Below are 56516 nucleotides of genomic sequence, written 5' to 3'. Positions count from 1 at the left end.
AGGTCGTCGGCGAGGAGCCGGAGCCGGGAGTCGCGCGCCTCGGCCTGGATGACGGCGGCCCGGCGGGCGGCCTCGGCCTGGCGGCCCAGCGGCCCGAGCTGGCGGCGGATCTCGCCGGTGAGGTCGTGGACCCGGGTGAGGTTGGCCTCCATCGTCTCGAGCTTGCGGAGGGCCTTCTCCTTGCGGCGGCGGTGCTTGAGGACGCCGGCCGCCTCCTCGATGAAGCCGCGGCGCTCCTCGGGGGTCGCGCGCAGGACGGTGTCGAGCTGGCCCTGGCCGACGATGACGTGCATCTCGCGCCCGAGGCCGGAGTCGGACAGGAGCTCCTGGACGTCGAGGAGGCGGCAGGACGTGCCGTTGATGGCGTACTCGGAGCCGCCGCCGCGGAACATCGTCCGGGTGATCGTCACCTCGGTGTAGTCGATGGGGAGGGCGCCGTCGGTGTTGTCGATGGTGAGGCTGACCTCGGCGCGGCCCAGCGGCGGACGGCCCGCCGTGCCGGCGAAGATGACGTCCTCCATCTTGCCGCCGCGCAGGGACTTCGCCCCCTGCTCCCCCATGACCCAGGCGAGGGCGTCGACGACGTTGGACTTGCCGGAGCCGTTGGGCCCGACGACGCAGGTGATCCCGGGCTCGAGGCGCATCGTCGTCGCCGAGGCGAAGGACTTGAACCCCTTGAGGGTCAGCGTCTTGAGGTACATGCGTCGGTCGTCAGCTCTCGTGTCGGGCCCTGGTCCCCCCGGGGTGGCCGGGTCGGGGTGGACTCTACCGGCGGGGGCGCGCTCACCCGGGACGAGACCGGTGCCCGGTGTTGCCTGTGACGCGTGTGGTTCCTGGGGCCCGTGGTACCGGCGGTCAGGGCTGTGGTGCGTCGGCGCCGGCGATGTGCTCGTGGTGCCGGATGACCTCGGCGATGATGAACGCGAGGAACGCCTCGGCGAACTGGGGGTCGAGGCCGGCCTCGTCGGCGAGCGCGCGCAGCCGGGCGACCTGCTGCTCCTCACGGTCGAGGTCCGCCGGCGGCAGCCCCGCCGAGGCCTTGAGCTCACCGACGGCCTGGGTGCACTTGAAGCGTTCCGCGAGCAGGTGGACGAGCGCCGCGTCGATGTTGTCGATGCTCGAGCGCAGGCGGGCCAGCTCGGGAGGGAGGTCGCTCACCCGGCCATCGTAGGAACCGGCGCCCCACCGGGCGCCCGGCCGTCCACGACCCGGATCCTCCCCGTCCCAGCCTTCCCGCCTGATCCGTGAACGTCGGTCAGCGCTCGAGGAAGCCGCGCTCGCCGCGGGGCTCGGACCACGCCGGGGTCGAGGCGGCGGTGACGTGGCCGGGCCGCCGGGCGCTCGACGGGCTCTCGGTGAGCAGGTCGACGAGCCGGCGGAGCGCGTCCTCCGGGCCCTCGGCGACGACCTCGACCCGGCCGTCGGCCGTGTTGCGGGCGAAGCCGGACAGCCCCAGCTCGAGGGCGCGGGCCCGGGTCCACCACCGGAACCCGACCCCCTGGACGTTCCCCCGCACGAACACCGCCACCCGCCGGACCCCTCCGCCGACATCGCTCCCGTCCGTCATGGTGTCGATCCTAGGAACCCGGGCGGGTCCGCCGGCGCGCCGGTGTGCTGGCACCTTCGCACTGCTGACGTCGGGCGCAGCAGTGCGAAGCCGCTGGGACGGGACCGGCTCGTGGCCGTCATCACCCGTCCCACCAGCGTGGCTCCGTCACAGTGACACCACCGGCCACTACCGTCGCTGCCATGAGCACGACGGAGGCTCAGGGGACCCGCCCATCCCCCCGCCCCCTGCCGTCGGCCCCGCCCGACGGGGATCCCGCTCGCCCCCGTGCCCGCACGAGCCGCCTGCCGGGGCTCGACGGCCTGCGCGCCCTCGCCATCGCCGCGGTCCTCGTCTTCCACCTGGACGCCTCGTGGCTGCCGGGCGGCTTCCTCGGCGTCGACGTGTTCTTCGTCGTCAGCGGCTTCCTCATCACCACCCTGCTGCTGCGCGAGCGCGCCACGACGGGCTCGATCGACCTGCGCGGCTTCTGGACCCGCCGCGCCCGCCGGCTCCTGCCCGCGCTGCTCCTCCTCGTCCCGTCCGCGGTGCTGCTCGCCCGGGTCAGCGAGGGCGACCTCCTCGTCGGCGTCGGCCGACAGGTGCTCGGGGCGCTGACCTTCACCTCGAACTGGCTCGAGGTCTCGGCCGGGTCCGACTACTTCGAGGCCACCACGCCGCAGCTGCTGATGAACCTCTGGTCCCTCGCGGTGGAGGAGCAGTTCTACCTCCTGTGGCCCCTGGCCCTCCTCGTGCTGCTGAGGACGTCGCGCCGCGCCGTCGTGCTGGCCGCGACGGCCGCCGGGCTGGGCCTGACCTCCGCGCTCCTCATGGCACTGCGCCTCGACCCCGACGCCCCGACCCGCGTGTACTTCGGCACCGACACCCACCTCGTCGGCCTGATGCTCGGTGCCGCGCTCGCCTTCGCCTGGGCCGCACCGCACCGGGCGTGGACGACGACGCCGCACTGGGAGCGGCACCGCCGCACGGTCGCCGTCGCCGCCCTCGCGGTCCTCGCGGCGCTCCTCGCCACCGCGTCCGAGACCTCGCCGTGGACCTTCCGCGGCGGCATCCTCCTCGCGTCGGTCGCGACGACCGCGCTCGTGCTCGTCGTCGTCGAGCGCCCCGGCCGGCTGCGGGCCCTCCTCGAGCTGCCACTCGCGCGGTGGGTCGGTGCCCGCAGCTACGGGATCTACCTGTGGCACTGGCCGGTCGTCCTCGTCGTCGCGCAGGACCTGCCGGAGGCGCGCGGCAGCACCGCCTACGTCCTCACCCGGCTCTGGGCGCTCGTGGTGACCGTCGCCGCCGCCGACCTGTCGTACCGCCTCGTCGAGCTACCCGTCCGCCGCCGCGGCTTCCGTGGCGCGGCGCGAGAGGCGCTGCGCCGGCTGCGGGGGCTGGGAACCCGCACCGCCCGGGTCGTCTGGGGCGTCGTCGCCGTCGCGACCGTGGCCACCGTCGTCGTCCTGCTCACCGCGCCGGACCGGTCCTCGACCGAGGAGCTCATCACCGCCAACGAGGCCGCTCTCGCCGGCCAGGACCCCGCACCCGCGCCGGCCCCGAGGGCACCGGGCGCGGACGCGGCCACAGCGGCACCCGCGGCTCCCGCCCAGGACTGGTCGATGCCCGAGGGCCGCGAGGTCGACGTCCTCGGCGACTCGATGGTCGTCGGCGCGAGCCACGCGCTGCGCTACTACCTGCCGAAGGTGCGGATGGACGCGAAGTCCAACCGCCGCTGGTCGGCAGCCCCCGGACTGGTCGAGGCCCGGGGCGGCTCCCTGCGCCGGGCGGTCGTCCTCGGCTTCGGGACGAACGCCGGCACCGATGCGCAGGCCGTGCGCCGGGCCCTCGACGCCATCGGGCCGGAGCGGATGGTCGTCCTCGTGACCCTGCACGGCCCGTTCAGCCGGATCGAGTCCGACAACGCGGCCCTGCGCGACCTCGCGGCCGGGCGCCCCAACGTCGTCCTCGCCGACTGGCACGCCGCCCTCGCCGGCACGAACGGCCAGCTCCAGCCCGACGGCATCCACCCCAGCCTCGAGGGCTCGCACCTGTACGCCAAGACGGTGCGCGCGGCCCTCGCCGAGCTCTCCGAGCGCCGCACCGGCAGGCCCGTGACGCTGCGGGCCCTGCCCCTGCCCTGACGCAGCCCGTCGTCACACGCCTGGCTGGGGACGGCGCTCAGCGGCTCCGCTCGACGACGGCGAACCCGAAGCCGTCGGCCTGCGCGCGGCCGTCGCCGACGCGCACGCCCTCGACCTCGACCGAAGCGGCGTCCTCCCAGCCCGGTGGCAGGTCGACCGTGGCCGGCTCTCGCCGTGGGTTGACGACGACGAGGTGGGTGCCTCCGCGCACGTAGGCGAACGGGTAGTCCTCGGTGAGCAGCTCGAGGCTGCCCTCGGGGCCGAGCGCGGGGGTCGCGTGGCGCAGCGCGACGAGCCGCCGCACGAGGTGGAGCAGCGACCCCTCGTCGGCCCGCTGGGTCTGGACGTCGGGCCGGTCCTCGGCCGGGTCGAGCGGGAGGTAGAGCTCCTCCTCGGGAGCCGTGGAGAACCCGGCCCCGACGCCCGGCGCCCACTGCATCGGCGTGCGCGACCCGGTGCGGTTGTTGCTCGGCGACAGGATGCTGCCCTCCTTGTCGGGCAGCCCCTCGACGTAGCGCATCCCGATCTCGTCGCCGTAGTAGATCGTCGGCAGCGCGGGCCAGGTGAGGAGGAAGGCGTACGCCGCGCGGGCCTGCGCCGCGGTCCGGGGACCGGTGACGAGGCGGGCGTAGTCGTGGTTCGCGGTCGGCAGGGCGACGTGCCCCCCGCCCGCGGCCTCGATCGCCTCGGTCGCGCGCCGCCACTCGCGCAGGAAGAGGTCGAGCCCGCCGCTGCCCTCGGGGTCGAAGAAGAACCGACCCGTCTCGGACCAGTTCGTGTCGTGCGTGCCGACACCGGTGTGCCACAGCGACCTCAGGCCGGGGTTGCTGAACTGGAGGAAGAAGTCGGCGTGGAAGCCGGCGGGCACGGAGACGGCGGGGTCGCCCCACTCGGAGAGCAGCGCGCAGTCGGGGTAGGTCGTGTCGATCCACCGGCGCATCTCGCCCCAGAGCCGGCCGGTCTCGACCAGGCCCGGGTCGTCCTTGACGAGCGAGCCGGCCATGTCTACCCGGAACCCGCTGACCCCGAGGTCGAACCAGTGGCCCATGACGTCCTTGAGCGCCTGTCGGTTCGCGCGCGGCCCGGGGGCGTCGACCGGGTCGCGCCACGGCTGCGTCGGGTCCTGTCGCGCGTAGCCGAAGTTCAGCGCCGGCTGGCAGGGGTAGAAGTTGAGCAGGTAGTACCCGCCCCGCTTCCCGGGCACGGGGCACCAGATGCCGGCCGGGCTGCCGACGCGCTCGTTCCAGACGTACCGGCCGTCGCCCGGGTCGGCCGCCCACTGACGGAACCACGGGTGCTGGTCGCTCGTGTGCCCGGCGACGAGGTCGAGCAGGACCCGGATCCCCCGGCTGCGGGCCGCCTCGACGACGGCGACGAGGTCCTCGTTCGTCCCGTACCGCGGCGCCACCGACAGGTAGTCGCTGACGTCGTAGCCGGCGTCGGCGAACGGGGAGGCGAACAGGGGGCTGAACCACACGGCGTCGACCCCGAGCCACGCCAGGTGGTCGAGCCGCTCGAGCGCCCCCGCGAGGTCACCGATGCCGTCGCCGTCGCCGTCGGCGAAGGTCTGCGGGTAGATCTGGTACAGGACGGAGGACGCGAGCCAGGCCGGCTCGGGACGCGTGCTGGGCATCGGCCAACCCTAGCCAGTGGGCGTGCGGTCAGGTCGGGCGGAGGCCCCGCGGGCGCGGCTGGCAGCGCGGGCACGAGAACGACGAGCGGTTCATGAACTGCTCGCGGCGGATCGGCGTCCCGCACCGCGCACACGGGCGCCCGGCCTGCCCGTAGGCGTGCAGCGACCGGTCGAAGTAGCCCGATGCGCCGTTGACGTTGACGTACAGGGCGTCGAAGCTCGTCCCGCCCTGGCCGAGGGCCTCGGCCATCACCGCGGTCGCGTGGTCGAGGACGGCGCCGATCCGCGGTTTCGTCAGCGCGCTCGAGACCCGCTCGCCGTGGACCTCCGCCCGCCACAGCGCCTCGTCGGCGTAGATGTTGCCGATCCCCGACACGACCCCCTGGTCGAGCAGGACCCGCTTGACCGCGCTGTCCTTGGCCTTGATCCGGCGGATGACGGCGGCCCGGTCGTACCCGGGGTCGAAGGGGTCCGGGGCGATGTTCGCGATGGCCGTCGGGACCCCGGTGTCGTCGAGGTCGGAGAGGGCCAGGCCGCCGAAGGTCCGCTGGTCGACGAAGCGCAGCTCGGGTCCGCCGTCGGCGAACCGGAACCGCGCGTGGAGGTGCTTCTCGTCGGGGGCGCCGGCGTCCTCGACGAGCAGCTGCCCGCTCATCCCGAGGTGGAGCAGGAGCCCGAGGCGGTCCCCGAGGTCGAGCCAGAGGTACTTCCCGCGGCGGCGCACGGCCGCGACGTGTCGCCCCGCCAGCCGGGCGGCGAGGTCCTGCGGACCGGGCAGGTGGCGGCGGGCCACCCGTGCGCCCCGCAGCTCGACCGAGGTGATGTCGCGGCCGAGGACGTGGCCCTCGAGGCCGCGGCGGACGACCTCGACCTCGGGCAGCTCAGGCACGCGGGGTCTCAGCCACGGGAGGCGTCAGGCACGAGGCGGACGGGGCCCGTCCGGGTCGACGTCGTCGGCGTCGCCCTCGGGTGCGGGCTCCTCCTCGGGGCCGGCGATGGGCCCCTCGTGGCGGTCTCGGATCGTCGTCCAGGCCAGCGCGGCGGCCTCCTGCTCGGCGACCTTCTTCGTGCGGCCCGCGCCGCGGCCCAGCACGTCGCCGGCGACGGTGACCGTGGCCTCGAACCACTTCGCGTGCTCGGGCCCGTCCTCGTCGACGGCGTACTCGGGGGCGCCGAGCCCGTGCCGGGAGGTGATCTCCTGCAGGCTCGTCTTCCAGTCCAGGCCGGCGCCGAGCGTGGCCGACTGGGCGAGCAGCGGGTCGACGAGGTGGTGGACGAGCTCGGTGGCGGCGTCGATGCCGCACGAGCTGTAGACGGCGCCGATGACGGCCTCGACCGTGTCGGCGAGGATCGAGTCCTTGTCGCGACCGCCCGTCGACTCCTCGCCCCGGCCGAGGTAGACGAAGTCACCGAGCCCGAGGGTGCGCCCGACGTCGGCGAGGGCCCGCATGTTGACCACGGCAGCCCGCAGCTTGGCGAGCTGGCCCTCGGTCGTGTCGGGGTGGGCGTCGTAGAGCGTCGTGGTGACGACGAGCCCCAGGACGGAGTCGCCGAGGAACTCGAGCCGCTCGTTGTGCGGCAGGCCACCCGCCTCGTACGCGTACGAGCGGTGCGTCAGGGCACGCTGGAGCACCGACGCGTCGACGGACGCGCCGGTGACCCCGACGAGGTGCTCGAGGAGCTCGTCGACCGGGCGCAGTGGGACGAGCGTGCCCGGCGAGGCCGACCCCTTCCCCATGGGGATGGGCTCAGCCCTGGTGCTCGGAGCGCTCGGCGGCGCCGTACTGGCGCCCCTTGTAGGTGCCGCAGGACGGGCACGCCTGGTGCGGCTGGGTCGGCGCCTTGCACTGGGGGCAGGTCGTCGTGGCGACGACCGTCGCCTTCCAGTTGGCGCGGCGCGAGCGGGTGTTGGAGCGCGACATCTTCCGCTTCGGAACGGCCACGTCAGGTCCTCTTCTCTGTCGTCGTGGGTGGCTGCTCGGACAGGGCCGAGAGCGCCGCCCACCGGGGGTCGATCTGGTCGTGCTGGTGCTGCGGGTCCTCCGCGAGCGGCAGGCCGCACTCGGAGCACAGCCCGGGGCAGTCGGGCCGGCACACCGGCTGGAACGGCAGTGCGGGCACCACCGTGTCACGAAGCACCGGTTCGAGGTCGATGTAGCCGTCCTCGACCTGGCGCTCCTGGTCGGCGTCGTCGTCCCCCACCTCGCGGTGGTGGTCGTGGCGGTCGGCGTGAACGAACAGCTCCTGGAAGAACCCGTCGACCTCTTCGGTGACGGGGTCCAGGCACCGCACGCAGGCGCCGGTCGCCGTGCCGCGGACCGAACCGGTGACGAGCACGCCCTCGACGACGGACTCCAGGCGCAGCTCGAGGTGGAGGCTCTCGCCCTCCTCGACGCGCATGACATCCGTACCGAAGTCGCTCGGCGTCCCGACGTCCCGCGTCAGCTCGTGCATCGTCCCGGGTCGCCGGCCCACGAGCTTGGTGTCGAGCACCATCGGGGACCGGGGGTCGAGTCGAGTCATGGCCTTGGAGAGTCGTCGGAGTGGTTCGTGCCGCGCCACACGGACGCAGACCGAGGGTCAAGGTTACCGGTCGGGGCCACTTCACCCAAACCGGCGCAGCAGCGCGTCCACACCGTCCCCGACCTGCGGCGCGAGGGTGCGCGCGTAGGTCGCCGTCACGTGGTCGCCCGCGCGGTGGACGGCGACGTGGCCGATGACGACGGGGCACCGCTCGGTGGGGCAGACCCAGGCGGTGAGGTCCAGCAGCCCCACCCCCGGGGATGCGGCGGCCCGCACGGCGTCGCGCTGGACGGCCAGGCCGCTCCCCCGCACGGCCTCGGCCCGGTCGAAGGAGCACTGCGTCAGCTCCCGGGGACGGCGCGCGGCGCAGACGTCCAGGTCGTCGGGGGAGAGCGGGCTGTCACCGACGACGAGGACCGGCACGCCCTCGTCGGCGAGCGCCCGCCATCGGGACGCGTACCCGTCGACGAGCAGGGCCCGGGCGGTGCGGTTCCCGGCCCAGGCGGAGGCGGCCACGCCCGAGGTCACGACGACGTCGGGCGGGTCGGCGCGCAGGGACTCGGCGACGGCGGTGTTCCATGCGTCGCACTCGGGGTAGGCGCCGCCGGCCCGTGCGGCCGGGGCGCCGGAGAAGGCGCACGACGACTTGCCGTACGTGACGACCCGCCACCCCCGCGCGGCCGCGGCCTCCTCGAGGGCGGGCAGCCACTGCATCGCCTTCGAGTCACCGACGAGGGCGACCGTCGTCGCCCCTGGCGGGTCGCCGAACTCGCAGGCGACCGGCTCGGTGACCGCGACCTCGACCTGGCACCGGTCGACGTCGGCCGCCGGCCGGTCGGTGCCCGAGACGAGGGGGTCGGGCGTCACCCACCCCGGGTCGTCCACCGGCACGTACGGCCGGCCCGCGCCCAGCGTCCCGGCGCCCAGCTGGGCGAGCGGCGGCACCGAGCCCGCGGGCGGCGTCGTCGTGAACGGTGACCTCAGCGGCAGGAGCGGGAGGGCGACGAGCACCCCGGTGAGCGAGAGGGCCAGCCCGGCGGCGAGGAGGGCGCGGGGCCGCTCGCGCAGCCACGGCCCGTGGTGGACGGGGTTCTCGACGAACCGCCACGACAGCCAGGCCGGGAGGACGGACGCTGCGGCGAGGAGGACCGTGCCCCACGCGGGGAGGGTCGTGCCCGCCCACCCGGCCGTCCACTCCCCGAGGACGAGGACCGGCCAGTGCCAGAGGTAGATCGAGTACGACAGCCCGCCGACCCACACCATCGGCGCCGACCCGAGGACCCGGACCGGGCCGTTCGCCGGCGCGTGCCAGCCGACCCACAGCAGGAGGGCGGTGGGCACGGTGGGTAGCAGGGCCCACGCACCCGGCCAGTCGACGTCCCTGGGGAGGGCGACGGCGACGGCCACGAGGACGGCGAGGGCCGCCCATCCGGTCGGGGCCGCCCAGCGGGCCGCGGCGGCGGGACGCTCCCGCCCGGCGAGGGCCACGGCGAGCAGCGCCCCGATGCCGAGCTCCCACACCCGCGTCGTCGTCGTGAAGAACGCGGGCGCCGGGTCGGTGTGCGAGGCCCACACCGACCACGCGAACGAACCCGCGACGAGCGCACCCAGAGCGCAGAGCACCGCCCGCCGCCCCGGGCGCCGCACGACGAGGGCGAGGACGATGAGCAGCAGCGGCCAGACGACGTAGAACTGCTCCTCGACGGCCAGCGACCAGAAGTGCTGCACCGGGGAGGGGACGACGTCCGAGGCGAGGTAGTCGACCTCCCGCCCGGCGAGGACCCAGTTGACGACGTACCCCGCCGCCGCCATGACGTCGACGGCGATGTCGCGCCGCCGCAGCCCCGGCACGACGAAGAACGCGACGAGCGAGGTGACCGCGAGGACGAGGACGGCCGCGGGCAGCAGGCGCCGGATCCGTCGCCCGACGAACCGCAGCCACGAGATCCGGCCCGTCGACCACAGCTCGGTGACGAGCAGCCCGGTGATGAGATAGCCGGAGATGACGAAGAAGACGTCGACGCCGACGAAGCCGGCATGGAGCGGGAGCCCCGCGTGGTACGCGAGGACGGTGAGGATCGCGACGGCGCGCAGCCCCTCGACGTCGGGGCGGAACCCGGCGCCACGGGTCACCCGGGGGCGCTCGGCGGCGGGCGCGGCGCCCGGCTCCCCCCGGCCGGCGTCGGCCCGCTGGGCCTCAGCCGTCGGCACGCAGCCGGGCGACGAGGGCGTCGCGGACCTCGTCGGGCACGAGGCCGGTGACGTCCCCGCCGTAGCGCACGACCTCCTTGACGAGCGAGCTCGACACGTGCTCGAACTCGGCCGCCCCGGGGAGGAAGAGCGTCTCGACCCCGGTGAGGTGCCGGTTCATCAGCGCCATCGGCAGCTCGTAGGCGAAGTCCGTGGCGCCGCGCAGCCCCTTGACGACGACGTCGGCGCCGACCTCGCGGCAGACGTCGACGAGCAGGCGCCCGGAGAACGCCTCGACCCGCGCGTTGCGCACCCCGGCCGCCGCGAGGCCGCGCTCGACGAAGGCCACCCGCTCGGCGACGCTGAACGTCCCGGCCTTCGCGGGGTTGTGCAGGACCGTGACGACCACCTCGTCGTGGAGGGCGGCCGCCCGGGCGACGACGTCGAGGTGCCCGTTCGTCACGGGGTCGTAGGAGCCGGGGCAGACGGCCCGGCGCGGGCGGGAGGTCACGGGCACCACCGTACCCACGCGGCCACCCTCAGCCTGCCGCGTCCTCCTTGGCGGCCTCCTCGACCGCCTCGGCCTCCTCCTTGGCCTTCTCCTTGATCTCGTCGGCCTCCTCGCGGGCCTCCTCCGGAGCGAGGGTGCCCTCGGCGACGGCCTCGTCGACGAGCGCCCGGACCTGCTCCTCGCTGGCGCAGCCCTGCTCGAGCAGCTGGTTGCGGCGGGTCAGCCACTCGACGGCCAGGGCCTCGCGGCGGTCGATGGAGACGTCCTCGCGGGCGGGGTTGATGATCGTCTGCTCCTCCTCGTTCGCGTGGTGGTTGACCACGGTCGCGAGCTCCTCGAGCGCGTCGTCGTACTTCTGGGTGTCGGTGCCCCTCACCTCGAGGAACGCGAGGAGCGCCTCGTTGATCTCGGCGTGCTCCTCCTCGCCGTGCTCCTTCTCGTGCTCGTCGATGGCGCGAGCCTGCTTCAGCTGCGGGTAGACCAGCTCCTCCTCGGCGACCGCGTGGGCGACGAGGACCTCGGCGAGGGCCCGGCGGGCGGCCTCGCGGTCGGTGTCGGTGCGTCGGGCGAGGCGGAGCAGGTCCTCGAACAGCGCATGGTCCTCGAGGATGCGCTCGAGGACGTCGCCGCTCACGGGTCGGGGGATCTGGATCTCGGTCATGGCCCAACCCTGTCAGACGCTCGAGGGCTCGCGGCCCACGACGTCCCCCGTCCACCCTGCTCAGCCCGCTTGGTCAGCTGCCCGAGCGGCTCTCCGTCTCGTGGCGGGTCGCGAGCCAGACCGTGGTCTCGCCGTACTTGCGGGGCTTGCCGATGCGCTCGATGCCGTCGGGCCAGGCGGGTTCGGGGCTGCGGGTCGAGCGCTCGACGACGAGCACCCCGCCCGGGGCGAGCCAGGCCGCGGCGAGCCGCTCGAGGACGGCCGCCAGGGCGTCCTCCCCCACGTCGTAGGGCGGGTCGACGAGGACGAGGTCGGCGGCCTCGCCCTCGGCCGGCGCACCCGCGAGGGCGGCGGCGACGGTGGAGCGGACGACCCGGGCTCCCGGCAGCCCGAGGTCGGTGACGTTGCGGGCGATGACGTCCGCGGCCCGCCGGTCGCACTCGACGAGCACCACGGACGCGGCCCCGCGCGAGGCGGCCTCGAGGCCCAGGGCGCCGGATCCGGCGTACAGGTCGAGCACCCGGGCACCCCGGACGGCGTCGCGGGCGTCGAGGGCGGAGAAGAGGGCCTCGCGGACCCGGTCGCTCGTCGGACGCGTGCCCGGTCCCGGCGGCGTGCGCAGCGTCCTCCCCCCGGCCACGCCGGCGATGACCCGCGTCATCAGCCGCGCTCCAGCCAGGCGGCCTGCTCGGCGTCGACCCGGGCACGCACCGCGGCGGCGAGCAGCGGCTGCCCGTCGAGGCCGGGGTCGGCTGCGACGAGCGCGAAGGCGTCCTCGCGGGCGGCCTCGATGACGTCCTCGTGCTCGAGGACGTGGAGGAACTCGAGCTGCGTGCGACGGCCCGACTGGGCGGCGCCGAGGATGTCACCCTCGCGGCGCTGCGAGAGGTCGAGGCGCGCGAGCTCGAAGCCGTCGGTCGTCGCGGCCACGGCGTTCAGCCGGGTCATGGCGGCCTCGGCGTCGGTGCCCGTGACGAGGAGGCACAGCCCCGGGAAGCCGCCGCGGCCCACGCGCCCGCGCAGCTGGTGCAGCTGCGAGACACCGAACCGGTCGGCGTCCATGACGACCATGACGCTCGCGTTCGGGACGTCGACGCCGACCTCGATGACGGTCGTCGCCACGAGCACCTGCGTCTCGCCACGCTGGAACCGGCCCATGACGGCGTCCTTCTCGTCGGCGGGCATCCGGCCGTGGAGCACCTCGACGGTGAGCCCCGCGAGCGCCGGCTCCGCCAGGAGCGCCTCGTGCAGCGCGAGCACACCGTGCATGGGGCGCTGCGGTGCGGCGGCTGCGTCACCGTCGGCGTCGGTCTCGACGCGCAGGTCGGCGCCGTCGTCGCCGCCGTCGTCGCCGATGCGCGGGCACACGACGTAGGCCTGCCGCCCTCCGCGGACCTCCTCGCCGACCCGCGCCCACGTGCGCTCCATCCAGCCCGGCCGGTCCTCGGGCACGACGTGGGTGGCGATGGGCGCCCGGCCGGCCGGCAGCTCGCGCAGCGTCGACGTCTCGAGGTCGCCGAACACCGTCATCGCCACCGTGCGCGGGATGGGCGTGGCGGTCATGACGAGGACGTGCGGCGGCAGCTTCCCCTTGCCGCGCAACGCATCCCGCTGCTCGACGCCGAACCGGTGCTGCTCGTCGACGACGACCAGGGCGAGGTCGAGGAAGTCGACGTGCTCCTCGAGGAGGGCGTGGGTGCCGACGACGATGCCGGCGTCACCGACCGCGATGTCGAGCAGCGCCCGGCGCCGCTCGGCCGTCGACTGGCTGCCCGTGAGGAGGGCGACCCGGGTCGCGGAGTCGGCGCCACCGAGCATCCCGCCCTCGGCGAGGTCGCCGAGCATCCGGGTGATCGTGCGGTGGTGCTGCGCGGCGAGGACCTCGGTGGGCGCGAGCAGCGCCGCCTGCCCGCCCGAGTCGACCGCCGTGAGCATCGCCCGCAGCGCGACGACGGTCTTGCCCGAGCCGACCTCGCCCTGCAGCAGCCGGTGCATGGGGACCTCGCGCGCCATCTCCTCGGCGATCGTCGAGCCGACCTCGCGCTGCCCGGCGGTGAGCTCGAACGGGAGGCGCGCGTCGAACGCCTCGAGCAGGCCGCCGGCGCGTCCGGGGCGCGCGGTCGTCACCTGTCCCTCGGCGGCCCGGCGCCGCTGGGCGAGGGTCACCTGGAGGACGAACGCCTCCTCGTAGCGCAGCCGCCGACGCGCCTCCTCGACCTCGGGCCAGGAGTCGGGGGTGTGGATGCCGCGCAGCGCGTCCATCCGCGACATCAGCCGCCGGCGCTCGCGGACGGAGGCCGGGAGGGCGTCGGGGACGTCGTCGAGGACGTCGAGGACGCGCCGCACGCTCTCGGTGACCGTCCACGTGTGGAGCGACCCGACCGCTCGGTAGATGGGGATGAGGGCCTTGCGGTCGCCGGCGTCGAAGTCGTCGAGCATCGTGTAGCCGGGGTGGGTCAGCTGGAGGCGGCGGTTGTAGACGCCGACGGTGCCCGCGAAGATGCCGCGGGCGCCGGGGACGAGGGCCTTCTCGTGGCCCCAGGCCTTGAAGAAGGTGACGTCGAGGTCGTGCGTCCCGTCGGTGATGACGACGTTGAGCATCGTCCCCTTGCGTGCCTTCATCGGCCGGGTCGACGCCGACTTCACCTCGGCCACCCCGACGAGGTACTCCCCCGGGGTCACCGCGCCGAGGTCGCTCTCGCGGGTGCGGTACCGCCGCGGCCAGAACGCGAGGAGGTCACCGACGGTGTGGATGTCGCGCGCGGTCGCGAACTTCTTCGCCGCCGTGGCGATGATCGGGCTGAGCTTGCTGGACTCGGTCGCCACGTCGCGGCCTCACTCCACCCCGATGAGGAGCGGGTAGACCGGCTGCCCGCCGTCGACGACGACGACCTCGAGGTCGGGCCGGTCGCGCTCGAGCGCCTCGGCGACCCGAGCGGCCAGACCGTCGGCGTCGGCGCCCTCGACGAGGGTGACGAGCTCGCCGCCGGGCGACAGCAGGCGGGCGAGGACGTCGGACGCGGCGTCGGCGAGGTCGGAGGCGAGGAACGCGACGTCGCCGTCGACGATGCCGAGGACGTCGCCGGGCCTGCAGACCCCGGCCCACGTCAGCGCCTCCTTGGACGCGACGGAGACGGCACCGTGACGCGTCGAGACGGCGGCACTCGTCATCGCGACGACGTTGGCGTGCAACGGTTTGGACGGGTCGAGGACCGCCAGTGCGGCGATGGCCTGGACGGTCGTGCGCGCCGGGACGACGTGGGTGTCGACGCCGTCGGCGGTCGCGGCCTCGGCGGCGATGCCGGCCGCGAGCAGGGTGTCCCTGTCGCCGGGGAGGAGGACGACCGCTGCGGCCCGGGTGCGCCGCACGGCCTCGAGGAGCTGGCCGGCGCTGGCACGCTGCCCTGGTCCACTCGGGACGACGACCGCGCCGGCCTCCTCGAGCAGCGCCGCGATGCCGGGACCGGCGGAGCAGGCGACGACGCCGATGGACGCGACGGGCTCACGGCGCGCGACCTGGCTGTCGAAGTGGGTGATCCGGATGCGTTCGGGCCGCCCGGCGGCGATGCCGGCCTCGACGGCCGCCCCCGGGTCGTCGACGTGGACGTGGACGTTCCAGAGGTCGGGCCCGCCGACGACGAGGAGGGAGTCGCCGAGGGCGTCGAGGGCGGTGCGCAGGGTGTCGACCCGCTCGGGCGTGGAGTCGAGGAGGAGGTACATCACCTCGTACGCGGGTCCGTCGCCGATCCGCTGCTCGCGGTCGAGGGCATCGTGGCCCGGCAGGGAGGCGGTGGAGTCGGCGTGCGGGCGCTCGGGACGCCACTCGCCGCGGCGGAGCAGGCCGGGCCCGCCGCCGAGGAGGTCGGAGTCGCTGACGCTCCACTTGTCCGTGACGATGCTGAGCAGGGCCTCGAGGAGGAGGACGCACCCGGCGCCGCCGGCATCGACGACCCCGGCCCGCGCGAGCACCTCGAGCTGGTCGGGGGTGTGGGCGAGCGCCTCCTGGGCGGCGTCGACCGCGGCCTCGACGACGTCCGCCAGGGTGGAGCCGGCCTCGGCCGCCTCCACGGCGGCGGCCGCCGCGGCATCGGCGACGGTGAGGATCGTCCCCTCCTGGGGGTGGGCGACGCTGGCCCGCGCCGATGCCGCCCCTCGTGCGAGCGCCTCGGCGACGAGGACGGCGTCGGCCTCCTCGACCTCGGCGTCGACCACGGCGTCGCACAGGCCCCCGACGAGCTGGCTGACGATGACGCCGGAGTTGCCTCGCGCGGAGAGCAGGATGGCCCGCTTGAGAGAGCGGCACTCCTCGACGAGGGTCGCGTGGCCGAGGACGCCCGCGGCCTCGTGCGCGGCGACGACCTCGTCGATGGCGGCGTCGAGGGTGAGGTAGAGGTTGGTGCCGGTGTCGCCGTCCGGCACCGGGAAGACGTTGAGGGCGTCGATCTCGGTGCGCCGTGCCGCCAGGGCCGCCCGGGTGAGCAGCGCCCAGTGGCGGGCGTCGGCGGCGGTGAGGACGTCGGGCACGCGCCCACGGTAACGGTCGCCGGCGTCACCGCCCCGGAGGCGCCGGCCGTCGGGGTCGAGGGCGCCCCGGCAGGCGGCTCCCCCGCGCCCGGACGCCGTTTTGGTGGGCCGGGTGGGACTCGGCTACGCTGTACAGGTTGCGTGCGCGCCATCGCGCCGCCGACGACCACCCGTTCAGAACTTTCGTAGGAGATCACCCGTGGCTGCCAACTGCGACGTCTGCGGCAAGGGCCCCGGTTTCGGGCACAGTGTCTCGCACTCCCACCGCCGGACCAAGCGCCGCTGGAACCCGAACATCCAGCGCGTCAAGGCACTGGTCGGCGACGCCGGTGTGACCCCGAAGCGACTCAACGTCTGCACCTCCTGCCTCAAGGCGGGCAAGGTCAAGCGCTGACCCCCTGACGCACCCCGGAACGGGCGGCCTCCCTCGCGGAGGCCGCCCGTTCCGTCTGTCCGCCACTGGGTCGAGGGGGTCGAGGTGGTCGAGCGGCATCCGGCACCGGCGGGACACCTCGACCGGACGGACCCCGAGCGTGTCCCGGGCCGCACGCGGTCAGGGGTGACCCGCGAAGTGGTCCCACCCCGGGGCGTTCGGGACGACGCCGTCGACCGTGACACGCGGGCCGTCCTCGCCCGCCTCGACGACCCGCCCGATGACATGCCACGGCTCCTCGCCGCCGGGGGGCAGCGAGGACTCGCCGGCGAAGCACCCCACGAGGGCGTGCTCCTCGCCGCCGGCGAGCACCTGGCGCAGCGCCTCCTCCGCCCCGAGCGCCACCGTCAGGGCCCCGGAGGCGTACCGCGACCGCAGCACCGCCCCGGACAGGTCCACGGACACCCCGCTCGCGGAGGCGATGCGGCCGACGTCGGTGACGAGCCCGTCGGAGACGTCGACGAGGGCGTGCGCGCCAGCCTCGGCCGCCTCGGGCCCGACCCCCCACGGCGCCACGGGGGCGCGGTGGTGCCGCATCAGCGCACGGACGGCGAGCGAGCGGTCGTCGAGGACGCCGGTCCACCCGGCCCCGTCGGGATCGACCTCTCCGGCCAGGTACAGGGCGAGCCCGCCCCCGGACAGCCCCAGGGACCCGCACGCCGCGACGACGTCGCCCACGCGGGCCCCCGACCGCAGCACGGGAGGACGCCCGCGCAGGTCCCCGAGCGCGGTCACGGAGACGACGACCACGCCGGGCGGTCCGGAGGACAGGTCGCCGCCGACGACGGGAGCCGACGCGGCGGCAGCCACGGACGCGATCCCCCGCGACAGCCCGACGGCCCAGTCGACGTCGAGCTCGGGGTCGGCGACCAGCGAGACGAGCAACCCGGTCGGTGCGGCCCCCATCGCGGCGACGTCGGCGAGGTTCTGCGTCGCCATCTTGACCCCGACGTCGTGGGCGCTCGACCACTCGTCGCGCCAGTCGCGCCCGCGCACCATCGAGTCGGTCGTGGCGACGACGGTGCCCGACGGCGCGCCCACGACGGCGGCGTCGTCGCCGGGGCCCACGGGCACCGAACCCCAGGCCGGCGGGGTCGCCGCGGCGTACACCGGGAACACCCGGGCCAACAGCTCGGCCTCGCTGAGATCGCGCAGGCGCATCGGACCAACCCTCCCGAGACGTGGGGACCACCGGCACGGTAGCGTCTGCAGCGCGCCGGTCACGACGGGCGCCCCCGACCCCGGGACCGCCCAGCCGGCCCCGATCCCCACACGAAGAGGTGGCAGCACAGTGGTACAGGCCTACATCCTGATCCAGACCGACGTCGGCCGTGCGGCGACGGTGGCCCAGGCGATCGCCGGCATCGAGGGCGTGGCGCTGGCCGAGGACGTCACCGGCCCCTACGACGTCATCGCGCGCGTCGAGGCGCCGACGGTCGACGAGCTCGGCAAGCTCGTCATCGCGAAGATCCAGGACGTCGAGGGCATCACCCGGACCCTCACCTGCACGGTGGTCCACGTCTGATCCGGACACCCCGAAGCCTCACGACGGCGGTCGCGCTCGGCGCGGCCGCCGTCGCGCTGTCGGCCTGCTCCTCCGGGGTCGAGGTGACGGTCCCGGGCCGCGGGTCGAGCCCGGTCTGCGCCACCGCGGGCATCCTCTGGCCGAGCGAGCTCTCCGGGATGGAGCGCCGCGACACCTCCCCCTCGAACCCCGCCGTCGCCGCCTGGGGCGACCCACCGGTCATCGCCCGCTGCGGCGTCGCCGCGCCGGCGCCGACCGAGACCGAGTGCCTGGAGGTCGACGGCGTGGGCTGGATCCCGACGCCGCTGTCCGACGGGACCCGCTTCACCTCGTTCGGCACCGAGCCGGCGATCGAGGTGCTCGTCCCGCGCGACCACGCTCCCGGCGGCCTGCTGCTCCCGGCGTTCTCCGAGGCCGTGCGCACCCTCCCGCCCAACGGCCTCCGGTGCCGCTGACCCTCCCGCGCCCCAGCTTTCCCGCCTCATGCCAGAAGGTTCGGTGGGGCACCCCGAAGTTCGGGGTGCCCCACCGAAGGTTCCGGCACCAGGCGGGAAAGCTGGGACTCAGCGCAGGCCGGTGCGGCGGGCGAGCGCGAGCCCGACGAGCTCGTCGATGAGCTCGGGATAGGCGAGCCCCGTCGCGGCCCACATCCGCGGGTACATCGAGCTGGGGGTGAAGCCCGGCATCGTGTTGAGCTCGTTGACGACGACGTCGCCGTCCTCGGTGAGGAAGAAGTCGACCCGCGCCAGGCCCTCGCAGCCCGCCACGTCGAACGCCTGCGCCGCCATGCAGCGGATGAGCGCGGCGGTCTCCTCCGGCACGTCGGCCGGGCACTCGAGCCGGACGTCGTCGGCGGCCAGGTACTTGGCCTCGAAGTCGTAGAAGTCGTGGTTCTGCACGACGATGCACTCGCCCAGCTCGCTCGTGCGGGGGGCGTCGGTGCCGCGCCCCTCGAGGACGCCGCACTCGATCTCGCGACCGAAGACCGCCGCCTCGACGACGACCTTGGGGTCGTGCTCGCGCGCGGCCTCGATCGCGGCCTCCAGACCGGAGGCGTCGGTCACGCGCGTGATCCCCATGCTCGACCCGGCCCGTGCCGGCTTGACGAACACCGGCCACGACAGCCCGTGCACGGCGTCCATCGCCGCGGCCCTGTCGCGCTGCCACTCCTTGTCGGTGATGACGACGTACGGCCCCACCGGCAGCCCGGCCGAGGCGAGGAGCACCTTCATGACGTGCTTGTCCATCATCGCCGCGGAGGCGGTGACGCCGGACCCGACGTAGCGCACGTCAGCGAGGTCGAGCAGACCCTGGATCGTGCCGTCCTCGCCGAAGGGGCCGTGGAGGAGCGGGAAGACGACGTCGACCTCGCCGAGGCTGCGCGGCGGCGAGCCCGGCTCGTGGACGACGAGGGTGCGGTCCGTGGCCGACGTCGGGACGATGACCGAGGCCGCCGTCGTCGAGACCTCCGGCACGTGCTCGGCGGTGAGGCGCAGGGCAGCGGGGTCGTCGGGCGCGAGGACCCAGTGGCCGTCCCGGGCGATGCCGACCGGCACGACCTCGTACCGGTCGCGGTCGAGTGCCTCGAGGACGCTCGCCGCCGTCGCGCAGGACACGGCGTGCTCGGACGACCGACCGCCGAACACGAGGGCGATCCGGACCTTGTCGGTGGGGCTGTCACTCATCGCGGACGACCCTACCCGGCGGTACCCCGGACGCCGGCCACCGCGTGCGCCCCCACGGCCTACCCTGACCGCGTGACCGACTCCCCCGCCCCGCAGGACCCTCTCGCCCCTGCCACCCGCGTCGTGGCCCTCGGCCGCGAGGACGCACCGGGAGCGCAGGTCGGCGCCCCGCTCGTCCTCACCTCCACCTACCGCGCAGGCGGCGACGCCGTCTACGCCCGCACGGCCAACCCGACGTGGACCGCCTTCGAGACCGCCCTGGGCTCCCTCGAGGGCGGCGACGCGCTCGTCTTCGCCTCCGGGATGGCGGCGGTCGCCGCGTCCCTCTCCCTCGTCCCGCACGGCGGGGTCGTCGTCGCGCCCGACTCGGCGTACAACGGCGTCGTCTCCACGCTCGCGGCGCGCGAGGCGGCGGGTGAGGTCGAGGTGCGCCGGGTCGACGTCACCGACACCGGCGCGGTCGTCACCGCGCTCGACGGCGCGTCCCTGGTGTGGCTGGAGTCGCCGACGAACCCCCTCCTCGAGGTCGCCGACCTCCCGGCGGTCCTCGGGGCGGCCCGAGAGCGCGGCGTCCTCTCGGTCGTCGACAACACCTTCGCCACCCCACTGCTGCAGCGCCCCCTCGAGGACGGCGCGGACCTCGTCGTGCACTCGGTGACGAAGTACCTCTCCGGCCACAGCGACGTCGTCCTCGGGGCCACCGTCACCGCCCCCACCGACGCCGGCCGCGCCCTCCGCGAGCGCCTCCTCACCCACCGCGTCCTCCACGGCGCGATCGCCGGGCCGCTCGAGGTGTGGCTGGCCCTGCGCGGCCTGCGCACGCTCCACCTGCGGGTCGAGCGCGCCCAGGCCTCCGCGGCCGTCCTCGCCGAGCGGCTGCGCGCGCACCCCGCCGTCGAGCGGGTCCGTCATCCCGGCTGGGGTGCCATCGTCTCCGTCGAGGTCGCGGGCGGCGCCGACGCGGCCGAGCGGGCAGCCGACGCCACCCGCGTCTGGGTCCACTCGACGAGCCTGGGCGGCGTCGAGAGCCAGCTCGAGCGGCGCCGGCGCATCCCCACCGAGCCGCTGGCGGTCCCGGAGAACCTCATCCGGCTGTCGGTCGGCATCGAGGACGTCGACGACCTCTGGCGCGACCTCGACCAGGCGCTGCGCAGCGTCCTGTGACGAGCCCTGCGCCATCGAGTGGCCACGACACGCTGATGAACGGGACGGTTCGTCAGCGTGTCGTGGCCACTCGACCGCTGCAGTGGGATGGCGTCAGGCCGTCTCGGCCTTGCGGGGCCGCGACAGCAGCGCGGTGACGACCTCCTGGGTCGTGCGGTCGTGCTGGATCATCGCGTCGACCTGCTCGATGATCGGCACGTCGACGTCGTGCTTGCGGGCCAGCTCGAGGATCGACGTGCACGACTTCACGCCCTCGGCCGTCTGCTTGGTCACCGCGACGACCTCGGAGACCGCCATCCCCTGGCCGAGCCGCACCCCGAACGAGTGGTTGCGCGACAGCGGCGACATGCACGTGGCGATGAGGTCACCGACCCCGGCCAGGCCGGCGAAGGTCGCGGCCTCCCCGCCCAGCGCCATCCCGAGCCGCATCGTCTCGGCGAGCCCGCGGGTGATGATCGACGCCTTGGAGTTGTCGCCCATCCCCAGCCCCTCGGCCATGCCGACAGCGAGGGCGATGACGTTCTTCACGGCTCCGGCGATCTCGGTGCCGACGACGTCGCCGGTCGTGTAGGGCCGGAAGTAGGGGGCGGCGCACGCGGCTGCCACCCGCTCGGCCATCTCCGCGCTCGAGCACGCCACGGTCGAGGCGGCCGGCTGCTTGACGGCGATCTCGCGCGCGAGGTTCGGCCCCGAGACGACGGCGATCCGGTCCGGCTCGACCCCGCCCACCTCGGCGATGACCTCGGACATCCGCTTCGTGGTCCCGAGCTCCACGCCCTTCATCAGCGACACGACCGCGGCGTCGCGGGGCAGGGCCGACCCCCACGCACCGAGGTTGTCGCGCAGCGTCTGCGACGGGACGGCGAGGACGACGACGTCGGCGCCAGCAGCGGCCTCCGCCGGGTCGCTCGTGGCGCGCACGGTCGAGGGCAGGCGCAGCTCGGGGAGGTAGTCCTCGTTGCAGCCGGCGTTGATCTGGGCGACGACCTCGGGGCGCCGGCCCCACATCGTCACGGTCGTGCCGGCATCCGCCAGCACCGAGGCGAACGCGGTGCCCCAGCTGCCCGTGCCGTAGACCGCCGCCGTCGTCATGAGGCCTCCTCGAGGGGTCGGGGCTTGCCGGTGCTCGTGATGCCGTGGCGGCGCGGGTCGAAGCGGGCCGCCGGGGCGCGCTCGCCCCGGATGGCCTCGAGCTCGTGGGTCAGGGCAGCCATGATCCGGGACGTCGCCTCGGTGAGGACCTCGGCGGAGATGGGCCGGTCGTACAGGTCGGTGAGGTCGACCGGTACGCCCGCGTGGACCGTCATCCGCTTGCGCGGGAGGAGGCGCAGCCGCTTCGAGTACGGCGCGAGGACGTCGGCGGCGCCCCACGTGGCGATCGGCACGACGGGGCAGCGCGTCTCGAGGGCCACCCGGGCGGCGCCGGTCTTGCCCCGCATCGGCCACAGCCCGGGGTCGCGGGTCAGGGTGCCCTCGGGGTAGATCGCGACGGTCTTGCCCGCCCGGACGGCGGCGACGGCAGAGCGGAAGGCGTCCGAGGCCCGGCCTGTCTCGCGGTGGACCGGGATCTGGTCGGCGCCGCGCAGGACGGCCCCGACGACCGGCACGCGGAAGACCTCGATCTTGCCGAGGTAGCGCGGGGCGTAGCCGTGGTCGACGAGGTAGTGCCCGAAGACGAGCGGGTCCAGGTGCGAGTAGTGGTTGGTCACCGCGACGAACCCGCCTTCGCGGGGCAGGTTCTCGGCACCGGTCCACTGCCGGGTCGTGAAGAGCATGAGGAGCGGCCGGAGGACGGCGACGGCGAACCGGTAGGCGGGGGGCCGGGAGTGGTCCGTGGGGGTCGTCACGCGCTGCCTTCCGAGGGGTCGGGGTCACCGCATTGTGGTCCGCGGGTGGGTCGATGTCGAGCGTGCCACGTGCAGTTGCGAGGATCACCCCGTGCGTGAACACGGGCCCGGCTGGGCCGTGGTCGTCCCGGTCCGGGGCGGCCCGCTGGCGAAGAGCCGCCTCGACCTGCCGATGGGCACCCGCGAGGTGCTCGCCGACGCGTTCGCGCGTGACACGGTCGCCGCCCTCCTCGCGTCCGGTGCCGTGGGGGACGTCCTCGTCGTCACCGGTGATGCCGAGGTCGCCACCTGGGCGTCGGGGACCGGCGCGCAGGTCGTGGACGACCCCTCCGGCGGGCTCGACGCGGCGGTCGCGGCGGGGGTCTCCGCAGCAGTGGCCGCGGGGCCGCGCGACGTGGCCGTCGTCCTCGGCGACCACCCCGCCCTGCGGGCCGAGGAGGTCGACACCGCCCTCGCCGCCGCCGATGGGCACGGGCGGGCCGTCCTCCCCGACCTGGACGGGACCGGGACCGCCCTGCTCACGATGCGGTCCGCGACGACGCCGGGACCCACGGCGTTCGGCCCCGGGAGCGCCGGCGCCCACGCGGGGATGGGCCACACCGTCCTCCACCTCGACGTCCCTGGGCTGCGCACCGACGTCGACGACGCGGCGTCGCTCGCCCGGGCGACCCTGCTCGGCCTCGGCGCGGCGACCCGTGCGGCGCTGGGGCGCGCTACCCTTCCCGGCGTGCAGGCCACCATCCACCGGGTCGAGGACGACGGGTCCGGCGCCGCCCTCCTCGACGACGGCGTCGAGGTCGTCGTGCCCCCGGGCGCGGCAGAGGCGAGCGGGCTGCGGCACCTACGGGTCGGCCAGCGCGTCAGCGTCGAGCTCGACGAGGCCGGACGGGCTGCGACGCGGGTATGGATCGTCGGGATCGGCCCCGGGGAGACGATCCGCTAGTCACCGCGCGCGCCGCGGCGGCGCCGGCCTGGGCCGGACACCGCCGCGGGGTCGTGCTGCTCGACGACGCGCGTCAGCGCGCCGACTTCCTGGCCGTGGCCTTCTTGGCCGGGGCCTTCTTGGCGGGTGCGGCCTTCGCCGGGGCCTTCTGGGCGGCCGTCCTGGCCGCGGCCTTGGCCGGGGCCTTCTTGGCGGGAGCCTTCTTCGCCGGCGCGGCCTTCGTGGCGGCTGCCTTCGCCGGGGCCTTCTTCGCGGGTGCGGCCTTCGCCGGGGCCTTCCTGGCCGCCGTCTTGGCGGGTGCCTTCTTGGCGGGAGCCCTCTTCGCCGGCGCGGCCTTCGTGGCGGCTGCCTTCGCCGGGGCCTTCCTCGCGGGTGCGGCCTTCGCCGGGGCCTTCCTGGCCGCCGTCTTGGCGGGTGCCTTCTTGGCGGCTGCCTTGGCAGGGGCCGCAGCGGCCTTCGCCGTCGTGGCCGCGGCCCTCCTGGCCGTCGACGCGACCTTCTTGGCGGCCTTGACCGGAGCGGCGGCTGCGGCCGCGGCCGTCCCGGCAGCGGCGCGACCCGTGGCTGGCGCCGACTTCGGCAGGCCGCTCGGCTTCTTCACGTACGACTTGAACGAGGTGCCGGCCCGGAAGCGGGGCGCCTTCGACTTGGGGATCTTCACCGACGTACCGGTGTGCGGGTTGCGACCCGTCCGGGCCGCGCGCTCGACGCGGTCGAACGTGCCGAAGCCGGTGATCGAGACCTTCCCCCCACGCACGACCTCACGGACGATGGTGTCGAGAACGGCCTCCAGGGACTCGGTCGCCGCCCTGCGGCTGCCGAGTCGCTTCTCCAGCTCCTTGACGAGATCTGCCTTGTTCACCGTGGATCCACTCCCACTCGTGACTGGCGCCGGGAGGGCCCGACGACGGTGGCGTACCCGGCGGACACCGGGACTTGCCACTGACGCTAGAACTGCTCGCGCCGTGAGTCCACCATTGCGTCGGCGTGTTTTCTGCTGTGGCACACAGCCTTTCGGTGCTCCGCAGGGCCTCCGCGGCGCGCAGAGACAACGACAGCGGACCCCGACCGGAGTCGAGATCCGCTGTCGCAGAACGGTTCTGGTGGTGTCAGGCGTCGACCCTGGGCTTCCAGGAGGGCCGCGTCGACTCGTACTCGGTGATGGTGTCGGCGTGACGCAGCGTCAGGCTGATGTCGTCGAGCCCCTCGAGGAGGCGCCACCGCGTGTAGTCGTCGACCTCGAACGGGGCCACGAGGTCGCCGGCCGTCACCGTGCGCGACTCGAGGTCGACCGTGACCGACGTCCCGGGCTCGTTCTCGAGCAGCTTCCACAGCAGCTCGACGTCGTCCTGGGCGCACTGCGCGGTGAGGAGCCCGCCCTTGCCGCTGTTGCCGCGGAAGATGTCGGCGAAGCGCGAGGAGATGACGACCCGGAAGCCGTAGTCCATGAGCGCCCAGACGGCGTGCTCGCGCGAGGAGCCGGTGCCGAAGTCGGGGCCGGCCACGAGGACGGACCCGGCCGCGTACCGGGGGTCGTTGAGGACGAAGGTCTCGTCGGCGCGCCAGGCGGCGAACAGGCCGTCCTCGAACCCCGTGCGCGTCACCCGCTTGAGGTAGACCGCCGGGATGATCTGGTCGGTGTCGACGTTGCTGCGGCGCAGCGGGACCCCGAGTCCGGTGTGGCTGGTGAACTTCTCCATCAGACGAGCTCCTCCTCGCGCACGGGCTCGAGGTCCGCGGGGCTCGACAGCGTCCCGCGCACCGCGGTGGCCGCGGCGACGAGCGGGCTGACGAGGTGCGTGCGGCCGCCCTTGCCCTGGCGGCCCTCGAAGTTGCGGTTCGACGTCGACGCGCTGCGCTCCCCCGGCGCGAGCTGGTCGGGGTTCATCCCGAGGCACATCGAGCAGCCGGGCAGGCGCCACTCGGCCCCCGCCTCGGTGAAGACCTTGTCCAGCCCCTCGCCCTCGGCCTGCAGCCGCACCCGCGCCGACCCGGGCACGACGAGCATCCGCACGCCCTCGGCGACCTTGCGGCCCTTGATGACCTCGGCGGCGGCGCGGAGGTCCTCGATGCGCCCGTTGGTGCACGACCCGACGAAGACGGTGTCGACGTGGACCTCGCGCAGCGGGGTGCCGGCCGTCAGGCCCATGTACTCGAGGGCGCGGCGAGCGGCGACCTTGTCGTTCTCGTCGCCCATGAGCTCGGGGTCGGGCACGGCCTCGCCGAGGGGAGAGCCCTGGCCGGGGTTGGTCCCCCACGTGACGAAGGGCGTCAGGGTGGCGGCGTCGAGGACGACCTCCTCGTCGAAGACGGCGTCGTCGTCGCTGCGCAGCTCGCGCCACGCGGCGACTGCGGCGTCCCAGTCGGCGCCGGTGGGCGCGTGGTCGCGGCCCTTGAGGTAGGCGAACGTCGTCTCGTCGGGGGCGATCATCCCCGCCCGGGCGCCGGCCTCGATGGACATGTTGCACACCGTCATCCGGGCCTCCATCGACAGCGCACGGATGGCGCTGCCGCGGTACTCGATGACGTGGCCCTGGCCGCCGCCGGTGCCGATCTTCGCGATGACGGCGAGGACGATGTCCTTCGCGGTGACACCCTCGGACAGCTCGCCGTCGACGGTGACCGCGAGCGTGCGGAACGGCTTCAGGGGCAGGGTCTGGGTCGCCAGGACGTGCTCGACCTCGGAGGTGCCGATGCCGAGCGCGAGCGCGCCGAACGCACCGTGCGTCGAGGTGTGGCTGTCGCCGCAGACGATCGTCATGCCCGGCTGGGTGAGCCCGAGCTGCGGGCCGACGACATGCACGATGCCCTGCTCGACGTCCCCCATCGGGTAGAGGCGCACGCCGAACTCCTCGCAGTTGCGGCGCAGGGTCTCGACCTGGGTGCGGCTCACGGGGTCGGTGATGGGTCCCGGCGTGGTGGGGACGTTGTGGTCCTCGGTGGCGAGGGTGAGGTCGGTGCGGCGCACCGGTCGCCCGGCGAGCCGGAGGCCGTCGAAGGCCTGCGGGCTCGTCACCTCGTGGAGGAGGTGGAGGTCGATGTAGAGCAGGTCCGGCTCCCCGTCCCCACGTCGCACGACGTGCGACTCCCACACCTTCTCGGCCAGCGTTCCGGCCATCCTCGACACCTCCACGGTCGCGCTGGCCCCGAGGGCGCGCGTTCTGGTCAACGGCAGGACGGCGCACACCGCGCCATCGCCTCCGTCGAGGTTTGCACCGTTGGGAGGTCGATGGATGTGCGTCTCATCGTTTGGGACGCTAATATCAAGACATGGACAACACTTCCGGGGTCGGCGTCCTCGACAAGGCGGCCATCGTCCTCAGTGCCCTCGAGGCCGGACCGTCGACCCTCGCACAGCTCGTCACGGCCACCGGCCTGGCCCGCCCGACCGCCCACCGCCTGGCCGTCGCGCTCGAGCACCACCGCCTCGTGACCCGCGACCTCCAGGGCCGGTTCGTCCTCGGGCCGCGCCTCGGCGAGCTCGCGGCCGCGGCCGGCGAGGACCGCCTCCTCGCCGCCGCCGGGCCCGTGCTCGGCGCGCTGCGCGACCACACGAACGAGAGCGCCCAGCTCTTCCGCCGCCAGGGCGAGTACCGCGTGTGCGTCTCGGCGGCCGAGCGGCCCGTCGGCCTGCGCGACTCCATCCCCGTCGGCGCGACGCTGTCGATGCGCGCCGGGTCGGCCGCCCAGGTGCTCCTCGCGTGGGAGGAGCCCGACCGGCTGCACCGCGGCCTCCAGGGCGCCGCCTTCACGGCGACCGCGCTGTCCGGGGTCCGCCGCCGCGGCTGGGCGCAGAGCGTCGGCGAGCGCGAGCCCGGGGTCGCGTCGGTGTCGGCCCCGGTCCGCTCCCCCTCGGGCCGGGTCATCGCCGCCGTGTCGATCTCCGGACCCATCGAGCGCCTCTCGCGCCAGCCCGGCCGGCTCCACGCCGCGACCGTCATCGCCGGCGCGAACAAGCTGACCGAGGTGCTGGCCCGTCACGCGGCCCAGCAGGAGGCGCAGAACAACGCCTGACGCCGGGCGCCGTGCGCGCACCCCGTCACCGGCCCGAAGGGACCCCGCGAACGTGGGTGAAGATCGTCGGTGGGGCGACGGTTGTCACCCACGTTCGCGGGAGCGAGAGCGGGCGCCGGCGCCGGCGACGGCGACGGCGATGCAACACGGAGTTCACATCCGGGAACGGCGGTGGCAACACGGTGGGGGCAGTCTGCGGACAGCCCCACCGGATGCCGCGCAGAGGAGCCGCCATGTCCCTGACCCCCGCCCAACGCGTCGCGGTCCGGGACCGGACCCGGCTGCTCGGGTTCCCGCGGTCGGGGCGCCGCGCCATCGTCGTCGGCGGCGGGCCGACGGCAGCCCGACGGGCTGCGGCCCTCACCCGGTCGGCACTGCCGGTGACCGTCTTCGCGCCCTCGCTGTGCGACGACGTCTTCGACCTCCTCGCCGAGCGGCTCGTCACGTGGGAGAACCGCTGGCCGACGCCCACCGACCTCGGGGACGCCTGGCTCGTCCACGCGGCCACCGGCGACCCCGAGCTCGACGCCCGCGTCTGCTCGTGGGCCGCGAGCCTGCGCGCCTCCGCGTGACCGCGCCGGCCCGGGGTCAGCCGGGGCGGTGCTGGGCCATCCGCTCGCGGGCGGTCTCCCCGCGGCGCCGGACCGGGACGACGCCCGCGAGGCGGGCGAGCCCGAACGGGCGCGGGCCCGAGTAGATGCTCTCCACCGCGCCGGCCGGGACGGTGTACGTCTCGTGCCAGATGGTCACGGCCCCGGGGTCGTCCTTGGCGGCCTTGTAGAACTCCAGCCACGCCGGCCGGTGCCGCAGCGAGTCGGAGTTCGCGTAGGCGTAGATGTCCTCGACGCTGCGCCACCACTGGATGACGGTGGGCCCACCGAGGTCGATGGTCGTCCGGCTGCCGAGGTAGCCGAGGTGCTCCTCCTCGCCCCGCTCTGCCGCGGCCCTGTTGCGCTCGAGCTCGGCGATCATCCCCGCCATCGGCGCCGAGGCCCGTCGCACGGTGCGGACCTTCCACGGCTGGTGGATCCGCACCCCGATGAGGAAGAGGGCGAGCGGCCCGTCGTACGCGTGGGTGACCCGGTCCATGACGCCTCCGTTGGATAGTGTTGCTGCCTGATGCCACCATCATGGATAGTGGCACTATCCGATGTCAAGGAGGAGCCGAATGCGGATCTCGGAGCTCGCCGAGGTGAGCGGGGTCCCCGTGCACACGCTCAAGTACTACCTGCGCGAGGGGCTGCTCATGCCCGGCGTCCCGGTGAGCCGCACGCGCGCCGACTACGGGCCCGAGCACCTCACCCGGGTGCACCTCGTCCGGGCCCTCGTCGAGCACGGCGGGGTCGGCATCGCCGGTGTGCACCGCATCCTCGAGGCCCTCGACAGCCCGCCCCCGTCGCGTCACGAGCTGCTCGGGGTCGCGCACGGCACCCTCGTCGGACCAGCCGAGGCCCAGGACGCCACGCCCCCCGACCCGGCGGTCACCGCCGTCGTCGCCGCACTCGGCTGGGGCGTCGAGGACTGCGTGCCCGTCGTCCGGCGCCTCTCGGAGGCGGTCGTGCGCGCCCGCGCCGCGGGCGTCGAGCTGCCTGACGAGGACCTCCTCCGCTACGCCGAGGCGATGCGCGCCGTGGCGCGCGTCGACCTCGACGTCGCGGGGCGTGCCCGCTCGGCCGAGGAGGCGATGCGCACGGTCGTGCTCGGCACCGTGCTCGTCGACCCCGTCCTCGTCGTGCTGCGGCGCCTCGCCCAGGAGGCCGAGAGCGCCACCCGCCCCTGAGCCGGGGCCCTGCACGTCGCGACCTACCGCCTGGTCAGGGTCGTGATCACAGCACTGACCAGGCGGTAGGTCACGATGGAGGCACGGGGGTGAGGGTTCAGGGGCGCGGAGGGCGCGGGGACGAGGGGGTCAGGGGGACGCGGGGGCGAGGGGGTCAGGGGGCGCGGGGGGCGCGGGATCAGGGGGTGGCCGCCCGGGCGGACGTGGGCGAGGCGTCGCGGTCGAGGAGCCCGCTGCGCCGCAGGGCGAGGCCGAACAGCGCGGCGACCGGGAACATGACGATGCCGTACACCGCCGGCGGGACGCCCATCGTCGTGTTGCCGAGGACGGTGAGCGCCACCGCGATCGCCAGCGTCGAGTTGTGGATGCCGATCTCGAACCCGCTCGCCACGCACTGGGGCGGCGTGAGCCCGAGCAGCCGCGGCAGGAAGAACCCGACCGCGAGCGACAGGGCGCAGAACAGCGTCGTCACGAGGCCGACCTGGGCGAAGTACTCGCCGACGTTCTCCTCCCCGAGGATCGCGCCGACGACGACGAGGAAGAGCAGCACGGCGGAGGCGACGCGCACCGGGCGGTCGGCGGCAGCGGCGAACCTCGGTGCGCGAGAGCGGACCAGCATGCCGATGGCCACCGGGACGAGGACGACCGCGAACACCTGGAGCAGCTTGCTCACCTGCATCCCGATCCCGGAGCCCTCGTCGAGGTAGCGCGCGATCGCGAGGTTGACGACGACCGGCAGGGTCACGAGCGCGAGCACGGAGTTGACGGCCGTGAGGGTGATGTTGAGGGCGACGTCCCCGCGGAAGAGGTGGCTGAACAGGTTGGCCGTCGTCCCGCCGGGCGAGGCGGCCAGCAGCAGCAGGCCCACCGCCAGCTCGGGCGCGAGCCCGAAGAGCTCGGCGAGGGCGAACCCGATGACGGGGAGCAGGACGACCTGGCAGGCGAGGATGACCGCGACCGCCTTCGGGTGCCGAGCGACCCGACGGAAGTCGTCGGGGGTCAGTGCCAGGCCGAGGCCGAACATGATGACCGCGAGGGCGAGGGGCAGTCCGACGGAGACGAGAGCGGAGTCCACTGGTCCTCCAGGGCCGTGGGCGCGCCGTCGCGCCGGGGGCCCGATCATGGCGAACGCACAGGGACGGGTCAAGGACCGGGACACGACGAAGGCCCGGTCCTGGTGGACCGGGCCTTCGACCGATGTAGCCCCGACGGGATTCGAACCCGCGCTACCGCCTTGAGAGGGCGGCGTGCTAGGCCACTACACAACGGGGCCGTGTGGCTGTTGCCGGGCTGCTTCTCAGCGGCCGGGCAACGGAGAAGAACCTTACCGAACGGGCGGGATTTCTCCGAATCGCTCCGGCGGCGGGCGCCGGTCGCGATGGCTGGGGTACCAGGACTCGAACCTAGAACGGATGAACCAGAATCACCAGTGTTGCCAATTACACCATACCCCATGGGGTATGCCGTCCGACTCCGCCGGGGGCGGGCGCCGAGCGGCGAACCGAGTGGAGATACTACCCAGCCCCTCCCCCGCGTCCCAAATCGCGGAGGGCGACGACCTCGGCCAGCGAGTGCAGGACGGGGATGCCGCGCGCGAGCACCTCGGCGCCGGGCCCCGCGGTCGGGGCGTCGTCGCGCACGAGCCACGCCGCGGGCATCCCCGCGTCGTCCGCGCCGAGCGGGTCGGTGCGCGCCTCGTCGCCGACGTAGCCGGTGCGCGCGGGGTCGGTGCCGAGGCGGCGGCAGGCCTCGTGGAAGGCGCGGGCGTCGGGCTTGCCGACGCCCAGGGTGTCGGTGCTGCACACGACGTCGAAGAGCCCGTCGAGTCCCGCGGCCTCGAGCTTGGTCGCCGTGTAGGCCGAGGACGAGTTCGTGAGGATGCCGACCCGCACCCCGTCGCGGTGGAGCGCGTCGAGCACCGGGCGGACGTCGTCGAACGCGACGAGCGCCCCGTGGAAGGCCGGCTCGTAGGCCGCCTCGAACCTGTCCCAGAGGTCGTCGGTGACGTCCTGCTCGAGCCAGGTCGCCAGCTCGGCGATCCGGGCCCGGCGCATCTCGGCGAACTCCAGCTCACCGCGCGTGTAGGCGGCGAAGTGGCCCTCGGGGTCGTCGCGGAACCGCACACCCGCCCGGGCCACCCGCTCGGGGTCGGCGTCGGGCCACAGCGAGGCCGCGGCCTCCGCCCCGGCCGCGTGCATCGCCGCGCGGGTGTCGTAGAGGGTGTCGTCGGCGTCGAGGAGGACCCCCTCGACCCCGGCCCACGCGCGGGCCGTCACGTCGGCGACCGTCACAGGGTGGCGCGCAGGGTCGCGAGGCGGGTCAGGGTCGCGGTCTTGCCGAGGATCTCCATCGACTCGAAGAGGGGCGGTGAGACCCGGCGCCCGGACACGGCGGTCCGGAGCGGGCCGAACGCGAACTTCGGCTTGATGCCGAGCCCGTCGACGACCGCCGCGCGCAGGGCCGCCTCGATGGGCCCGGCCGTCCACGACGCCTGTGAGCCCAGGACGCCGGAGTGCTCGTCGGGCAGGGCCCCGAGCGCCTCGGCGGCGGCGTCGAGCACCTGCGCGGCGTCCTCCGTGAGCTGGGCCCGGGCGTCGTCGGCCACCTCGACCGCGTCGTCCGGGACGTAGAAGGGCGCCACGAGGTCGGTGGCCTCGGTGAGGTGCGCCATCCGGGTCTGGATCAGCTCGGTGACCGCGCGCAGCCGGGCCAGCTCGCCGAGCGAGGGCGACTCGGGGAGGACGCCGTCGGCGACGAGGAAGGGCAGCAGGCGCGAGGCGAGGTCGTCGACCTCGAGGCGCCGGATGTGGACGCCGTTGAGCCAGTCGAGCTTCTTGAGGTCGAAGATCGGGCCGACCGGGTTGACCTCCGACCACGAGAACCGCGCGGAGAACTCCTCCGGCGTGAACACCTCGACGTCCTCGCCCTCGGCGCCCTCGGCCGGTGGGTAGGCCAGCAGCGCCAGGAAGTTGACGAGCGCCTCGGGGAGGTAGCCCTCCTCGCGGAACCACGTCAGCCGGGCGGCGGGGTTCTTCCGCTTGGAGATCTTCGACTTGTCGGTGTTGCGCAGGAGCGGCATGTGCGCGAACCGCGGCGGCTCGAGGCCGAGCCACTGGTAGAGCAGCACGTGCTTCGGGGTCGAGGAGATCCACTCCTCGCCGCGCACGACGTGGGTGATGCCCATCTCGTGGTCGTCGACGACGACGGCGAGGTGGTAGGTGGGGAAGCCGTCGGCCTTGAGGATGACCTGGTCGTCCGGCCGCGGCGCCGAGACCCGCCCGCGGATGAGGTCGTCGAAGACGAGCGGCGCGTCATCGGGGATGAGCATCCGCACGACGGGGGTCTCGGAGAACCCGGGGAGGGCGCGGCGCTCGTCCTCGGTCCGCCCGACGCAGAGGCGGTCGTACCCGGTGGGCTGCTTGAGCCGCTGCTGCTCCTCGCGCATCGCGGCGAGCCGCTCGGTGGAGCACCAGCAGTGGTACGCCCTGCCCTCGGCGAGGAGCCGCTCGACGTAGGGGCGGTAGGTGTCGAGTCGCTCGCTCTGGCGGTAGGGGGCACAGGGGCCGCCGACGTCGGGCCCCTCGTCCCAGGTGAGCCCGAGCCAGTGGAGGGTGTCGAAGACCTGCTGCTCGGAGTCGGCGCGGAACCGCGCGCGGTCGGTGTCCTCGATGCGCAGGACGAACCGGCCACCCTGCTGGCGCGCGAACGCGAGGTTGAACAGCGACATGTACGCCGTGCCGACGTGCGGGTCGCCGGTGGGCGACGGCGCGACGCGCAGCCGCACGGCGCCGGGCAGGCCCTCCCCCGGCTTCTCGAGGGTCGTTTCGGGGGTGCTGCCGGTGCCGGTGGAGTCGCTCATGGTGGGGCCAGCCTAGTGACGGGTGGCGCGCCGGCCGACGCCGACCGCCGGTCCGGGTTCAGTGGCGGACGAAGGGGTTGGACAGGGTGCCGATGCCGTCGACCTCGACCTCGACCCGCTGGCCGGGCCGGACCGCGCCGACGCCGGCAGGCGTGCCGGTGAGGATGACGTCGCCGGGCAGGAGCGTGAACGCCTTGGACGCGTGGCTGATGAGCTCCGCCGTGCCGTGGACCATGTCCGAGGTCGGGGCGTCCTGGACGACCTCGCCGTCGAGCCGCGTCGTCAGGTGCTGCGCGCCCGGGTCGAGGTCGGTCTCGATCCACGGGCCGAGCGGGCAGAAGGTGTCGAAGCCCTTGGCGCGCGCCCACTGGCCGTCGCTGCGCTGGAGGTCGCGGGCCGTGACGTCGTTGGCGACGGTGTAGCCGAACACGACGCCGAGGGCGTCCTCCGGCTCGACGTCCTTGCACATCCGCCCGATGACGACGGCCAGCTCGCCCTCGTAGTGGACCTCAGCGCTCTGCGGCGGCATGACGACCGGGTCGCCGGGGCCGATGACGGCGGTGTTGGGGACGAGGAACATCAGCGGCTCCTCGGGTGCCTCACCGCCCATCTCGGCCGCGTGGTCGGCGTAGTTGCGCCCGATGCCGATGACCTTGCTGCGCGGGATGACGGGGGCGAGGAGGCGGACGTCCTCGACCTCGTGGACCGTGCCGGTGAGCTCGATCCGCTGGTAGAGCGGGTCGCCGGTGATCTCGGCGATCTTCTCCCCCGACCCGTCGACGAGCCCGTAGGTCGGGTCCTCACCCGTGGTGAACCTCGCGATGCGCATGACCGCCAGCCTAGGGCCGCCCTCGCCGGGCCTGGACGGCGGTGGCGCATCCCAGATCGGCGCGAACGTGGGTGAAGACCGTCGGCCTGGCGACGATCTTCACCCACGTTCGCGGGGCGTGCGGGGGGTGCGGAGGGTGCGGGGTGTGCGGGGTACGGGCGTTCAGAGGCGGGCCACGACCGCGGTCGCCATCACGGCGTAGCCGGTGTCGTTCGCATGGATGTCGTTGCGCGTGCACATCCACGTCCAGGCGCAGATGGTCGCGACGTTGCGTGGCACGGTGCCCAGCCCCGGCACCGTGACCGGGGTGGTGTCGGTGCTGCGGAAGGCGGTGGCGACGTCGGCGACCTCGGCGCCCGCCGCGGCGGCCGCCGCGCCGATGACGGCGTTGAGCGTCGCCTGGAGGACGGCCGACTGCGCCGCGAGCGCCTGGCCCGCGGGCCCGGTGAGGTAGGCGGCGAGGAACGGGTTGTAGTAGTTCGCCACGACGACCCGCGCGCCGGGGGCGGCGGCGCGCAGCTGCGCCAGCACGGCGGGGAGGATGCGCTGCACGTCGGCCAGCCCGCGCTGGACGCAGGGGAGGTCGATCGCCACGGGGTCGCGGCTGACGCACCGTTGGACGTCGTTGGCGCCGATGTCGATCGTCACGACGCGGGTGAAGCGGCCGTGGGCCCCGAGGAACTCCAGCGCCTGGGCCAGCTGGGTGCCCTCCTCGTAGGCGCACCGGCCACCCTCGACCATCGTCACGGCCGTCTCACCGCTGCACGCGATGTTGACGAGGGTCGTCTTCGGCGTGGCCGCGCGGACCGCGTCGAGGACGCCCCCCACGTAGCCGCCGGTGGGGTCGTCGCCGCGGTCGGGCTGGTAGCCGGCGGCCAGCGAGTCACCGAGGGCGAGGTACCAGCCGGTCGCCCGGTCCACCCCCTGGGGTGCGGGCTCGGCGTGCGCGGGGCCGGCCAGCACCCCCGTGAGGACGAGCGCGGCGACCGCCGCGAGCCAGGGTGCGGGCCAGGTGCGACGGTGCATGGGTGACCTCCCGATCGAGCCGATCCCCGGACCCTAGGGCCGCACCGAGGTGCTGGGAAGCCCCGGCGCCACAGCGCCCCCTCAGCCGGTGACGCCGGCCTCGGTCGCCGCCTGCGCGACCACGCGGGCGACGGTGGCCGCACCCTCGTCGGAGAAGTGGATGTCGCGCGCCGTGCAGAGGTTGGTCAGGGTGCAGACGCGGGCCGCGTTCTCGGGCACCGTGCGTCCCCCGATGGTCGTGGGCGTCGTGTCGTTCGTGGCGAACGCCTCGTCGAGCCCGACGAACCGCGCGCCGGCCCCCTTGGCGGCCTTCTCGATGGCGGCGCTGAGGGCGGCGTAGCCCTCCGCGGCCTCCTCGACGCCCTGGATCGGCTGGTCGATGGCCTTCGCGGCGACCCACGGGTTGTAGTAGCCGATGACGAGGACGGGCACGTCGCCCCCGGCGGCCGCCGTGAGGCGGTCGAGGATCGTCGGGAGGTTCTTGCGCACCGTGGCGACACCCTTGTCGACGCACGCGGTGTCGATCGAGGCCCCACCGCGGACGCAGGCGAGGAGGTCGTTGCCGCCGATGTCGATGGTGACGAGGCCGACCTCGCCCTTCGCGTCGGCCAGCACCTTCTCGGCCTGCTCGATCTGCGTGCCCTCGGCGAAGTCGCACTTCCCGCCCTCGAGGAGGGAGGTCGTCGTCTCGCCGGAGCAGCCGAGGTTCTCCAGGCGCAGGTCGACGCCGTCGCCCTCGAGCCGGTTGGCCGCCAGGGCCGGGTAGGCGGAGTCGCGCAGCTCGGACCCGCCCGGCTGGTAGCCCGCAGCGAGGGAGTCGCCGAGCGCGACGTAGAGCGGGCCGTCCCCGTCCGCCGGCTCCGAGGGCGACGGCGACGTCGTCGGGGCCGCGGCCCTGGACGGGGCGCTCGAGGGCGCGGGCTCGGGGTCGGACCCACCGCACGCGGACAGGACGAGCGTGACGGCGGCCGCCGCCGCGGCGACGGTCAGGGGTCTGCGGGTCATGTCGTCCTCGTTACGGTGGTGGGGTGTCGGGCACCATCCTCCCCCTCAGCGACTGGCAGGCCCTCGAGGGTTCCCACGCCGCGAGGGTCGACGGCGCGACCGCCCCGCACCGCGCCCGACGGGCCGACGGTCGCGCGCACCCGGTGGAGGACTTCCTCTTCCGCTACTACGACCACACCCCGGCGCAGCTGCGCCGCTGGCACCCGGGACCCGGCGTCGTGCTCCAGGGCGCCGCGTCGCTGCCGCGGGCGGGGTGGCGGCACTACCGGGTCGCCGGCGATGGCGTCGAGCTCGACGTGGAGGCCTTCCTCGCGTCGCGCGGGTCCGCGGTCTCGTTCGTGCACTCGCTGCTGTCGGCCACCCTCGAACGGCCACCGCAGCTCGGGTGCTTCGGGCTCCACGAGTGGGCGATGGTCTACCGGACCGCCGAGGACGACGTGCGCCACGCGGGCTGGCCCCTCCGGCTGGGCGCGGCCGGGACCGACGAGGTCGTCGAGCGCCACGGCATCCGCTGCTCGCACTTCGACGCGTTCCGGTTCTTCACCGACGAGGCGCGGCCGCGGAACGCGCTCCGGCCTTCTCGCGAGGGCCAGCTCGCGCTCGAGCAGCCCGGCTGCCTCCACGCCGGCATGGACGTCTACAAGTGGGCGTTCAAGCTGACCCCGCTCGTCCCCAGCGACCTCGTCGCCGACGCGTTCGACCTCGCCCGCGAGATCCGCGTCCTCGACATGGAGGCCTCGCCCTACGACCTGCGCGAGCTCGGGTACGAGCCGGTCGCCATCGAGACGGCGGAGGGGAAGGTGGCCTACCTGCGGCGACAGCGGGCCTTCGCCGAGCGCTCGAACGCCCTGCGTCGCCGGCTCCTCGACGTCCTCGGGTCGTGTGCCGAGGTGGCCGCCAGAGAGACCACCTGAGCACACGACCCGCGAGGACCGGTACTCAGCGGGGGGCGACGCCGGCGCGGACCAGGCCGTAGGTGACCGACTCGACGAGGGCGTCCCACGACGCCTCGAGGATGTTGGCGGCGACGCCGATCGTGGTCCACGACGTCGTGCCGTCGGAGGTCTCGATGAGGACGCGGGTCACCGCGTCGGTGCCGTGCGCGGCGTCGAGGATGCGCACCTTGTAGTCGATGAGCTCGAGGTGCGCGATCTCGGGGTAGGCCGCCGTCAGGGCCACCCGCAGCGCGTGGTCGAGCGCGTTGACCGGCCCGTTGCCCTCCCCGGTCTCGACGTGGCGCTCCCCCGCCGCCCGGACCTTGACGGTCGCCTCGGAGAGGGCGTCGTCGTCGCCCCCGCGCCCGTCGGTGATGACGCGCCACGACTCGACCGTGAAGTAGGCCGGCAGCGCCCCCTCGACCTCACGGCGCAGGAGCAGCTCGAAGGAGGCGTCGGCCGCGTCGAAGGTGTAGCCCCGCAGCTCCTTCTCCTTGACCGTCTTGAGGACGCGCGCGAGCGTCGAGCGGTCCTCCTCGTCGGCGGGGTCGAGGTCGAAGCCGAGCTCGCGGGACTTCAGCTCGATGGAGGCACGACCGGCCATGTCGGACACGAGCATCCGCATGTCGTTGCCGACGTGCTTGGGGTCGAGGTGCTGGTAGAGGTCGGGGTCGACCTTGATGGCGCTCGCGTGCAGGCCGGCCTTGTGGGCGAAGGCGCTGGACCCGACGTAGGGCTGGCGCGAGTACGCCGGCACGTTGGTGACCTCGGCGATGGCGTGGGCGATCCGGGTCGACTCCTGCAGCCGGTGCGGTTCGAGCAGCTCGTAGCCCTTCTTCAGCTGGAGGTTGGCGACGACCGTGAGCAGGTCGGCGTTGCCGGTGCGCTCGCCGTAGCCGTTGACCGTCCCCTGCACGTGGGTCGCCCCGGCCTCGACCGCCGCCATCGAGTTGGCGACGGCGCAGCCGGTGTCGTTGTGGCAGTGGATGCCGATGCGTGCGCCGGTCGACTGCACGACGTCGTGGACGACGTCGGCGACCAGGTCGGGCAGCATCCCGCCGTTGGTGTCGCACAGGGCGACCACCTCGGCACCGGCCTCGGCGGCGACCCGGACGGCCTCGAGGGCGTAGGCGCGGTCGGTGGCGTAGCCGTCGAAGAAGTGCTCGGCGTCGAGGAAGACCCGACGTCCCTCGCGGCGCAGGAACGAGACGGTGTCGCGGATCATCTCGAGGTTCTCCTCGAGGGTGGTGCGCAGCGCCCGCTCGACGTGGCCGGTGTGCGACTTCGCGACGAGCGTGACGACCTCGGCGCGGCTGTCGAGGAGCGCCGCGACGAGGGGGTCGCGGTCGGCGCGGCCCCCGGCGCGGCGGGTGGCGCCGAACGCGGCGAGCGTGGCGTTGCGCAGCCGCAGGTCGGTCGCGGCGCGGGCGAAGAACTCGGTGTCCTTGGGGTTGGCCCCGGGCCAGCCGCCCTCGATGAAGCCGACCCCCAGCTCGTCGAGGTGCGCGGCGATGGCCAGCTTGTCGGCCACCGTGAGGTTGAGGCCCTCCTGCTGGGCGCCGTCGCGCAACGTCGTGTCGTACACGTGGAGGTCGGTCATGTCTCGATCCCAGGTCGTGCCGGTTGCCCGGCGTCCGTGGCCCCGGCCCGTGAGGGCCGGGGCGCTGACGTGCATGCCGCTCGCGCTCCATCATCGGGCCTGCGCTGCCGCCGCGCCTCCGGGGGTGGTGGAGGTGCGACCCCTGCCCACCGGGGCGACCTCCGCGAGACGCTCCCGACAAGCAAAAGACCCCCCGGGTGCGGGAGGTCTGCGCGACGAGGAGGTCTCGTCGCGCTAGCCGATAATGATCGTGGTGGTGACCACGACGCGGTGCGTCATGGTCACCACCCTCCCACGGCGCGGGCCACGAGGGACACGGTTCGTCCACATCGTGACCACGGCACCCCGCCGCCGGGGCCCGGCCGTCAGCCCCAGGGGCCGGGCGGGTCCGGCGTCGCCGGTGTCATCACGGTGGCGAGCCAGCGCATGACCGGGTCGACCGCGACCGACGGCCAGTACACCTCGCCGTGGTCGATGCCGTCGAGCACGGCGACGGTCGTCGGGTGGCCGGCCTCGTCGAGGGCGATCGCGAAGTCGGTCGTGAAGGCCTGCGGGACGACCTCGTCGATGGTGCCGTGGAGGAGGAGGAACGACACGTCCGGGTTCCGCTCGGCGAGGAGGACGGGGTTGGCCGCCGCCCAGCGAGGGTCCTGCTCGGGGTCCGAGCCACGGCCCATGAGGGCCTCGGCCGGTTCGGCGTACTGTCGGATGTCGTAGGGCCCGGCCAGGCCCACGACCGCGTCCGGCGCGACGAGCTCGTCGCGACATCCTGGGTCGAAGTCCTGGGCCGAGAGGGCCGCGACGGCGGCGAGGTGCGCGCCCGCGGAGTGCCCCAGGACGACGACCGGGCCGGGCTCGATCCCGAGCTCGCGGGCCGTCGCCACACCGTCGGCGACCGCGCACAGGACGTCCTCGACCGGTACCGGCCACGTCGCCCCGGCGTCCGCCACGCGGATCGTCGCCGGCATGGCGAACACCCCGCGGGCGGCGAGCTCGGCGGCGAGCGGGTGCAGGCCGTCGGCCACCGCGGACAGCCACGAGCCTCCGGGGATGATGACGACGACCGGGGCCGTGGTCACGCCCTCGGGCACGTGAGACCACGCCCGCAGCCCGGGGAGGTACTCGTGCGGCGGCGGCACCTCGACGGCCTCCGGTGGCGCCGGCGCGGGGGCCGTGGGCGCTGCCGCGCACCCGGCGAGGAGCACGAACAGGAAGGCGGCGGCGAGCGCGGCTCGCGGGGAGACCGGTCCGGGCCCCACCCCGGACCGGACTCCCCACGGCGCGGCCTTCAGGACAGCTCCCACCAGGGGTCGAGGCCCGGCGGCTCGGCGACGTCGACCCGTTCGCCGACGCGGGGCACCGCCACCGGGACCCCGTTCGAGGCGGCCGCGACGAGGAGGCGCTCGACCGGCTCGGCCCACGGGTGCGGGGCGAGGACGAAGGTGCACCAGTGGATCGGGAGGAGCAGCCCGCCGTCGAGCTCGAGGGTCGCCGCCACGGCCTCCTCCGGGTCGAGGTGGATGTCGTGCCACGCCGAGTCGTAGGCGCCGACCGCCATGAGGGAGACGTCGAACGGGCCGTGGTCGGCACCGATGCGCGCGTAGCGCGGGAAGTACCCGGTGTCCCCGCTGAAGAAGACCCGGCCGCTCGGTCCGGACAGCACCCACGACGCCCACAGCGTGCCGTCGCGCCGCAGCCCGCGCCCCGAGAAGTGCTGCGCCTCGACCGCGGTGACCCGCACGTCGCCGAGGTCGACGCCCTCCTCCCAGTCGCACTCGACGACGCGCTCGGGCGGGACGCCCCAGGCGTCGAGGTGCGCCCCGACGCCCAGGGGGACGAGGAAGGGCGCGCCCGACTGCCGGACGAGGGCCTTGACCGTGTCCATGTCGAGGTGGTCGTAGTGGTCGTGGGAGATGACGACGGCGTCGATGTGGCCGATCCCGGTGAGCGGCACCGGGACCGCGTGCAACCGCTTCGGGCCGAGGTGCCGGCTCGGCGAGCAGCGGTCGCTCCACACCGGGTCGAGGAGGATCCGCAGGCCGTCGAGCTCGACGAGGGCCGACGCGTGGCCGAACCACGTGACGTGGAGGCCGGCGGTGGCCGGGGCCCGCGACGCGCTGACGACGGGGATCGGCTGCCTCGGCCTGCGGGTGTCGGCGCTCTCGCGGAAGCGACGCAGGACGTCGCGCTGGTTCGTCGGCAGCGCGGACGTCCCGCGGTGGGTGTTGTGGAACGCGCCCGCGCGGTACTGCGGCGAGCGCCGCATCCGCTCCAGTCGGGTCCCCTCGGGACGGCCGCCGATCGAGGCGTTGACGTCCTTGCCGGCCACGGCGAGCGCCCCGAGGGCGCTGGCGGCGCCGGCGGCGATCGCGAGGCGGTTCAGCTTCGTCACGACGTCATTGTCACCCGGGCGCTCACGAGGTCGACCGGGCGTCCGCCCGGCGGCGGCGCGCGGCCTCGACGAGGGCCTCGAACAGGCGGGGGTCGTCGCCGGCCTCGGGGTGCCACTGGACGGCGACCCGGAACCCCGGCGAGGGGTCCTCCATCGCCTCGAGCGTCCCGTCCTCGTGCCATGCCGAGGGCACCCACCCCGACCCGTCGAGCGTCTCCGGGACGACCGCCTGGTGGTGGTAGGTGGGCACCTGGAGCGGGTCCGTGCCGAGCAGGTCGGCGAGCCGCGACCCCTCGACGGGAGTCGCGTGGTGCGACGCGTACTCCCCCGGCCGGGGGCAGTGGCTGTCGTGGCCGACCCGGTCGGGGACGTGCTGCTCCAGCCGCGCCCCCGCCGCGACGGCCATGACCTGCATCCCGCGGCAGATGCCGAGGGCCGGCAGCTCGAGGGTGGCCGACGCGCGGCAGAGCGCGAGCTCCCACGCGTCGCGGTCCGGTCGGGGCGACTGCGACGTCGGGTGCGGGTCGGCCCCGTACCGGTCCGCCGCGACGTCGGCCCCGCCGGCGATGACGACCGCGTCGAGCCGCTCGAGGACCTCGAGCGCCATCGCCTCGTCGGCGTCGGACCGCGGGGGGAGGACGACGACGACCGCGCCGGCCCGCTCGAGCTGCTCGACGTACCGGTGCGGCAGCACGGCGCTGCGCTGCGCGACCCAAGGCCGGCGGTCGACGTCCTCGACGTAGCAGGAGACGCCGATGACGGGCCGGGCCGGCCGCGTCCCGCCCATCACAGCGGGGTGACGTAGGCGCCCGAGATGCCGCCGTCGACGAGGAACGTCGAGGCGGTCATGAAGCTGGACTCGTCGGACGCGAGGAAGAGGACGGCGTTGGCCATCTCCTCCGGCTCACCGAACCGGCCCATCGGGACGTGCACCAGCCGGCGGGCCGCGCGCTCGGCGTCCTTGGCGAACAGCTCCTTGAGCAGCGGGGTGTTGACCGGCCCGGGGCACAGCGCGTTGACGCGGATGCCCTCGCGTGCGAACTGCACGCCGAGCTCGCGCGTCATCGACAGCACGCCGCCCTTGGACGCGGAGTACGAGATCTGCGAGGTCGCGGCGCCCATGACCGCGACGAACGAGGCGGTGTTGATGATCGAGCCGCTCTTGTTCTCGAGCATGTACGGCAGGGCGGCCTTGCAGCACAGGTACACCGAGGTGAGGTTGACCTCCTGCACCCGGCGCCAGGCCTCGAGGTCGGTGTCGAGGATCGAGTCGTCCTCGGGCGGGCTGATCCCCGCGTTGTTGAAGGCGATGTCGAGCTTGCCGAATCGCTCGACGGCCGTGGCGAAGAGACGGTCGACGTCCTCCTTGCTCGCGACGTCGGTGTGCACGTACGCACCCCCGACCTCGGCGGCGAGCGCCTCGCCCGCCTCGTCGGCGAGGTCGCCGATGACGACCTTCGCGCCCTCCTCGGCGAAGCGGCGCACGGTGGCGAGCCCGATCCCGGAGCAGCCGCCGGTGACGACCGCGACCTTGCCCTCGAGCCTTCCGGCCATGAGTGGTGTTCCTTTCCTTGTGGCGTGGATGCTGGTGCGCCCGAACCGGGTTCCGGTCAGGCGTCGGTGGAGATGAAGACGTTCTTGACCTCGGTGAAGGCGTCGAGCGCGTCGGGTCCGAGCTCGCGCCCGATGCCGCTCGCCTTGAAGCCGCCGAAGGGCGTCGAGTACCGGACCGAGGAGTGGCTGTTGACCGAGAGGTTCCCGGCCTCGACGCCGCGGGCCACGCGGATGGCGCGGCCGACGTCGCGGGTCCAGATCGAGCCCGAGAGGCCGTAGGCGGTGTCGTTGGCCTTGGCGAGGGCGTCCGCCTCGTCGTCGAACGGCATGACGGCGACGACGGGGCCGAAGATCTCCTCGCGCCAGACGCGGTCATCGGTGCCGCTGGGGAGGACGACGGTCGGCGGGTACCACCAGCCGGCCCCGTCGGGGGCGGAGCCGCGGAAGGCGACGTCGACGGGCGGGTGCCCGCCGGCCTCCGCCTCCTCGACGAAGCCGCGCACCGTGTCGCGCTGGCCGGACGAGACCAGCGGCCCCATCTGGGTGGCCTCGTCGCCGGGGTCACCGACGACGACGCCCTTCATCGCCTGCTCGAAGCGCTCCATGAAGCGGTCGAACACGCTGCGCTGCACGAGGATCCGGGTGCGGGCGCAGCAGTCCTGGCCGGCGTTGTCGAGGAAGCTCATCGGTGCGGCGGCGGCTGCGACGTCGAGGTCGGCGTCGTCGAAGACGATGTTCGCCGACTTGCCGCCGAGCTCGAGGGTGACCCGCTTCAGCTGGTCGGCGGCGCCGCGCATGATGCCCTGGCCGACGGCGGTCGAGCCGGTGAAGCAGACCTTGCGGACGTCGGGGTGGGTGACGAACCGCTGGCCCACGACCGAGCCCTTGCCGGGGAGGACGGTGAGGACGCCCTCGGGGATCCCGGCCTCGAGCGCGAGCTGACCCAGCCGCAGCGCCGTCAGGGGCGTCAGCTCCGCGGGCTTGAGGACCACCGTGTTGCCGGCCGCGAGCGCCGGGGCGAACCCCCAGCCCGCGATCGGCATCGGGAAGTTCCACGGGACGATGACCGAGACGACGCCCAGCGGCTCCTTGAAGGTGACGTCGAGCCCGCCCGCGACGGGGATCTGGCGCCCGAAGAGCCGCTCCGGGGCCGCGGAGTAGTAGCGCAGGACGCCGACGACGTTGCCCGCCTCCCAGCGCGCGTTCCCGATCGTGTGGCCGGCGTTGGCGACCTCGAGGCGGGCGAGCTCCTCGGTGTGCTCCTCGACGAGGTCGGCGAAACGGCGCAGCAGCATCCCGCGGTCGGCGGGGCTGACGGCGCGCCAGGCCGGACCCACCTCGACGGCGCGGGCGACGGCGGCGTCGGTCTCCTCGACGCCGACGAGGTCGAGGGTCGCCACGACCTCCTCGGTGGCCGGGTTGACGACGTCGTGGGTGGTGGTGGTCATGGTCTCCTCGCTGCGGTGGTTCTCGGGTGGTCGTGCGGGCCGTCAGAGGCGCTCGAAGCCCCGGACGCGCTCCCAGTCGGTGACGGCGGCGTTGAACGCCTTCAGCTCGACGTCGGCGGCGTTGACGTAGTGGTCGACGACCTCGTCGCCGAAGGCTGCCCTCGCGACGGCCGAGCCGGCGAGGAGGTCGCGCGCCTCGGCGAGCGTCGTCGGCACGTGCTCGTAGTCGCCGACGTAGGCGTTGCCCTCGCACACCGGGGGCAGCTCGAGCCCCTCGCGGATGCCGTGGAGCCCGCCGGCCATCATCGCCGCGACCGCGAGGTAGGGGTTGACGTCGCCGCCGGGGACACGGTTCTCGACGCGCAGCCCTCCCCCGTGACCGACGACCCGCAGGGCGCAGGTGCGGTTGTCGGTGCCCCAGGCGACGGCGGTGGGCGCGAACGAACCGGGGGCGAACCGCTTGTAGGAGTTGATGTTCGGCGCGTAGAAGTACGTGAGCTCGCGCATCGTTGCGAGCAGTCCCGCCATGAAGTGGTCGAACAGCTCGGAGCGCCCGCCCTCACGGTCGTCGTCGGCGAAGACGACCGACCCGTCGGTGCCGCGCAGCGAGAGGTGGATGTGGCACGAGTTGCCCTCGCGCTCGTCGTACTTGGCCATGAAGGTGAGCGACTGCCCGTGGCGGGCCGCGATCTCCTTCGCCCCGGTCTTGTAGACCGAGTGGTTGTCGCAGGTTCGGAGCACGTCGTCGAAGAGGAAGCCGATCTCGTGCTGGCCGAAGTTGCACTCGCCCTTGGCCGACTCGACCGTCATCCCGGCGGCGTACATCTCGTTGCGGATCTCGCGCAGCACCGGCTCGACCTTGCTGCCGCCGAGGATGGAGTAGTCGACGTTGTAGCGGTTGGCCCCCGTGAGCCCCTGGTAGCGGCGGTCCCACGCCGACTCGTAGGAGTCCTCGAAGAGGATGAACTCGAGCTCGGTGCCCGCGTACGCGGCCCAGCCGTCGGCCTCCGCGGAGGCGACCTGTCCCTTGAGGATCGAGCGCGGCGACTGGGCGACCTCGCCGCTGCCGTCGAGCCAGGTGAGGTCGCTCTGGATCGTCACCGAGGCGGGGTGGCCCGGCGTGCGGCGCAGGGTCGTCAGGTCCATCTCGAAGAACATGTCGCCGTAGCCGCGCTCCCACGAGGAGATCGCGTAGCCGCCGACGGTGTTCATGTCGACGTCGACCGCGAGGAGGTAGTTGCACCCCTCCGTGCCGTGGTCGAGGACGTGCTCGAGGAAGAAGTGCCCGTGGAGGCGCTTGCCCTGCAACCGTCCCTGCATGTCGGTGAACGCCACGATGACGGTGTCGACCGACCCGTCGAGGACTGCGGCGCGGAGCTGGTCGACCGTCATCCGGGGCGGACCCCCGGCGTGGATCGGGTTCGGCATGTGTCGTTCCCCTCTCGTCAACCGATGAGACCCCGCAGGAGCGCCGACGTCGCGTCGCAGTGCTCCTCCATGGTCGTCCGGGCGGTGTCGGGGTCGCCCTGGAGGACGGCCTCGACGATGGCGTCGTGCTGGTCGTGCGAGTGCTCGATGTTGGTGCGCAGCACCGGGATCGCCGCCAGCAGCTCGCCGAGCGCGGCCTGCGCACGCGTCACGGCCTCGACGACCATCGGCGAGCCGGTGAGGGTCGCGATGGCCAGGTGCAGGCGGGAGTCGGCGATCCGGTGGTCGGCGAGCGCGGCGGACCGCACGGCGGTCGCCGACTCCAGCAGCCACGCGCGCTGGTCGCCGGACAGCCGCCGGGTCGCGGCGAGGCGCGCGGCGCCGGGCTCGACGACGCGGCGGAAGTCCAGGGCGTCCTCGAGGGCCGCCCCGTGGCGGACCGTGGACGTCGCGGCATCGTCGTGGCCGGTGCTCGTGACGAGGGTGCCGCCACCGCGTCCGCGGCGGGTCGTGACGAGCCCCGAGTCGCGCAGCGCGGCGATCGCCTCGCGCAGGGTGTTGCGCGAGACGCCGAGGCGCTCGGCGAGGTCGCGCTCGGGCGGGAGCTGCTCGCCGACGACGAAGACACCGAGCCGGATGGCCGTGGCGAGCTGCTCGACGGTGGTCTCGAAGACGTTGCCGACGGCCGGTCGCAGGACGGCGTCGGGTAGCCGGCTCGGCTGCGGCGACGGCTGCTCCGGTGTCACGGGTGCGACCCTACCCGGCAAATGGTCCGAGGGTGAACCTTTGCGCTCAGGCGAGACGCGTCATCCAGCCGTGGGTGTCCTCGGCCCGGCCGTACTGGATGTCGAGCAGGGCGTTGCGGATGGCGTGCGTGACCTCGCCGCCACCCTCGCCCGCCGTCGAGGGGGCCGAGCCGCCCTCCCAGCGCAGCTCGCCCACGGGGGTGACGACGGCGGCCGTGCCGCAGGCGAAGATCTCGCGGATCTCGCCACTCGCGACGCCCTCCTTCCACTCCTCGATGGGGATGCGGCGCTCCTCGGGCTCGAGGCCGAGCTCCTTGGCGAGCTCGAGGATGGAGCTGCGGGTCACGCCCTCGAGGATGGTCCCGGTGAGCTCGGGGGTGACGAGGCGGTTGTCGCTCGTCACGAAGAACAGGTTCATCCCGCCGAGCTCCTCGATGAAGGTCTGCGTGGAGGAGTCGAGGAAGACCGCCTGGTCGCAGCCGTGCTCGATGCCCTCGAGCTGGCCCGCGAGGGAGGACGCGTAGTTCCCGCCCGTCTTCGCCGCCCCGGTGCCGCCGGCGCCGGCGCGCGCGTAGTGCTGCGAGATCCACAGGGTCACGGGCTTCAGGCCCCCGGCGAAGTAGGCGCCCGCCGGCGAGGCGATGACCGAGTAGGTGACCTCGCGCGCGGGCCGGACCCCGAGGAAGGCCTCGGACGCGTACATGAACGGGCGCAGGTACAGGCTCGTCTCGCCCGTGCCGGCCGGGGGGACCCACGGCTCGTCGACCTCGAGGAGGGCCTTGAGGGAGGCGACGAAGTCGTCGGTCGGCAGCTCGGGGAGGGCGAGGCGGCGGGCACTGCGCTGCATCCGCTCGGCGTTGGCCTCGGGGCGGAAGGACCACACCGAGCCGTCCTCGTGGCGGTAGGCCTTCAGGCCCTCGAAGATCTCCTGGGCGTAGTGGAGGACGGCCGCGCTCGGCATCAGCTGGATCGGGCCGTAGGCCTCGACCCGGCCGCTGTGCCACCCCTGCCCCTCGGTCCAGGTCGCCGTGGCCATGTGGTCGGTGAAGTGCACCCCGAAGCCGGGGTTGGCGTGGATCTCGGCACGCCGCTCGTCCGAGGCCGGGTCGGGCCGGCGGTGCAGGTCGAAGGTCAGGCTCATGGGGACTCGTGGTCCTTTCCTCGGGAGCGACGGTGCTACCGGCAGAGGCTACTCGTCACGACTTTCCCGCCTGATGCCGGAACCTTCGGTGAGGCACCCCGAACTTCGGGGTGCCTCACCGAACATTGCGGCATCAGGCGGGAAAGTTGTTGCGAGGGGGGTCAGAGGCGGGAGGCGATGGCGTCGCCCACGGCCGTCGTCGACCGCGGCTCGGTGCCGCGCTCGGCGAGGTCGGCGGCCACGGCCCGCTCCACCCGCTCGGCCTCCTCGGTGCGCCCGAGGTGGGCGAGGAGCATCGAGACCGACAGGATCGTCGCCGTGGGGTCGGCCTTGGCCTGCCCGGCGATGTCGGGCGCCGAGCCGTGGACCGGCTCGAACATGCTCGGGTACCGACGCTCGGGGTTGATGTTGCCGCTCGCCGCGAGGCCGATGCCCCCGGCGATGGCGGCCGCGATGTCGGTGATGATGTCGCCGAACAGGTTGTCCGTGACGACGACGTCGAAGCGGCCCGGGTCGGTGGCGAGGAAGATCGTCGCGGCGTCGACGTGCTGGTAGGCGGTCTCGACCTCGGGGAACTCCGCGCCCACCTCCTCGACCGTGCGCCGCCACAGGTGGCCGGCGTGCGTGAGGACGTTGTGCTTGTGCACGAGGGTGAGGTGCCTGCGGGGGCGCGCCTGGGCCCGGGCGAAGGCGTCACGGACCACGCGCTCGACACCGAACCGGGTGTTGACGCTCACCTCCGTGGCGATCTCGTTCGGGGTGCCGGTGCGCAGCGAGCCGCCGTTGCCGACGTACGGGCCCTCGGTGCCCTCGCGGACGACGACGAAGTCGATGCCGTCCGGGGCCACGCGCTCGACGGCGAGGGGGCTCTCGACCCCCGGGTAGAGCTTGGCCGGGCGGAGGTTGACGTAGTGCTCGAGGGCGAACCGCAGCGGCAGCAGGACGCCGCGCTCGAGGACGCCGCTCGGCACCGTCGGGTCGCCGATCGCGCCGAGGAGGATGGCGTCGTGGGCCTTGACCTCGTCGAGGACGGACTCGGGGAGGGTCTCACCGGTGGCGTGCCAGCGGCGGGCGCCGAGGTCGTACTCCGTGGTGGTGACCTTCGGGCCGGCCGGCCCGGTGACCGCCTCGAGGACCTTCAGACCCTCGGCGACGACCTCGGGGCCGATGCCGTCGCCGCCGATGACGGCGATGTCGAGCGTCTGCGTGTCGCTGTCGGTCATGGTCTCCAGCCTAGGCAGGGTGTTCGGGATGCGGACGGCCGTCCCAGCCCGTGGAGGCGGGCGGGACGGCCGGCGGGCGGGCGCCGGGGGCGCCTCAGTCGTCCGAATGCCCCTGGTCGCGCAGGTCCATGGACTCCTGGAGGGCCTGGCGGGCCAGGGTGGCCTCGTCCAGGGTGCTGTTCTCGTTCATCGTGGTGCTCGCTTCCGCGGCGCTGCGGCCGCATGTCTGCTTCGGGTGGGTCGGGCGCTCGAGCCGATGTGACGGCGAGCGGTCAGCGACGTCGCGGGGTCTCCGCGGCGAGGGAGCTGACTACCGGGCCTCGCCGCGGCCGGGAATGAGGAGGCGTACCTCGAGCCGCTGCATACCGACGACGGTACGTGGACGTCCTAGTACCGGCCAGCGGGTTTCCAGCATCCGGACGCTTCGGCCACTGCTCCTGCGGCCGGGCGCCCGATCGGCGACGGATTCCGCGGCCTGCGGGCCCGCGCACCGACGCGTCCGGTGCGTCGGTGCGCGGTGCGTGGGGGTGCCCCCCTCGTCGCACGACGGAGGCGGGCCCCCCGCGTGGGGTGGCCCGCCTCCGGTCGGTCGTGGGTGGACCTCAGTCGAGGTCGACGACGCGCACCGTCTCCGCGCCGATCTCCTTCTCGATGGCGCTGACTACGTCACCCGGGATCGCGCTGTCGACCGTGAGGCAGACGAGCGCCTTGCCACGCGAGTCGTCGCGGGAGACCTGCATCCCGGCGATGTTGACGTTCGCGTCGCCGAGGAGGCGGCCGACGGCGCCGATGACGCCGGGCCGGTCCTCGTACGCGAAGAACGCGAGGTGCTTGGAGATCGGGATCTCGAGGTCGTAGCCGTTGACGCCGATGAGCTTCTGCACCAGCTTCGGACCGGTCAGGGTGCCGGCGATCGAGACGGTCGTGCCGTCGGCCAGCGTGCCGTGGAGCGTGGTGACGTTGCGGAAGTCCTCGGACACCGCGTCGGTGAGGAGGCGCGACTCGCAGCCACGCTCCTTGGCGAGCAGCGGGGCGTTGACGTAGGTGACGGGGTCCTCGGTGACGTCGGTGAACAGGCCCTTGAGGGCGGCGAGCTCCCAGATGGAGACGTCGTGCTGGGTGATCTCGCCGCGGACGTCGACGTCGAGCTGCACCGGGACGGCGCCGGCATAGGCCGTGAAGACCCGGCCGAGCTTCTCGACGAGGTCGATGCCCGGGCGCACCTCCTCGGCGACGGCGCCGCCCGAGACGTTGACCGCATCGGGGACGAGGTCGCCGCCGAGCGCGAGGCGCACCGACTTCGCGACGGCGACACCGGCCTTCTCCTGGGCCTCCTCGGTCGAGGCGCCCAGGTGCGGGGTGACGACCACCGACTCGAAGGCGAAGAGCGGGCTGTCGGTGCAGGGCTCCTTGGCGAAGACGTCGAGGCCGGCGCCGGCCACGCGGCCCTCGGCGATGGCGTCGGCCAGGGCCTCCTCGTCGAGGACGCCCCCGCGGGCGGCGTTGATGATGTGGACGCTCGGCTTGACCTTGGTCAGCGCCTCCTTGCCGATCAGGCCCAGGGTCTCGGGGGTCTTCGGCAGGTGGATGGTGATGAAGTCGGACTCGGCGAGGAGCTCGTCGAGGGTGACGAGCCGGGCGCCGAGCTGGCCGGCGCGCTGGACCGACACGTAGGGGTCGTAGGCGAGGATCTCGACGCCGAATCCCTTGAGCCGCTCGGCGACGAGCTGGCCGATGCGGCCGAAGCCGACGATGCCGACCTTCTTCTCGAGCAGCTCGACGCCGCCGTACTTGCTCCGCTTCCACGCGCCGTTCTTGAGGGCCTCGTTCGCCGGGGCGATGTTGCGGGCGCTGGCGAGGAGGAGCCCGACCGCGAGCTCGGCCGCGGAGGTGATGTTGGAGGTCGGGGCGTTGACGACCATGACGCCCGCCTTCGTGGCGGCCTCGACGTCGACGTTGTCCAGGCCGACGCCGGCGCGGGCGATGACCTTGAGGTTCTTCGCCGCGGCCAGCGCCTCGGCGTCCATCTTCGTGGCCGACCGGATGAGCACGGCGTCGACGTCGGCGAGCGCCGGGAGCAGCTGACCTCGGTCGGACCCGTCGGCGCTGCGGACCTCGAAGTCCGGGCCGAGGGCGTCGATGGTCGCGGGCGAGAGCTCCTCGGCGATGAGGACGACGGGCTTGGTCACGAAAGGTCCCTCTTTCGGGTGCTGCGGTCGCAGCCCGTCGGTCGACGGGGTGCCGGGTGCCCGGATGGGCGCGGCGCCGGTCCGACGGGGTCGGAGGACGCGATCCGGCACGCCGCTGGGCCGGGTGTTCCATGATACGGACGTACCGGCATGTGGACCCTCCTGACCACGATGTGATCGTCGTCGCGAACCGGCCGGGCCCGGGCCTCAGGCGACCGAGCCGGCGCCTCGCGCCGCGTCCACCCGCTCGGCGAGGCCGTCGACCCCGCGCCGCACGAGGTCGCCGTAGGCGTCGTCGGCGAGGGCCCTGATGCCGTCCGCGGCCGCGGCGAGCTGCTCCGCCGCGTCCTCGACCCGGCCCTGCCGCAGGTAGGCGTTGCCGAGGTCGAGGTGCAGGCTGGGCGCCAGCGCGGCGGCGCGCTCGACGCCGACCGGCGCGAGGTCGGCGTCGACGACGAAGGAGAGGGCCGCCAGCGCCCGTTCGCCCCCAGGCGACCTCGTGCTCGAGGTCGTCCTGGACGTCGGCGAGGTGGTGCGCGATGACGCAGCGCTGCGCCGAGTCCTCGGGACCGGTGAGGTCCCAGGCCTCCTCGAGCAGCGCCCTCCCCCGCACCCGGTCGCCGCCGAGGGCGAGCGTGACGGCCTCGATGACCTCGCGCCACTGCGTCATGGGCCGACGGTACGAGCGCCCACCGACACCGGCTCCGGCCCCGCCAGGTCCGGGCACGGTGAGCCCGGGACCTCGATCGGATGCTCCACCGCGACCTACCGCCTGGTAGGTGCTGCGATCACGACACCTACCAGGCGGTAGGTCGCGATGAGGACGGGTCGGGGTGAGGGTCCGGCTGCGCGTCGGGGTGAGGGTCCCGGTGAGGGTTGGGGTGGGGGTCGGCGGCTTCTCCCCCCTCGACACGGCCCCGGACCCGGCGGGTCGCGAGGACGAGCACGCCTGCCACGGCGACGAGCACGAGCAGCCACCACCAGCCCCCACCGCCGAGGAACGCGTCGACCGCCGCCAGCCCGACGGTCGTGTAGAGGGTCGACCACAGCGCGGCCCCGAGGACGACCGCGGGCAGGAACCGGCGCTGCGGCATCCGGAGCATGCCGGCCGAGGCGTTGATCGCGCTCTGCAGGCCGATGGTGAGGAAGCCCAGCGTCACCGCGGGCGGGCCGACCCGGCGGACGAACCCCTCGGCGCGGGCGACGGCGGGCCGGTCGAGGTGGTGCGCCCAGCGCGAGCGGCCTCCCCCGGCGCGCACCCCGCGGCCCGCCCAGTAGGTGGCCGTCCCGCGGGCGAGGGCACCGAGCCAGAGCGCGACGAACACGGCCCACACGGGCCAGCCCTCGACGAGCGCCTCCACGCGGCCAGCCTAGATCGGCCCCTCCCCCGGGTTGCGACCCGGCCCGGACGGGTCAGGGGGCCGCTGCCGGGCAGGTGCGGCGGTACGGCTGGCCGGCACCGAAGACGTCGGCCCACTCCCCCGCGGTGAGGTCGCGGCCCGCCCGCTCGCACGCCAGGCGCACCCAGGTGTCGACGCGCAGGTCCCAGCGGCGGACGGAGCCGTCGCCACCGGCGACCAGGAGCGTGTGGCCGTCGTCGACGAACGTGACGTACGACGCCACCCCGGCCGGTGCCACGGACAGGGAGCCGCGCGGGTCGCCCGAGCGCCCGTCCCACAGGCGGACCCGGCCGTCGGCCGAGCTGCTGGCCAGGAGGGACCCGTCGGCCGAGAACTCGACCCCGAGGACCGCGCCGGTGTGCACCCTCCGGGGTTCGACGACCCAGTCGCCCGTTCCTGCCTCGGCGACGCCCACATCGCCCTCGATGCTCCCGAGGGCGAGGAGCCGACCGTCCGGGGAGACATCCAGTGCCGTGACCCAGAGGCCCGGTGCCTGTGGGGTGGACGTCGAGCCGTCGGTGAGGTCGACCACCCGGTACAGGTCCACGGAGTAGGACGAGCTCAGCGTGAGCACCCTTTCGGCCCCGGCCGGTTCCAGGTCGAGGACGTCGCCGTCGACCCGGCCCCGTGCCCCGACGGGGAGGAGGGTCCCGGCGTCGACCTGGTGCACCGTGCCGTCCGGTCCGCCCACGACGATGCGTCGCCCGTCCGGGGTCCACGTGATCGCCGCGACCGCCCCCACGTCCCGCTCGGCGACCGCGACCCCGCGACGCCAGTCCCAGACCTGGACCCTGCGGTCGGTGTGGGTGGCCAGCAGTCCCCCCTCGCCCGGCTGCCACGCCACGATCCTGTCGCCGCGGCTCGCCACCGCGCCCTCGAGCGTCCTCCCCCTCTCGAGGTCGACGATCCTCAGCGGGCGCGTGCGGACGCCCTGCTCCGGCACCACGAAGGCGACCGCCCGACCGCTCGGGGACACCTCGGCCACCAGGTCGGTGACACCCTCGTCCGGGGGCACGAGGAGCTGGACCGACCGACGGTCACCGCCGAGGTCCCACGCACTGAGCCGACCGTCGGCCGCGAGCGTGTAGAGCGTCCGCCCGTCCGGGCTGACCCCGAGCCCGGTGACGGTGCGCGAGGGACCGGCGAGCTCCTCCCTCAGGGCGCCCCCGACCGTCCAGACCGTGGCGGCCCCGGCGTCGGAGCCGCCGACGAGGAGTGCCCCGTCGGGGGAGAACGCCAGGGTCAGCACGGCGCCGCTCGGGCTGTCCGCCCGCCACCTCACCGCGAGGGTCCTCGCGTCGAGGACGAGCACGTCCGCGCCCACACCGACGGCGACGAGCCGCCCGTCGGGGCTCACCGCCATGGGCGGGCGGTCCTCCGGCGACGGGCTCTCCCCCAGCCCCAGGTCGGCACCTGTCCTGGTGACGAGCTCACGCCCCGTCGCGACGTCGACGACGCTGAGCGCGGCCGGGGACCGGTGCCGCACGACGAGCGTCGACCCGTCCGGGGTCACCAGGAGGCCCGCGAGGCCCCGCCGTGGCAGCGAGCGGACGAGCTCCCTCCCGCGCCACACGTGAACGGCGCTCTTCTCGTCGCGCCAGTCGTAGTGCTCGCCGGCGCGGACCCGACCGTCCGCGCTCGCGGTCACGCGGGCGAGGTCACCGGGGGCGGACCCGAGCAGGGACGTCCGCGTGCGTGCCGACAGGTCGAGGACCACGAGCTCGCTCTCGGCGGTGCCGATGAGGACCTCGCGCTCGCCGCTGAGCAGGTGGACCACGGGGGCCTTGCCCGGGACCTCCGCGACCTGGGCCAGCGACGCCGGGTCGTGGAGGGTCAGCCTCGACCCGTGCCCGAGGGCGACGGTCCCGCCGTCCCCCACGGACAGGGACACGGCGCCGCTCACCACGACGGAGGCGAGGAGGGCGGGCCACCGGTCGAGGGCGTCGTGCAGCGCGGTCCGCGACCTCGCGTCGTCCCGGAGGCGGACCGCCTCGACCCCCGCGAGGGCCGCCACCACCGGGTCGCTCGACTCGTACGCAGCTGCCACGGCGGCATTCACCCGGGAGACGACGGAGGCCTCGGCCGCCAGGTCGCGCTGGCGCAGCCCGAACGAGGCCGCAGCCGCGAGGACGACGACGAGGGCGGCGGACGTGACGACGAGGCCACGGACCGTACGGACCTGGCGCCGACGCCGGCGAGCCGCCAAGGCCTCGTGGCGCCGTTCGGCGTCGGCCCGCTGCTCGGACGCTCGGAGGAACTGGGTCTCCACCGAGGTGAGCCGGACCCCGGACGTGCGGCGCCACTCCAGGGCCCGGCTCAGCCGGACCCCCCGGTACAGCTCGCTGTCGACGCGACCCAGGGCCTCCCAGCTGTCGGCGGCGTCCGTGAGGTGGCGCAGCATGCGCCGGCCCTCGACGTCGTCCTCCAGCCAGCCCGCGAGGCGCGGCCAGAACCGCGCGAGCGCCTCGTGCGCCACCGCGACGACGCCGTTGTCGCGGGTGAGCAGCCGCTCACGGACGAGGACCTCGACGAGGTCCCCGCCCTCCCCCGGAGCGAGCTGGGTCACGGGGGCCCAGACCCGCACCGGCGTGCCGTCCGGCGCCACGGTGACGAGCCGCCCGAGGAGGTCACGCAGCGCCGACCGGTCGTCGACCGACAGGTCCTCGTACACCCGCTCGGCCGTCTGGGCCACCGCGCCGCTGATGCCGCCCGAGGCGTGGTACCCGTCGACCGTGAGGGTCCGCCCCTCGCGCCGCTCCCACGTCTGGTGGAGCGCGTGCGCCATGAGCGGCAGCGCCCCCGGCGCCCCCGTGACCTCGGTGACGAGCAGGTCGACGAGCCCCGGCTCGAGCAGGAGCGCCGCCGCCGCGGCGGGACGCACGATCGCGTCCCTCATGCCCTCCTCGGTCATCGGCCCCAGGAGGTAGGTGCCCCGCTCCACCAGCCGGGCGAGGGCCGGCTCGTCGGCCACGTCGGCCAGGTGGTCGGCGCGGATCGACATGGCGAGCCCCCACCACCGGGAGAGCTCGACCAGCAGCGTGGTGAGCTCGCGGCGGCCGTCCGGACCGCAGGCGACGAGGACCTCGTCGAGCGGGTCGACGACGAGGGTTCCGGCGAAGCCGGAGCCCGTGAGCTCGCGGAGCGTCCCCACCGGGTCGCTGCCGGGACCGAGCACGACGACCTTCTCCCCGTCGCGACGGAGGGCGGCCGCGACGCCCGCGCGCAGGAGTGAGGACTTGCCGCACCCGGAGGCGCCGACGACGACCACGCACCCGGTGTCCTGCAACCGGCCGAGGCACTGGCGCACCTCACCGTCGCGGCCGAAGTAGAACTCACCGTCGTCGACGTCGAAGGACCGCAGGCCCGGGTACGGGCTCGTCGGGTCGGCGTCGGGGAGGGCGACCCGGGTGACGAGGGAGGGGTCGCGCCGGAGCATCGCCTGCTCCAGCTCCTCGAGGTCCGGGCCCGGGTCGAGCCCCAGCTCGTCGGCGAGCCGGGCCCGCGCCCGCCGGAGGGTGGCGAGGGCGGCCGCGGCGTCGCCGGACAGGTACTGCGCCAGGGCGAGGAGGGACCACCGGCGCTCGCGCAGGGGCTCCTCGGTCACCCGCAGCCGCGCCTCCGCGACCGCCTCGGTGTGGACACCGGCCCGAAGGCCGGCCTCGATGACGGTCTCCTCCGCCTCCCGACGCATCTCGACGAGGCGGTCGGCGGCGGCCCGTCCCGGCTCCCAGTCCTCCAGCTCGGCGAGGGGACGGCCGCGCCACAGGGCCAGCGCCTCCCGCAGCACGTGCCGCGCGCGGTCGGGCTCCCCGATGGCGAGGAGCTGGTGCCCCCGGTCGACGAGCCGCTCGAACCGCACGGCGTCGACGGCCTCACCGCCGAGGGCCAGCCGGTAGCCGTGCGGCGTCGTCTCGATCGCGGGCCCGCCCAGGACCTTGCGGATCCGCAGCACGCTGCTCGGGATGAGCTTGGCCCAGGACTCGGGCCGCTCGTCCCCCCACATCGCCTCTGCCAGCCGGTCGGTCCCGAGCGGGCGACCGGACTCGGCGACGAGCGCCTCGAGGACGACCGTGTCCCGCGGCGAGAGCGCCGCCCGGTCGTCGACGAGCAGCGGTCCGAGCACCCGGATGCGCATGCCGCTGACTGTCCGCAGTCGACCGATACCTGTCAAGGAGCCCGATATCAGGCCGATATCGGGCGCTGCTCCACTGGCGCTCAGCTGCACCGGGCGTGGGCCCGGACCCGGAGCCGGCAGGCCCGCAGCGCAGAGGAAAGGACCAGCAGATGTTCGACTTCACACACGTCAAGGGCGCGTCGGACCACCGCGGCGGGACGGCAGGACGAACACCCGGACGCCGGGCAGACCGGCGCCGGGCAGGGGCGTTCGTCGCCGTCGCGGCCCTCGCGGGCGGCCTCCTCGCCGCGGTCGCGGCCGGGCCGGTGGCCCAGGCGAAGGTGCTCGGGGACTGGCGGGCGCCGACCCTCGTGGCGGGGGTCAACTCGGGCGCCACCGAGGGGTGCCCCATCGAGGCACCGGACGCGAGCGCGTTGTACCTCATGTCGACCCGCGACGGCGGCGACCAGGACATCTGGCTGGCGCCGCGCCTCCAGGACGGTA

General features: G+C 74.3%; 53 protein-coding genes and 2 tRNA genes (2 of these 55 cut by a window edge). 11 read left to right on the top strand and 44 right to left on the bottom strand.

The annotated features are described in order from the left end of the window. From smc to ACK8HX_RS01335, 3 genes are all read right to left on the bottom strand, one after another. Window positions 1–701: the 5' end (the start) of a chromosome segregation protein SMC gene (gene smc / locus ACK8HX_RS01345; RefSeq protein ID WP_411938843.1), read on the bottom strand. The gene continues 2869 nt to the left of window position 1, outside the view; 701 of the gene's 3570 nt are visible here — the first part of the coding sequence; its start codon is at window positions 699–701; its stop codon lies beyond the left edge, outside the window. 154 nt (window positions 702–855) lie between these two features. After that, complete coding sequence (locus tag ACK8HX_RS01340; protein ID WP_411938842.1) at window positions 856–1158, bottom strand: chorismate mutase; 303 nt, start codon at window positions 1156–1158, stop codon at window positions 856–858. Window positions 1159–1255: 97 nt separating this feature from the next. After that, the gene (locus tag ACK8HX_RS01335) at window positions 1256–1567 is read right to left on the bottom strand and encodes an acylphosphatase (protein WP_411938841.1); all 312 of its coding nucleotides are present in this window, start codon (window positions 1565–1567) and stop codon (window positions 1256–1258) included. A gap of 182 nt (window positions 1568–1749) precedes the next feature. Between ACK8HX_RS01335 and ACK8HX_RS01330 the strand changes: the two genes are divergently transcribed. Continuing rightward, window positions 1750–3690: an acyltransferase family protein gene (locus ACK8HX_RS01330; RefSeq protein ID WP_411938840.1), complete on the top strand. Its 1941-nt coding sequence runs from the start codon at window positions 1750–1752 to the stop codon at window positions 3688–3690. 37 nt (window positions 3691–3727) lie between these two features. On the opposite strand, the gene ACK8HX_RS01325 is transcribed toward ACK8HX_RS01330, so the two are convergent. The 11 genes from ACK8HX_RS01325 to ACK8HX_RS01275 all read right to left on the bottom strand — a co-directional run bounded on the left by ACK8HX_RS01325 (window position 3728) and on the right by ACK8HX_RS01275 (window position 15732). Continuing rightward, a complete protein-coding gene (locus ACK8HX_RS01325; RefSeq protein ID WP_411938839.1) occupies window positions 3728–5323 on the bottom strand; it encodes an alpha-amylase family glycosyl hydrolase in 1596 nt (531 codons plus the stop codon). Between the two features lie 28 nt (window positions 5324–5351). Next, window positions 5352–6212: a bifunctional DNA-formamidopyrimidine glycosylase/DNA-(apurinic or apyrimidinic site) lyase gene (gene mutM / locus ACK8HX_RS01320; RefSeq protein ID WP_411938838.1), complete on the bottom strand. Its 861-nt coding sequence runs from the start codon at window positions 6210–6212 to the stop codon at window positions 5352–5354. Window positions 6213–6236: 24 nt separating this feature from the next. After that, window positions 6237–7061, bottom strand: coding sequence for a ribonuclease III (gene rnc / locus ACK8HX_RS01315; protein WP_411938837.1), 825 nt, complete (start codon window positions 7059–7061; stop codon window positions 6237–6239). Window positions 7062–7071: 10 nt separating this feature from the next. Continuing rightward, window positions 7072–7266, bottom strand: coding sequence for a 50S ribosomal protein L32 (gene rpmF, locus ACK8HX_RS01310; protein WP_411938836.1), 195 nt, complete (start codon window positions 7264–7266; stop codon window positions 7072–7074). A gap of 1 nt (window position 7267) precedes the next feature. After that, entirely contained in the window at window positions 7268–7846 is a 579-nt protein-coding gene (locus ACK8HX_RS01305) for a YceD family protein (RefSeq protein ID WP_411938835.1), read from the bottom strand. Window positions 7847–7927: 81 nt separating this feature from the next. After that, window positions 7928–10057 (bottom strand): acyltransferase family protein, encoded by a 2130-nt coding sequence (locus ACK8HX_RS01300; RefSeq protein ID WP_411938834.1) that lies wholly within the window; start codon window positions 10055–10057, stop codon window positions 7928–7930. Continuing rightward, the gene (gene coaD / locus ACK8HX_RS01295) at window positions 10044–10547 is read right to left on the bottom strand and encodes a pantetheine-phosphate adenylyltransferase (RefSeq protein WP_411938833.1); all 504 of its coding nucleotides are present in this window, start codon (window positions 10545–10547) and stop codon (window positions 10044–10046) included. The genes ACK8HX_RS01300 and coaD overlap by 14 nt, the downstream gene beginning before the upstream one ends. 28 nt (window positions 10548–10575) lie before the next feature. After that, complete coding sequence (locus ACK8HX_RS01290; RefSeq protein ID WP_411938832.1) at window positions 10576–11208, bottom strand: hemerythrin domain-containing protein; 633 nt, start codon at window positions 11206–11208, stop codon at window positions 10576–10578. A gap of 73 nt (window positions 11209–11281) precedes the next feature. Beyond that, a complete protein-coding gene (gene rsmD / locus ACK8HX_RS01285; protein WP_411938831.1) occupies window positions 11282–11869 on the bottom strand; it encodes a 16S rRNA (guanine(966)-N(2))-methyltransferase RsmD in 588 nt (195 codons plus the stop codon). Continuing rightward, window positions 11869–14034 carry an ATP-dependent DNA helicase RecG gene (locus tag ACK8HX_RS01280; protein WP_411938830.1) on the bottom strand — a complete coding sequence of 722 codons (2166 nt, stop codon included), beginning with the start codon at window positions 14032–14034 and terminating at the stop codon, window positions 11869–11871. The genes rsmD and ACK8HX_RS01280 overlap by 1 nt, the downstream gene beginning before the upstream one ends. A 9-nt stretch (window positions 14035–14043) precedes the next feature. Further along, on the bottom strand, window positions 14044–15732 hold the full coding sequence (locus tag ACK8HX_RS01275; RefSeq protein ID WP_411938829.1) for a DAK2 domain-containing protein: 1689 nt from the start codon (window positions 15730–15732) through the stop codon (window positions 14044–14046). A 199-nt stretch (window positions 15733–15931) separates the two neighbouring features. On the opposite strand from ACK8HX_RS01275, the gene rpmB reads away from it, so the two are divergent. Next, window positions 15932–16126, top strand: a complete 195-nt coding sequence (gene rpmB, locus ACK8HX_RS01270; protein ID WP_392542636.1) for a 50S ribosomal protein L28 — start codon at window positions 15932–15934, stop codon at window positions 16124–16126. 159 nt (window positions 16127–16285) lie between these two features. On the opposite strand, the gene thiL is transcribed toward rpmB, so the two are convergent. After that, on the bottom strand, window positions 16286–17326 hold the full coding sequence (gene thiL, locus ACK8HX_RS01265; RefSeq protein WP_411938828.1) for a thiamine-phosphate kinase: 1041 nt from the start codon (window positions 17324–17326) through the stop codon (window positions 16286–16288). 130 nt (window positions 17327–17456) lie between these two features. Between thiL and ACK8HX_RS01260 the strand changes: the two genes are divergently transcribed. Beyond that, window positions 17457–17690, top strand: a complete 234-nt coding sequence (locus ACK8HX_RS01260; RefSeq protein WP_411938827.1) for an Lrp/AsnC family transcriptional regulator — start codon at window positions 17457–17459, stop codon at window positions 17688–17690. Further along, entirely contained in the window at window positions 17669–18145 is a 477-nt protein-coding gene (locus ACK8HX_RS01255) for a DUF3515 family protein (RefSeq protein ID WP_411939331.1), read from the top strand. The genes ACK8HX_RS01260 and ACK8HX_RS01255 overlap by 22 nt, the downstream gene beginning before the upstream one ends. 108 nt (window positions 18146–18253) lie before the next feature. Here the strand turns inward: ACK8HX_RS01255 and ACK8HX_RS01250 are convergent, their stop codons facing one another. After that, complete coding sequence (locus tag ACK8HX_RS01250) at window positions 18254–19375, bottom strand: D-alanine--D-alanine ligase family protein (protein ID WP_411938826.1); 1122 nt, start codon at window positions 19373–19375, stop codon at window positions 18254–18256. Between the two features lie 72 nt (window positions 19376–19447). Here ACK8HX_RS01250 and ACK8HX_RS01245 point away from each other — a divergent pair, with 72 nt between their 5' ends. Beyond that, window positions 19448–20539 carry a trans-sulfuration enzyme family protein gene (locus ACK8HX_RS01245; RefSeq protein ID WP_411938825.1) on the top strand — a complete coding sequence of 364 codons (1092 nt, stop codon included), beginning with the start codon at window positions 19448–19450 and terminating at the stop codon, window positions 20537–20539. A gap of 93 nt (window positions 20540–20632) precedes the next feature. Here ACK8HX_RS01245 and ACK8HX_RS01240 read toward each other — a convergent pair whose 3' ends face one another. Both ACK8HX_RS01240 and ACK8HX_RS01235 read right to left on the bottom strand, forming a co-directional pair. Further along, window positions 20633–21631, bottom strand: a complete 999-nt coding sequence (locus ACK8HX_RS01240) for an NAD(P)H-dependent glycerol-3-phosphate dehydrogenase (RefSeq protein ID WP_411938824.1) — start codon at window positions 21629–21631, stop codon at window positions 20633–20635. Continuing rightward, window positions 21628–22386 (bottom strand): lysophospholipid acyltransferase family protein, encoded by a 759-nt coding sequence (locus ACK8HX_RS01235; RefSeq protein ID WP_411938823.1) that lies wholly within the window; start codon window positions 22384–22386, stop codon window positions 21628–21630. Before ACK8HX_RS01235 ends, ACK8HX_RS01240 begins: the two co-directional genes overlap by 4 nt. A gap of 91 nt (window positions 22387–22477) precedes the next feature. On the opposite strand from ACK8HX_RS01235, the gene cofC reads away from it, so the two are divergent. Then, on the top strand, window positions 22478–23329 hold the full coding sequence (gene cofC, locus ACK8HX_RS01230) for a 2-phospho-L-lactate guanylyltransferase (RefSeq protein WP_411938822.1): 852 nt from the start codon (window positions 22478–22480) through the stop codon (window positions 23327–23329). A 73-nt stretch (window positions 23330–23402) separates the two neighbouring features. Here the strand turns inward: cofC and ACK8HX_RS01225 are convergent, their stop codons facing one another. The 3 genes from ACK8HX_RS01225 to leuC form a co-directional block, all read right to left on the bottom strand. Further along, window positions 23403–24191 (bottom strand): HU family DNA-binding protein, encoded by a 789-nt coding sequence (locus ACK8HX_RS01225; RefSeq protein ID WP_411938821.1) that lies wholly within the window; start codon window positions 24189–24191, stop codon window positions 23403–23405. 247 nt (window positions 24192–24438) lie between these two features. Next, window positions 24439–25029, bottom strand: a complete 591-nt coding sequence (leuD, locus tag ACK8HX_RS01220) for a 3-isopropylmalate dehydratase small subunit (RefSeq protein ID WP_411938820.1) — start codon at window positions 25027–25029, stop codon at window positions 24439–24441. Beyond that, the gene (leuC, locus tag ACK8HX_RS01215; protein WP_411938819.1) at window positions 25029–26447 is read right to left on the bottom strand and encodes a 3-isopropylmalate dehydratase large subunit; all 1419 of its coding nucleotides are present in this window, start codon (window positions 26445–26447) and stop codon (window positions 25029–25031) included. The genes leuD and leuC overlap by 1 nt, the downstream gene beginning before the upstream one ends. A gap of 152 nt (window positions 26448–26599) precedes the next feature. Between leuC and ACK8HX_RS01210 the strand changes: the two genes are divergently transcribed. Further along, a complete protein-coding gene (locus tag ACK8HX_RS01210) occupies window positions 26600–27343 on the top strand; it encodes an IclR family transcriptional regulator (RefSeq protein ID WP_411938818.1) in 744 nt (247 codons plus the stop codon). 233 nt (window positions 27344–27576) lie between these two features. Further along, entirely contained in the window at window positions 27577–27915 is a 339-nt protein-coding gene (locus ACK8HX_RS01205; RefSeq protein ID WP_411938817.1) for an NAD(P)-dependent oxidoreductase, read from the top strand. Window positions 27916–27931: 16 nt separating this feature from the next. Here the strand turns inward: ACK8HX_RS01205 and ACK8HX_RS01200 are convergent, their stop codons facing one another. Beyond that, entirely contained in the window at window positions 27932–28432 is a 501-nt protein-coding gene (locus ACK8HX_RS01200) for a monooxygenase family protein (protein WP_411938816.1), read from the bottom strand. 79 nt (window positions 28433–28511) lie between these two features. Here ACK8HX_RS01200 and ACK8HX_RS01195 point away from each other — a divergent pair, with 79 nt between their 5' ends. After that, complete coding sequence (locus tag ACK8HX_RS01195; RefSeq protein WP_411938815.1) at window positions 28512–29123, top strand: MerR family transcriptional regulator; 612 nt, start codon at window positions 28512–28514, stop codon at window positions 29121–29123. 178 nt (window positions 29124–29301) lie between these two features. Here ACK8HX_RS01195 and ACK8HX_RS01190 read toward each other — a convergent pair whose 3' ends face one another. The 8 genes from ACK8HX_RS01190 to ACK8HX_RS01155 form a co-directional block, all read right to left on the bottom strand. Beyond that, a complete protein-coding gene (locus tag ACK8HX_RS01190) occupies window positions 29302–30198 on the bottom strand; it encodes a bile acid:sodium symporter family protein (protein WP_411938814.1) in 897 nt (298 codons plus the stop codon). Window positions 30199–30323: 125 nt separating this feature from the next. Further along, window positions 30324–30396, bottom strand: a tRNA-Glu gene (locus tag ACK8HX_RS01185). 106 nt (window positions 30397–30502) lie between these two features. Next, a tRNA-Gln gene (locus ACK8HX_RS01180) sits at window positions 30503–30577 on the bottom strand. A gap of 60 nt (window positions 30578–30637) precedes the next feature. Further along, a complete protein-coding gene (locus ACK8HX_RS01175) occupies window positions 30638–31399 on the bottom strand; it encodes an HAD family hydrolase (protein ID WP_411938813.1) in 762 nt (253 codons plus the stop codon). An 11-nt stretch (window positions 31400–31410) separates the two neighbouring features. Beyond that, a complete protein-coding gene (gene gltX, locus ACK8HX_RS01170) occupies window positions 31411–32982 on the bottom strand; it encodes a glutamate--tRNA ligase (RefSeq protein ID WP_411938812.1) in 1572 nt (523 codons plus the stop codon). Between the two features lie 58 nt (window positions 32983–33040). Further along, window positions 33041–33811 carry a fumarylacetoacetate hydrolase family protein gene (locus ACK8HX_RS01165; RefSeq protein ID WP_411938811.1) on the bottom strand — a complete coding sequence of 257 codons (771 nt, stop codon included), beginning with the start codon at window positions 33809–33811 and terminating at the stop codon, window positions 33041–33043. A gap of 162 nt (window positions 33812–33973) precedes the next feature. After that, a complete protein-coding gene (locus tag ACK8HX_RS01160; RefSeq protein WP_411938810.1) occupies window positions 33974–34837 on the bottom strand; it encodes an SGNH/GDSL hydrolase family protein in 864 nt (287 codons plus the stop codon). Between the two features lie 81 nt (window positions 34838–34918). Further along, window positions 34919–35842 (bottom strand): SGNH/GDSL hydrolase family protein, encoded by a 924-nt coding sequence (locus ACK8HX_RS01155; protein ID WP_411938809.1) that lies wholly within the window; start codon window positions 35840–35842, stop codon window positions 34919–34921. Window positions 35843–35865: 23 nt separating this feature from the next. On the opposite strand from ACK8HX_RS01155, the gene ACK8HX_RS01150 reads away from it, so the two are divergent. Next, window positions 35866–36756: a 3-methyladenine DNA glycosylase gene (locus tag ACK8HX_RS01150; RefSeq protein ID WP_411938808.1), complete on the top strand. Its 891-nt coding sequence runs from the start codon at window positions 35866–35868 to the stop codon at window positions 36754–36756. A gap of 25 nt (window positions 36757–36781) precedes the next feature. Here the strand turns inward: ACK8HX_RS01150 and cimA are convergent, their stop codons facing one another. The 14 genes from cimA to ACK8HX_RS01080 form a co-directional block, all read right to left on the bottom strand. Next, window positions 36782–38377: a citramalate synthase gene (gene cimA, locus ACK8HX_RS01145; protein ID WP_411938807.1), complete on the bottom strand. Its 1596-nt coding sequence runs from the start codon at window positions 38375–38377 to the stop codon at window positions 36782–36784. Window positions 38378–38742: 365 nt separating this feature from the next. After that, window positions 38743–39681 carry an alpha/beta hydrolase family protein gene (locus tag ACK8HX_RS01140; protein ID WP_411938806.1) on the bottom strand — a complete coding sequence of 313 codons (939 nt, stop codon included), beginning with the start codon at window positions 39679–39681 and terminating at the stop codon, window positions 38743–38745. Next, a complete protein-coding gene (locus ACK8HX_RS01135; protein ID WP_411938805.1) occupies window positions 39666–40769 on the bottom strand; it encodes an MBL fold metallo-hydrolase in 1104 nt (367 codons plus the stop codon). Before ACK8HX_RS01135 ends, ACK8HX_RS01140 begins: the two co-directional genes overlap by 16 nt. Window positions 40770–40791: 22 nt before the next feature. Next, window positions 40792–41556 (bottom strand): gamma-glutamyl-gamma-aminobutyrate hydrolase family protein, encoded by a 765-nt coding sequence (locus tag ACK8HX_RS01130; protein ID WP_411938804.1) that lies wholly within the window; start codon window positions 41554–41556, stop codon window positions 40792–40794. Continuing rightward, on the bottom strand, window positions 41556–42323 hold the full coding sequence (locus tag ACK8HX_RS01125) for a 3-oxoacyl-ACP reductase (RefSeq protein WP_411938803.1): 768 nt from the start codon (window positions 42321–42323) through the stop codon (window positions 41556–41558). The genes ACK8HX_RS01130 and ACK8HX_RS01125 overlap by 1 nt, the downstream gene beginning before the upstream one ends. Before the next feature lie 56 nt (window positions 42324–42379). Next, on the bottom strand, window positions 42380–43771 hold the full coding sequence (locus ACK8HX_RS01120; protein ID WP_411938802.1) for an aldehyde dehydrogenase family protein: 1392 nt from the start codon (window positions 43769–43771) through the stop codon (window positions 42380–42382). 42 nt (window positions 43772–43813) lie between these two features. Next, window positions 43814–45199, bottom strand: coding sequence for a glutamine synthetase family protein (locus tag ACK8HX_RS01115; RefSeq protein ID WP_411938801.1), 1386 nt, complete (start codon window positions 45197–45199; stop codon window positions 43814–43816). Window positions 45200–45216: 17 nt separating this feature from the next. Next, on the bottom strand, window positions 45217–45945 hold the full coding sequence (locus tag ACK8HX_RS01110; protein WP_411938800.1) for a FadR/GntR family transcriptional regulator: 729 nt from the start codon (window positions 45943–45945) through the stop codon (window positions 45217–45219). Between the two features lie 46 nt (window positions 45946–45991). Next, window positions 45992–47086 carry a branched-chain amino acid aminotransferase gene (locus ACK8HX_RS01105; RefSeq protein WP_411938799.1) on the bottom strand — a complete coding sequence of 365 codons (1095 nt, stop codon included), beginning with the start codon at window positions 47084–47086 and terminating at the stop codon, window positions 45992–45994. A gap of 161 nt (window positions 47087–47247) precedes the next feature. After that, complete coding sequence (locus ACK8HX_RS01100; RefSeq protein WP_411938798.1) at window positions 47248–48309, bottom strand: 3-isopropylmalate dehydrogenase; 1062 nt, start codon at window positions 48307–48309, stop codon at window positions 47248–47250. A 94-nt stretch (window positions 48310–48403) separates the two neighbouring features. Next, on the bottom strand, window positions 48404–48499 hold the full coding sequence (locus tag ACK8HX_RS01095) for a 3-isopropylmalate dehydrogenase (RefSeq protein WP_159900285.1): 96 nt from the start codon (window positions 48497–48499) through the stop codon (window positions 48404–48406). 412 nt (window positions 48500–48911) lie between these two features. Beyond that, entirely contained in the window at window positions 48912–50498 is a 1587-nt protein-coding gene (gene serA, locus ACK8HX_RS01090; RefSeq protein ID WP_411938797.1) for a phosphoglycerate dehydrogenase, read from the bottom strand. A gap of 797 nt (window positions 50499–51295) precedes the next feature. Continuing rightward, complete coding sequence (locus tag ACK8HX_RS01085) at window positions 51296–51859, bottom strand: DedA family protein (RefSeq protein ID WP_411938796.1); 564 nt, start codon at window positions 51857–51859, stop codon at window positions 51296–51298. A gap of 52 nt (window positions 51860–51911) precedes the next feature. Continuing rightward, the gene (locus ACK8HX_RS01080; protein WP_411938795.1) at window positions 51912–56033 is read right to left on the bottom strand and encodes an nSTAND1 domain-containing NTPase; all 4122 of its coding nucleotides are present in this window, start codon (window positions 56031–56033) and stop codon (window positions 51912–51914) included. Between the two features lie 149 nt (window positions 56034–56182). Between ACK8HX_RS01080 and ACK8HX_RS01075 the strand changes: the two genes are divergently transcribed. Continuing rightward, on the top strand, window positions 56183–56516 hold the beginning of the coding sequence (locus tag ACK8HX_RS01075; RefSeq protein WP_411938794.1) for a TolB-like translocation protein. The gene runs 653 nt beyond the window's last position; the window shows 334 of its 987 coding nt (coding positions 1–334); it begins with the start codon at window positions 56183–56185; its stop codon lies off the right edge, out of view.

Origin of the sequence: Oryzobacter faecalis, assembly GCF_046764005.1 — a bacterium.
GTDB lineage: Bacteria > Actinomycetota > Actinomycetes > Actinomycetales > Dermatophilaceae > Oryzobacter > Oryzobacter faecalis.
Note: the sequence above shows the minus strand (reverse complement) of the source record. Positions and strands in the feature narration are given on the sequence as shown.

Coding starts and splice junctions, on each gene's coding strand:
- ACK8HX_RS01335 (WP_411938841.1), bottom strand. CDS start 1,567: ATGACGGACGGGAGCGATGTCGGCGGAGGGGTCCGGCGGGTGGCGGTG.
- ACK8HX_RS01330 (WP_411938840.1), top strand. CDS start 1,750: ATGAGCACGACGGAGGCTCAGGGGACCCGCCCATCCCCCCGCCCCCTG.
- ACK8HX_RS01325 (WP_411938839.1), bottom strand. CDS start 5,323: ATGCCCAGCACGCGTCCCGAGCCGGCCTGGCTCGCGTCCTCCGTCCTG.
- rnc (WP_411938837.1), bottom strand. CDS start 7,061: ATGGGGAAGGGGTCGGCCTCGCCGGGCACGCTCGTCCCACTGCGCCCG.
- ACK8HX_RS01305 (WP_411938835.1), bottom strand. CDS start 7,846: ATGACTCGACTCGACCCCCGGTCCCCGATGGTGCTCGACACCAAGCTC.
- ACK8HX_RS01290 (WP_411938832.1), bottom strand. CDS start 11,208: ATGACCGAGATCCAGATCCCCCGACCCGTGAGCGGCGACGTCCTCGAG.
- rsmD (WP_411938831.1), bottom strand. CDS start 11,869: ATGACGCGGGTCATCGCCGGCGTGGCCGGGGGGAGGACGCTGCGCACG.
- thiL (WP_411938828.1), bottom strand. CDS start 17,326: ATGCGCCTGCGCGATCTCAGCGAGGCCGAGCTGTTGGCCCGGGTGTTC.
- ACK8HX_RS01250 (WP_411938826.1), bottom strand. CDS start 19,375: ATGAGTGACAGCCCCACCGACAAGGTCCGGATCGCCCTCGTGTTCGGC.
- ACK8HX_RS01240 (WP_411938824.1), bottom strand. CDS start 21,631: ATGACGACGGCGGCGGTCTACGGCACGGGCAGCTGGGGCACCGCGTTC.
- leuD (WP_411938820.1), bottom strand. CDS start 25,029: ATGGAGAAGTTCACCAGCCACACCGGACTCGGGGTCCCGCTGCGCCGC.
- leuC (WP_411938819.1), bottom strand. CDS start 26,447: ATGGCCGGAACGCTGGCCGAGAAGGTGTGGGAGTCGCACGTCGTGCGA.
- ACK8HX_RS01210 (WP_411938818.1), top strand. CDS start 26,600: ATGGACAACACTTCCGGGGTCGGCGTCCTCGACAAGGCGGCCATCGTC.
- ACK8HX_RS01205 (WP_411938817.1), top strand. CDS start 27,577: ATGTCCCTGACCCCCGCCCAACGCGTCGCGGTCCGGGACCGGACCCGG.
- ACK8HX_RS01200 (WP_411938816.1), bottom strand. CDS start 28,432: ATGGACCGGGTCACCCACGCGTACGACGGGCCGCTCGCCCTCTTCCTC.
- ACK8HX_RS01195 (WP_411938815.1), top strand. CDS start 28,512: ATGCGGATCTCGGAGCTCGCCGAGGTGAGCGGGGTCCCCGTGCACACG.
- gltX (WP_411938812.1), bottom strand. CDS start 32,982: ATGAGCGACTCCACCGGCACCGGCAGCACCCCCGAAACGACCCTCGAG.
- ACK8HX_RS01165 (WP_411938811.1), bottom strand. CDS start 33,811: ATGCGCATCGCGAGGTTCACCACGGGTGAGGACCCGACCTACGGGCTC.
- ACK8HX_RS01160 (WP_411938810.1), bottom strand. CDS start 34,837: ATGCACCGTCGCACCTGGCCCGCACCCTGGCTCGCGGCGGTCGCCGCG.
- ACK8HX_RS01155 (WP_411938809.1), bottom strand. CDS start 35,842: ATGACCCGCAGACCCCTGACCGTCGCCGCGGCGGCGGCCGCCGTCACG.
- cimA (WP_411938807.1), bottom strand. CDS start 38,377: ATGACCGACCTCCACGTGTACGACACGACGTTGCGCGACGGCGCCCAG.
- ACK8HX_RS01130 (WP_411938804.1), bottom strand. CDS start 41,556: ATGGGCGGGACGCGGCCGGCCCGGCCCGTCATCGGCGTCTCCTGCTAC.
- ACK8HX_RS01125 (WP_411938803.1), bottom strand. CDS start 42,323: ATGGCCGGAAGGCTCGAGGGCAAGGTCGCGGTCGTCACCGGCGGCTGC.
- ACK8HX_RS01120 (WP_411938802.1), bottom strand. CDS start 43,771: ATGACCACCACCACCCACGACGTCGTCAACCCGGCCACCGAGGAGGTC.
- ACK8HX_RS01115 (WP_411938801.1), bottom strand. CDS start 45,199: ATGCCGAACCCGATCCACGCCGGGGGTCCGCCCCGGATGACGGTCGAC.
- ACK8HX_RS01105 (WP_411938799.1), bottom strand. CDS start 47,086: ATGAGCCTGACCTTCGACCTGCACCGCCGGCCCGACCCGGCCTCGGAC.
- ACK8HX_RS01100 (WP_411938798.1), bottom strand. CDS start 48,309: ATGACCGACAGCGACACGCAGACGCTCGACATCGCCGTCATCGGCGGC.
- ACK8HX_RS01095 (WP_159900285.1), bottom strand. CDS start 48,499: ATGAACGAGAACAGCACCCTGGACGAGGCCACCCTGGCCCGCCAGGCC.
- ACK8HX_RS01080 (WP_411938795.1), bottom strand. CDS start 56,033: ATGCGCATCCGGGTGCTCGGACCGCTGCTCGTCGACGACCGGGCGGCG.